Here is a 57,671-nt window from a genome sequence, read left to right as displayed (position 1 = left end):
GGGACAGGGACAACGGGGGCGCGAACGAGCGGTCCGACCGCTCCGACCACGACGACGAGCTCGCCGACCCGGGTGGGGAGGACACGTGAGGGATCGGATCCGACGGGGCGCGGGAGCATCCGCCGCGGCGGCGCTGACGTGCGTGTCGCTCGTGGCCTGCGCCACCGTGCCCGTGACCGGGCCCGTCGTTCCCGGCGACGGCGGGGGCGCCTCGGGGGACAGCGGGGTGTACGTGCGGCTGCTTCCGGCCGGACCGCAGCAGGGCATGGGCCCGGAGGCCCTCGTGCGGGGATTCCTCAGGGACATGGGCAGCTTCGAGGAGGACCACGACGCGGCCCGCAGCTACATGACCGAGGAGACCGGCCAGCAGTGGTCCCCGGGCGACACCGTCCAGGTGTACTCCGACACCGAGACGGTGGACCTCTCGTCGGAGATCAGCGCCGACGGACTGACCGCCAGCGTGCGGATGCGCACCTCCCTGGTGGCCACGATCGACGCGTCCGGCAAATACGTCCCGAGTGAGTCCGGCACCCTCCTGGACCTGCCCTTCACACTGGTCAGGGAGGGCGGCGACCCCGAGGGCGAGTGGCGGGTGAGCGAACTGACCGAGGAGCTGGTCCTGAGCCAGCTCGACGTGGAGCGCACGCACCGACCGTTCAACCTCTACTACTACAACCGCGAGCGGTCCGCCCTGGTGCCGGACCCCGTGTACCTCTCCGTGAGCGCCGACGAGTCGGACCTGGCCGAACGTCTGCTGGACCACCTCGTCGCCGGCCCCACCGACTGGTTGCGCCCGCGGTCGACTCGACCCTGCCGGAGAGCACCACCGTGCGGGTCGACGAGGAGCGCGCCGTGATCCGCATCGACGGAGTGGGCCGGGTGGACGAGTACCGCATGGGCGCCCAGATCGCCTGGACGCTGCGCCAACTGCCCGAGGTGCAGGAGTTCATGCTGGTGGTGAACGACTCCGAGGTCGCCTTCCAGCAGGCGGAGGGGGAGAGCGCCGAGCTTCCCCGACCGGGCAGCGACCACTGGGCCGAGGTGGGCCCCGGCGCTGCCGCGGCCGGGCTGCGCGCCTACTACATGCAGGAGAGGCAGCTGTGGTCGGCGGCCGAACTCGGCGCTGAGGCGTTCTCCGACGCCGAGCGGGTGCCCGGCCCGCTGGGCGCGGGCGACGTGCCGCTGGAGCGCTACGCCGTCTCGATGCGGGAGGGCACCGTCGCGGGTATCACCGTGGGCGGGGGCGAGGTCGTGACCAGTTTCGCCAGCGCGGGCGCGGAGTATCGGGAGGTCCTGTCGGACGGGGTCTTCACCGACCTGTCGTGGGACGTGGACGGCCACCTGTGGGTGGTCGAGGAGACCGAGGGGCCCGCCGGGAGCGACGAGTCCGAGGACGACGGGGGCGACGCGGCGGGCGACTCCGAGGGCGGGAACGCGTCGGAGGGCCTGAGCTCCGACACACCGGCCGAGCCGGGCGCGACGGCCCTGTGGACGCTGCGCGACGGCGACGAGGTGGTCGGGGTCGACATCTCGGAGCTGGACGACCGCGCGGTGGCGGACTTGCGCATCTCCCGGGACGGGGCCCGCGCCGCGGTCGTGACCGAGGTCGACGGCCAGCGGTCGCTGGAGGTGGGCCGGGTGGCGGTGGACGGTGACGGACGGGTGTCCGTCGGGGACTTCGTCACCCTGGCCGGAGAGCTCGCCGACGTCACGGACGTCGCCTGGCGCTCCGGGGACCAGCTGGTCGTGTTGGGCAGTCGCGAGGGCGGCACCCGCCAGGCCTTCCTGGTCGCGCTGGACGGGGGCACGCCCGCCACGAGCGCCGGGGCTCCCCCCTCGGGGATCACGAGCGTGTCGGGCGCTCCGGGGCAGCCGCTGATCGCGGGGTCCGAGGACGGCAACGTGTACCTCTCCAATGACCGCCTGAACTGGCAGAGCGTGGTGGAGGGAGTCTCGCCGAACTACCCCGGCTGACCGGGACGGCCGGGGCGCCGCGGATGCGCGTCGGCGGGAGCTGGGGCCGCCCGGCATGGCGGCCCCGGTCCGCGCTCGCGCGGCCCCGGCGCGGTTCGCGGCGATCAGCGCGACCGGGTTCGCGCTTGAGCGGTCCCGACCGCGGCGCCCGAGGCGGCTGCGCTGTGCGGGTGCGGCGCCCCACGGCCCCGGACGCTCGCGTCGGCCGGCTGGCGACCGCGGCGCGTCCGCGGTGCGGGTCCGGTTGTCCACAGATACAGAACCGCCGCTGGCGGCCCGGCGGGCCGCCAGCGGATCCTGGTCGCGTGAACGATGCGATCCGCCGGACTCGGCGCGTACTGGAGCGCCTGTTCTCGGTGCTGCTGGACCTGCTCCTGCCCCAACCCTGCGCGGCTTGCTCGGTCGCTCCCGGACCGCTGTGCGGTGACTGCCTGAGGCTCCTGGAACGGCGGCCCCGGCAGTGCGCCCCGCGGCCGGGATGCCCTCCCGTCTGGGCGGCGGGACCCTACTCCGGGGTCGACCGCCGGGTCCTGCTCGCCTTCAAGGAGGGCGGTGCCGACGCACTGGCCGCTCCGCTCGGCGCTCGTCTGGCCGCGGTGTACGCGGTGACCGGGTGGTCCGGACCGGACACCCTGCTCGTGCCGGTGCCCGGGCGGGGGCCGCCGTGGCGTCGCTCCCGTCCGGTCGACCGACTGGCGGCGGTGTGCCTGGAGCGTTCCGCCGGAGCGGGACGCGTGGCTCGGCTCCTTCGGTACCGGCGGCGGGCCAGACCACAGGTCGGGCTGGGCCGCGACGAACGACTGACCAACCGGCGCGGAGCCTTCGTGGCGGATCCCGGTGCGGTGGGCGGTCCCGTGCGGTCGGGTCTTCGGGCGGTGGTGGTGGACGACGTGCTGACCACCGGGGCGACGGTCGCCGAGGCCGCACGCGCGCTGCGTGACGCGGGTGTTCCGGTGGTGGGCGCCGTGGTGCTGGCCGAGCGCGGCTGGTGGGACGGCGGTTCGCCCGGAGCCGGGCCGTGAGGGCGAGCTCCGGCTGCGAAGGTTTTACGAACCTCTCGTGAACGGGTGAAAAGCCTGCCTGTGCAGGGATTTGTGGTGTGGGGTGAGGGGAGGGGGAGACCCCGGCTACCTGACAGACGCGCTGGGACAGGTTACGGTCCAGGTATGGCACCCGTCCGGGTCCGTGGTTGCGCCGGAATGACCGAGCTCCTGGGGAAACCGGGGAGCGGTTCCGGCAAGCCGATGCCAGGCGCAGGCGAAACGGCCCACGTAAGGCGACTTTTCGTCGACCGATCACGGTGCGCCTTAGAGGTAAGCCCTGCCCCGCGGAGGGTCCCGATGTCCCTCATGACAGGGAGAAGAGCAGTAGTCGCGGACAAGAGCGGCGACACTCTCAGCAGGCGGATGTGGGGACGAAGACCAGGTCGGCCGGACGGGTGGCATGCTCACGCGCGGGGGTTCACCGTCGAGGGTGAACCCCGCGGGAGCACGTCCTTTCAGTCATACCCGGTTCCTCGCCGCCGGGGGACGTGCGCCACGCGCTCGCCCCATTCCCCTCCGGACCGTCGGCCCCCTCGCAGGCATGATCACGTTCGGTATCCGGCATATGTCCAAACCCCTTACCCAGGGGGCGCGATTCACATGCTGATGCGCGTGAGTACGGTGCCTGTGATGGGTATACGCACATCCAACCGAGCCGTGGCCCCGGCAGGGGGGCCACCAGCGGAAGGGGGCTAGCGCGACACCCTTCCGCCCCCCACGGCGGGAGGGAGCATAGCCAGCCTGGCCGTCGCCTTCACGGCGGCCACGCGATGAAGGGGGTCCTATGGACATCATCGTCAAAGGTCGACGCACCGGTGTGAGCGAGAGGTTCCGACAGCACGTCGAGGACAAGCTCGAACGGCTCTCCAAGTGGGAGCGCAAGGGCATGAGCGTCGACGTGGAGGTGTCCGCGGAGCGCAACCCCAAGCTCGCCGACGTCCGCGAGCGGGTTGAACTGACCATCCACTCCAACGGTCCGGTCATCCGCAGCGAGGCCGCGGCCGCGGACCGGCACGGGGCTCTCGACCTCGCCATCGACAAGATCGAGGCCCGACTCCGCAAGGCGGCGGACCGACGCAAGGTCCACCGCGGGAACCACGCCCCGGTGTCCGTCGCGGCCGCGACCGCGAACCTCGCCGGGAACCTCGTCACCGAGACCACCACCGCGGAACAGGCGCCCCCCGTCCAGCGCCGCGGGGAGGAGGAGTTCGGAGGAACGGCGGTCAGCGAGCGGTTCTCCGAGGACATCGTCGAACTCGACACCCAGGGGGGCACTCCCGTCATCGTTCGGGAGAAGTTCCACCGGGCCAAGCCGATGAGCATCGACCAGGCGCTGATGGAAATGGAACTCGTCGGACACGACTTCTACCTCTTCCACGACGAGGTGAAGGACGCTCCGAGCGTCGTCTACCGCCGTAGGGGCTTCAACTACGGAGTCCTGCGGCTCGTGGACTGAGCTCGCCGAGGATCGGGGATCGGCCGCTGGCCGGTGTCCCGAATGGGGAAGGCGCCCGCCCGCGTCCCGCCCGTACGAGGGCGTCCCCGCTTTCCCGGCCCCGTCTCGGGGCCGCCCCCCGCGTTCCACGCACGGACCCGCCCCGAGCCCGGGGCGGGTCCGCCCGCGTCATGACCGGGGCCCGTGCGCCGACCGGTCCGTTCCCACCGCCGCGCCCCGGCGTCCCGGTCGGTCCGCCGCACGGGGCGGGCCGTGCGCGAGAGCCCGCACGGTTTGGCGGGGGCGGTCAGCCGAGTCGGCGGGCCCGCTCCTGCTTGATCTGGTGCAGCGGGGTGGCGTGCGGTTCCTCGGACTCGTACCTGGGCGGGTCGAGCACCACGTCCGCCAGGATGTCGCACATGACGGCCACCACGAGCGCGGCAGCCATCAGGAGACCGCCCACGATCAGCATCCACGCCGTCCACCCGAGCACCACGGCCAGCCCGCACATCGTGAACCCGACGAAGGCCAGACCGACCGCGACCCAGGACGCCGCGCTCCCACGGTGGTGGGCGGTCGGCGCGAGGTTGCCCCCCTGCCGCTGGAACCCCCGAATGCGCCCGAAGCCCTCGTCGTCCGTCGGCCGGCGCCGTTCCCACCACGAACCGGGATCGTTGTCCACCACGGGCTTGTCGGCCTTCGCCCCGGGCTGGAAGAGCGCGCCCTCGATGAACTCGAACGGGGTGCGCGGGGCCGGGGCCCCCTCGGTCGTCCGCGCCCCCTGCTTCCTTCGGCTCGCTCGCATCGCCGTCCCCCTCCCGCACGCGTCGCGCCCGACGGCGCCCCAGACACGGGTCGTCGGCGCGACCTCATATGAATCCACTACCCACTGGGGCGCCGGGGCCGCACAAACACCGCGAAAAGGCGGGGAACATCCGAACCCGTTCCACACGTTCGTAGGAGGGTAGGAAAAGGGACGGACTGGGTTGGCTTCTTTCGGTATCCGGCCGCGTCCGGAGTGTAGCCGCTTCGACGTTGCCGGGCCCGCGGCCATGGTCCTCTAGGATGGAGCCCCGAGGGCCCAGAACCCCCGGCGGCCACCGCGGTCGCTGGAGCGGGCGGTCCGCGGGCCCAGGTCTGACGCTCCACGTCCGTGGAGCCAACCGCGATCTGCGAGGAGCGCATAGGAAGTGCCAGGGATACTCAGTAAGCTCCTGCGCGCGGGTGAGGGAAAGATCCTGCGCCGGCTCACCAAGCTCAAGGACCAGGTCAACTCCCTTGAGGAGGACTACGTCGACCTGACGGACGAGGAGCTTCGGGACCTCACCAAGGAGTACAAGGAGAGGTACGAGGACGGCGAGTCGCTCGACGACCTCCTTCCGGAGGCCTTCGCCACCGTCCGCGAGGCGGCCAAGCGCACCCTCGGCCAGCGACCCTACGACGTCCAGATCATGGGCGGCGCCGCGCTCCACTTCGGCAACATCGCCGAGATGAAGACCGGTGAGGGCAAGACGCTGACCAGCACCCTGGCGGTCTACCTCAACGCCCTCGCGGGCAAGGGCGTCCACGTCATCACGACCAACGACTACCTCGCTCGCCGCGACGCCCAGAACATGGGCCGCATCTACCACTTCCTGGGCCTGGACGTCGGCGTGGTCAGCCCGCAGATGAGCGGGTCCGCCCGCCGCGCGGCCTACCAGGCCGACATCACCTACGGCACGAACAACGAGTTCGGTTTCGACTACCTGCGCGACAACATGGCGCTGTCCCTGGAGGACACGTTCCAGCGCGAGCACTACTTCGCCATCGTCGACGAGGTCGACTCCATCCTCATCGACGAGGCGCGCACGCCGCTCATCATCAGCGGCCCCTCCGAGCAGAACTCCCGCTGGTACGCCGAGTTCGCCAAGATCTCCCCCCGCCTGCGCCGCGACGACGACTACGAGGTCGACGAGAAGAAACGCACGGTCGGCATCACCGAGTCCGGCGTGGCCAAGGTCGAGGACTGGCTGGGCATCGACAACCTCTACGAGGCCGTCAACACCCCGCTGATCAGCTTCCTCAACAACTCGCTCAAGGCCAAGGAGCTGTACCGCAAGGACAAGGAGTACATCGTCAGCGACGGTGAGGTCCTCATCGTGGACGAGTTCACCGGTCGCGTCCTGGCGGGTCGCCGTTACAACGAGGGCATGCACCAGGCCATCGAGGCCAAGGAACGCGTCAAGATCAAGGACGAGAACCAGACCCTGGCCAAGGTCACCCTCCAGAACTACTTCCGCCTCTACGAGAAGCTGTCCGGTATGACCGGCACCGCCCAGACCGAGGCGGCGGAGTTCCACCAGACCTACGGTGTCGGCGTGGTGCCGATCCCCACCAACAAGCCGATGATCCGCGACGACGTCAAGGATGTCGTCTACAACACGAGGACGCCAAGTTCCAGGCGGTGGCCGAGGACATCGCCGAGCGCAACGAGGCCGGACAGCCGGTCCTCGTCGGCACCACCAGCGTCGAGAAGTCCGAACTGCTCTCCCGCATGCTCAAGCGCGAAGGCGTCCCGCACGAGGTCCTCAACGCCAAGAACCACGCCCGTGAGGCCGCGATCATCGCCCGCGCGGGCAAGCTCGGCGCGGTCACTGTCGCCACCAACATGGCCGGTCGCGGTACCGACATCATGCTCGGCGGCAACCCCGACTTCCTCGCCGACGAGGAGCTCCAGAACCGCGGTCTGAGCCCGCTGGAGACCCCGGAGGAGTACGAGGAGGCCTGGCCCGAGGCGCTGGAGAAGGCCAAGAAGGAGTACGAGGAGGAGCACGAGAAGGTCGTCGAGGCGGGCGGTCTGTACGTGCTCGGCACCGAGCGGCACGAGTCCCGGCGCATCGACAACCAGCTGCGCGGCCGTTCCGGCCGTCAGGGCGACCCGGGCATCTCCCGCTTCTACCTCTCCCTCCAGGACGACCTCCTGCGGCTGTTCAACAGCAGCCGCCTGGAGGCCTTCATGAACCAGCTGAACATCCCCGACGACCAGCCGATCGAGTCGGGCATGGTCAGCAAGGCGATCGCGTCCGCCCAGGGCCAGGTCGAGACGCAGAACTTCGAGATCCGCAAGAACGTCCTCAAGTACGACGAGGTCCTCAACCGCCAGCGCAAGGTCATCTACGCCGAGCGCCGCAAGGTGCTGGAGGGCCAGGACCTGCGCGAGCAGGTCGTCGAGATGCTGGAGGACGTGCTGCGCGGCTACGTCACCGCCGAGACCTCCGAGGGCGACCCGAACGACTGGGACCTCGACCGGCTCTGGCGCGCGTTCCGGCAGATCTACCCGGTCACCTTCTCCGTCGACGAGTTCCTCGACGAGAACGGCGACGTGGCCTCACTGACGGCCGAGCTCATCGCCGGCCGGATCGTGGAGGACGCCAAGGAGGCCTACCAGGTCCGCGAGACCGACTTGGGCGAGGAGACCATGCGCGTGGTCGAGCGCCAGGTCATCCTCCAGGTGATGGACCGCAAGTGGCGTGAGCACCTCTACGAGATGGACTACCTCCAGGAGGGCATCGGCCTGCGCGCGATGGCCCAGCGCAACCCGCTGATCGAGTTCCAGCGCGAGGGCTTCGACATGTTCCAGCAGATGCTGGAGGCCATCAAGGAGGAGTCCGTCGGCTACATGTTCAACGTGGAGCCCCAGACCCGTAAGAAGGAGGAGCCGACCCTCACCGCCTCCGCCGCGGCCCAGGCCGCCGCGCGCGTGGGCGGAGCCGAGGGCGCCACGGCCGTCGCGACCGTCGTCGACGAGGATGAGGAGGCGGCCGCGGCCGCGGCCCCCAACAAGGCGGCCGAGCCCGTGGAGGACGTGGTCGTCCCCGGATTCGGCGAGGACCGCCCGGACCGGCTCCAGTACTCCGCTCCGAGCGAGGACGGCGGAGTCGAGCAGCACACCGAGGCCGCCGACGAGTACGCCGCACGGCCCGCAACTCGCCCTGCCCCTGCGGCTCGGGCAAGAAGTTCAAGAAGTGCCACGGCGCCCCGGCCGCCACGTAGCCGAGGCCGGTAGCCGCTGAACGCGTGTGGGCGCGACTCGCGCCCACACGCGTTCCGTCGTTCTGGGAGCCCGTTCCCGCCCGCGACCGGCGATCGGCCCCCACGGGAAACGGCGCGCCTACAGTTCGACCGGAGCCGATCCGAAGGCGACCGAGAAGCGATCGCACCAGATGACCACGCTCGTCATACCGGAGATGTCCGCGTCGGCCGGAATCTCGTAGTTGGCCGACCCGTGGGTGCCCCTCAGCTCGCCCAGGGTGACGTAGCGGCCGTCGCGGTACTTGAACCAGTCCCCGCCCGCCTCCTGGTCCGTGATCCAGACGTGGAGGTCGGGACCGTCGCTCGTGGCCAGGTCCTCCAGGCGGACGTGGCGCGACCCGTCGGACAGCTCCAGGACGGCGACCGTGCCGGAGGTGCCGTGCTCCTGGCTCACGAAGTCGCCCTCCGCCAGGACCACCGGCTCCGCCGACTCTTCCTCCGCGGCGGCTGACGCGCCCTCCTCCACGCCGTCGCCGCCCCCGTCGTCGGGCGCTCGGCGCGGCGACCGCGACCGGCGGCGGTTCCTCGACCGTGCGCGTGGTGAACAACCGCCAGGGTTGGAACGCCCACAACCCGGCCGCGACCAGGACCAGCACGAGGCCGGCCACCGGCCACACCACCAGGGGTCGGCGCCACCAGGCCGCCTTCGGAGTCCGCGTGTTCATCGTTTCGCCTTTCCAGAGGGTTGTCCGCACTCTCCATTCGGAGCCGACCGCGGTGAGGAGACCCGGCGTCGCCGCGTTCCTCACCGCCGGACTCCGCCGGGGGCGGATCAGTCGGCGCGGTCGCCCCTCTCCCCGCCCGCGGCTCCGGTTTCCGAGGCTACGGCGTCGGCCCCGGCCGTCGCGTCGTCCTCGGCGGGCTCACGGCCCGGCGTGGGCAGGTTCATCTTCCGGATGAGGAAGGTGAACACGAAGTAGTAGAGGAAGAAGTAGCCGATCCCCAGCGCCAGGATCCACAACAGCCCCGTCGTGTTGGACTTCGTCGCGTTGATGAGCAGGTCGATCGCTCCCGCGGAGAAGCCGAAGCCAAGGTGGGCGTCCAGGGCGTTGAGGACCGCCATCGAGATGCCCGTCAGCACGATGTGCACGGCGAACAGCACGGGCGCGACGAAGATGAACGCGTACTCGATCGGCTCGGTGATGCCCGTGACGAACGCCGTGAGCGCCGCCGCCACCATGAGGCTGCCGATCTCCTTGCGCTGCGACGGGTGCGCGCAACGCCAGATCGCCAACGCCGCGCCCGGCAGACCGAACATCAGCACGGGGAAGAATCCGGACAGGAAGCCGCCGGCCGTGGGGTCGCCGGCCAGGTAGCGGTTGATCTCGCCCAGGAACACGTCGCCCGACTCGGGGTCGGTGTACTCGCCGAACACGAACCACACGACCGAGTTGACGATGTGGTGCAGGCCGAGCGGCAGCAGCAGGCGGTTGACCACGCCGTAGACGCCCGCGCCGACCGAGCCCAGTCCGATGATCCACGTGCCGAAGTCGTTGATCCACCCGCCGACCGTCGGCCAGACCAGACCGAAGACCACGGCGATCAGGGTGGCGACGCCCGCCATGAGGATGGGCACGAAGCGGCGCCCGCCGAAGAAGCCCAGCCAGGTCGGCAGCTTGATCCGGTGGTAGCGCTGCCACAGCAGCGCCGTGACGATGCCGATGACGATGCCGCCCAGCACGTCGCTGGGGTTCTTCACACCCCAGTTGACCACCGCCTCGCCCGCGGCGCCGAAGGTGACGCGCTCGCCGATCTCGCCGCCCTGCTCGAAGAAGAGCAGCTTGGACACCCGGTCGAAGACCAGGTAGCCGACCAGGGCCGCCAGCGCGGTCGACCCGTCCGCGCGTTTGGCGAAGCCGATCGCCACACCGACCGCGAAGAGCAGCGGCATCGCCTGGAACAGCGAGTCGCCCGCGGCGCCGACCACGCCGGAGACGGTCGTCATCCAGCCCATCCCGGGCCAGCTCGCCACACCTTCGGCGCCCAGGAGGTCCGGCTGGCCCAGTCGCAGGAGCAGGGCGGCGGCGGGCAGGACCGCGATCGGCATCATCATGCTGCGGCCGAGGCGTTGCAGGACCGCCAGCGTCGTGGAGGACCGCTTCTCGGGCGCCGTGTTCCGCGCTGACGGTGTGGAGGATATGTCCGGACTCATGGGGGCCTTCCACGGACGTGCGCCCCGTGGGCGCGGGGGAATCAGTCTCCGTGCCGCCGGGGGTCCAGCCTGGAGTGCAGCTGGTAGCGGTCGGCGCGGTAGGTGGACAGCGCCAACTCCACGCACTGCCCCTTCGCGAAGCTCCGGCGCTGCATCACCAGCACCGGGCTGCCGGCGGGCAGGCCGAGCAGGCGGGAGTCCGCGGAGTCGCAGATCCCCGCCTCGATCGTCTGCTCGCCGGAGTCCAGGAGGATGTCGTACTCGTTCTCCAGCACCTCGTACAGGGAGCGCACGGCGAGGTCGTAGTCCTCCAGCCCCGGCACCATCGCCGCCGCGATGTTGGAGCGCTCCACCGCCATGGGCTCGTCGTCGGCGGTGCGCATCCGCTCGATGTGGTGGACCAGCGTGCCGGGCGCGATGTCGAGCATGCGGGCGGTGTGCCCGCTGGCCGGGATGACCTGGCGGATCAGCTCCCGGGCGCGGGCTCGTAGCCGCGGGCGCGCATGTCCTCGCTGAAGGAGGCCAGGACGAGGGACATCTCGATCTTGGGGCGGGCGATGAAGGTGCCCTTGCCCGGGACGCGGTACAGGCGCCCCTCGGACACGAGCAGGTCGATGGTCTGGCGCACGGTCATGCGCGACAGCTGGTAGACGGCGCTCAGTTCGCGCTCGGAGGGGATCATGTCGTCCACGCCCAGACCCGACTCCGTGATCCAGTCCAGGAGCAGGTCGCGGAGCTGACTGTACTTCGGGAGCGGGTTGCTGGGGTCGATCGGCATGGGCGGACGGCCTTCTCGTTCGGCGGGTGGTCGGCGTTCGACTCTAGCGCCACGGGTCCCGGGCAGCCGGTCCGGCGGGACCGCACCGGGAGGATCGGGACGAGACTGGTATAGTCCGGACTAGACCACAGCTGCGTCCGGGTGTCAACACATTCCACACAGGTCGGCCCGATCCCCAGGGAAGGTTGTCCATGCCCGCCACCACGAGCGTCATGCGCTCCGAGATCGCCGAACAGCCCGAGGCCCTGCGCCGCACCTTCGCGGAGCTGCTCCCGCGGCGCCCGGAGATCGAGTCCCTGGGCCGCGCCACCAGACAGGTGCTGTTCCTCGCGCGTGGTTCCTCCGACAACGCCGCGGTCTACGGCGGCTACCTGCTCCAGGCCCACACCGGCCGACTGGCCACCCTGGGATCGCCCTCCATCGCCACCGCCTACGGCGCCAGGGTCGACCTGTCCGGCGTCCTGGCCGTCGCCATCTCCCAGTCGGGCGAGACCGAGGAGATCGTCGAGACCATGCGCTGGGCCGCCGACTGCGGAGCCCGCACCGTCGGCGTCACCAACGGCGCCGACTCCCCGCTCGCCGCCGAGGCCGACGTCGCCCTGGTCACCCAGGCCGGGAACGAGGTCGCGGTGCCCGCCACCAAGACCTACGACACCCAACTCGCCGCCCTCGCGGTCCTCGCCCTGGGACTGGGCGCCAACCTCGACCCGGGCGACCTGGAGCGCGTGGCGGACGGCATCGAGCAGACCCTCGCCGCGCCCACCGACGCCGTCGAGGAGATCGTCGAGCGCATGGTGGCAGTCCAGGGCGCGGTCATCTCCGGCCGCGGCATGGCCTTCTCCACCGCACTGGAGGCCGCGCTCAAGCTCAAGGAGGCCTGCTACCTCCACGCCATGGGACTGTCCTACGCCGACCTGCTGCACGGCCCCATCGCCGTCGTCGACCCGCGCACCCCCGCGTTGCTCGTCGCCGCGCCCTCCGGCCCCACCCTCCAGGGCACGGTCGCCCTGGCCGAACGCGCCCGCTCCGCCGGGGCCCCGGTATTCGGCTTCGGCGGCGGTGACGCCCTCGCCGCCGCCAGCGACCTGTCCGTCCCCGTCCCGGACGTGCCCGAATGGGTCGCGCCGATGAACCTCATCGTCCCGGCGCAGCTGCTCACCGAACACCTCGCCCGCCGCCTCGGCTACGACCCCGACGTCCCGCGCGGCCTCGACAAGGTCACCCAGACCTCATGAGCCCACCACCGGACCAGTCCGGCTCCCGCCGAACCCCTGGTGCGCCGCGAGCCGGGGCCGTAGGCTGTGCTCGCTGTGGGCCGCCGCTCCGCTTCGGCCCGTGTCCGGGCGCTCCGAAGCCAGGCGTCGTCATCCTCCGCTTTCCCGACGCCCGTTCCTCGTCAGCGGCTCGTCGCGTCTGGCGGACCCCCGGCGGCGCCCCAACATCGACGGGGAACCACAGGAGCCCGCGGGAACCCACTCCCGTGAGCGCACACGTCAGGGAGGACTCATGGCGGACAAGGCGGCCGCGATCGTGGCCGGGCTCGGCGGCGCGGGCAACATCGAGGACATCGAGGCCTGCATCACCCGGCTGCGCACCGAGGTCTACGACCCCGGTCTGGTGGACGAGAAGGCGCTCAGAGCCGCGGGCGCGCACGGCGTCCTCGTCTCCGGCGCCGTCGTCCAGGTGGTCGTGGGCCCCGAGGCCGACACGCTCACCGACGACATCCACGACCTGCTCGACTGACCACCCACCCGAGGAAGGCCGCCCCCGCATGTCGGATCACGCACTGCGCGTCCTGTCCCCCGTACCGGGCACGGCCCGCCCCCTGGACTCGGTCCCCGACCCGGTCTTCTCCCGGAGCATGGTCGGCCCCGGCGTCGCCGTCCACCCCGAAACGGGGACGGAGGGCGCGGACGACCCGCAGGAGGCGTGCTCGCCCATCGACGGGACCGTGGTGAAGCTGCACCCCCACGCGTACGTGGTGACGTCCCCCGACGGAGCCCGGAGCGTCCTCGTCCATCTGGGCATCGACACCGTGGAGCTCGCCGGGGAGGGCTTCGCCCTGCTCGTCGACCAGGGCGCCGAGGTCCGCGCGGGCACACCCGTGGTGCGCTGGCGCCCCGGACGTGTGGCCGCCCTGGGCAAGTCCCCGGCCGTGCCGGTCGTCGCCCTGGACGCCGCCCCCGCCGCGCTCGCCGCGCCCGCGGACGGCGCGGTGGGCCACGGAGACCCCCTCTTCACCTGGGGCTGATCCCCGATGGCCGGACGGAGTTCGCCCCCATCCCCGCTCCGTCCGGTGCGGCCAGGGCTTCGCACCCCCGCCGAGCGGGTAGTCTCCGGCGAGCCCACTCGATCGCCGGAGAACGATCCGCCATGAGACTGTCGCACCTGCTGGCCCCGGTCTGCGCGTGCCTGACCCTGATCGCGTCCGCCTGCACCACGGAGGAGGTGGGTTCGTCGCGCCAGGCCGATGAAGCGCGCCCCAGCCCGAGCCCCGCGCCCTTCGAGCCCGTCCTGGCTCCGCGTGTGCTGGAGGAGATGACGCTCGACGACAAGATCGGCCAGCTCCTCGTCCTGACCGCCCAGGGCACCACCGCCGCCGAGAACACCGCCCAGATCGAGGCGTACCGCCCCGGCGGCGTCATCTACTTCGACCGCAACCTGGTCGACGCGCCCCAGATCGCCCAGATGTCCGCCGGGCTCCAGGAGTTGGCCGCCGCACAGGGGGCGGGCACTCCGCTGTTCGTCGGCGTCGACCAGGAACAGGGCATGGTCGCCCGCCTGCCGGTGGGCACACGCTTCCCCGACGCGATGGCGGTCGGGGCCACCGGAGACCCCGCGATGGCCCGGCTGCGCGCCTCGACCACCGCAGCCGAGCTCACCGCGCTCGGAATCAACCTCGACTACGCGCCCGTCGCCGACGTCAACACCAACCCCGACAACCCGGTCATCGCGTCCGCTCCTTCGGCGCCGATCCCGACCTGGTCGCCGAGATGGCCGTCGCTGAGGCCGAGGCCTACGCCGAGGCCGGGGTGGTCCCGGTCGTCAAGCACTTCCCCGGACACGGCGACACCGACGTGGACAGCCACACCGGGCTTCCCGTCATCGACCTGCCGCGCGACCGGTGGGAGGCCGAGCACCTGCCGCCGTTCCGCGCCGCCGTCGAGGCCGGGGTGGACGCCGTCATGACCGCCCACGTCCTGATGCCGGGGCTGGACGCCTCGGACGACCCCCAGCCCGCCACGCTCTCCCCGGCCCTCATCGACGGCGTCCTCCGCGACGAGCTGGGGTTCGACGGCGTCGTCACCACGGACGCGCTCAACATGGAGGGCGTCCGCCAGACCCACTCCGACGGGGAGATCGCCGTCCGCGCCGTCGAGGCCGGGGTCGACCAGCTGCTCATGCCGCCCGACCCCGCCACCGCCGTCGCCGCCCTGCGCGCGGCGGTGGAGGAGGGCCGTCTCACCGAGGAGCGCCTCGACGCGTCCGTACTGCGCGTGCTCGCCCTCAAAGAGAAGCGCGGCATCCTCACCGAGGACCCGCCCGCGCCCGCCGATCCCGAGGCCGCCGAGGCGGCCGTGACCGATCCCGCGCACGGCGAGGCGGCCCAGCGCGTCGCGGACGCGTCGGTGACCCTCGTCCGCGACGAGGACGGGCTCCTGCCCCTGACCGGGGACACCACCGTGAGCGTGCGCGGTGAGGGTGCCGACCGCATCGCCTCCGGCCTGCTCGACGCCGGGCTGAGCGTGGTGGAGACCGGTGCCGACGTCGTGGTCGTCGGCACGGACGGCGCCCGTGCGTCGGCGGCGCAGCGCACGCCGGTCGAGTTCGCGCTCGCGCAGGGGACGCCGGTCATCGTGGTCGCCCAGGGCGGACCCTACGACCTGGAGGCGTTCCCCGAGGTCGGAACGTACCTGGCGGTCTACTCGTCGGTGGACGTGTCCCGCACCGCCGCCGCGCGCGTGATCGCGGGCGAGGCGGAGCCCTCGGGGACCCTTCCCGTGGACATCCCCGGCGCCGGTGTGGAGGCGGGAACGGGACTCGGCTTCTGACCGCCCGGGCGGCCCGGGTGGTTGAAACGTGAGCGAAACGGGAAGAACGCATCCCCGCCCGGCGCTCGGGCCCCTCCGAGGACCGGTCGGACCGCGTCCGCCACACGGATGGAGGGGATTGGATGATGGACAGCGCACGCCGGGGCGTCATCTCTGACTGGGGCGGGGTGCTCACCACGCCGCTGCTCGACGCGATCAGCGCCTGGCTCGACGATGAGCGCATCGACAGCGCCCACTACCGGCGGGTCATGCGGCCCTACTTCGACGACAGCCTGGACGGGAACAACCCGGTCCACGCGCTGGAGCGCGGTGAGATCGACACCGCGACGTTCGAGCGCGACCTGGCCGCCCTGCTCAGGCTGGACGACGGCGGCACGGTGGTCGCCGAGGGCCTCATCCACCGCATGTTCGCCCGCTTCGATCCCGTGCACGAGATGTACGAGACGTTGCGCGCCCTGCGGGGGTCCGGCGTCGGCACCGCCCTGCTGTCCAACTCCTGGGGCAACGGGTACCCCCGAGAGCATTTCGAGACCGCCTTCGACGAGGTCGTCATCTCCGGCGAGGTCGGGATGCGCAAGCCAGAACCCCGCATCTACCTGCACACCTGCCAACTCCTCGGCCTGCGCCCGCGGGACTGCGTGTTCATCGACGACCTGGAGCACAACGTCCGCACCGCCGAGGAACTCGGCATGACCGGTCTCCTGCACACCGACGCGGCCACCACGCGTCGCGAACTGGCCCGCATCCTGTCCGTGGACGTGGGCGCCGACGACTCCAGAGCGGCCTGACCGCGAGGCGTGCGGCGGGGCGGTGGCGCGCCCACCGCCCGTTCCTTGGCACACTCATGGGGACCGCACACCACCCCGGAGAGCCGATGTACGTCTTCCTGCCCAGCACCGTCCCCGCCCTCGCGAAGGTCATCGAGCGGGGGCGGGTGGACGGAGCGCCGCTGACCGCCTTCGCGGCCGACCCCGACTCCGGGACCGACGCGGAGGAGGCCGAGTACGACGCCATGTACGCGGCCGCCGACGAGTCGCTGGCTCTGCTGGCGGCCGATCCCGCCGCCCCCCGCCGCCGCGTGGTGCTGGCCGCGACCATGCCCGACCACGTGGTCGAGCGGGTGGGGACGGCGGGCCCGGGGGTGCTCCGGGTGCGGGTCACCAATCCCGTCCCCTACAAGAAGCTGGCCTCCGCGCACGTGGACGACCCCGGGGCGGCGGAGGACGTCGCCGCGGCGGCGGCCGACCCGGCCTCCGACGCCGCCGCCGAGCACGAACTCATGTGGTTCGCCGTCCAGGAGCTGCGCTACCTCGTCGAGGAACAGGGGTAGGGGCGTTCCCCGGCGCCCCATCGCGGGTTCTTCGGCGAACCCGCCGGTAACCGGGGGTTCGCTCTGGATACTGGCCTTCATGAAGCCGAGGAGGCAGTATGTCTGTCATGAGCATCCGGGACACGGAGACATCCGACCGGCCCCTGACCGTCGACGATCTGGCGCGCATGCCGGACGACGGGCGGCGCTACGAGTTGGTCGACGGGAGGCTTGACGTGTCTCCGGCCCCCGTCTTCGACCACACGTCCGTGGACTCCCGCCTGACCATACATCTGGGCAACGCGGCACCCGACGAGTTCACCGTCCTCACCGGCCCCGGCATCAATGTCAACGCCGACCGGACCCACCACCGCATCCCGGACCTGGCGGTCATCCGGGCCGATGCCGCCGAACGCCCCTACCTGACCAGGCCACCCCTGCTCGCGGTGGAGATCCTCTCCCCGGAGAGCGTGCTCCGCGACAGCAACACCAAGCGCGCCGAGTACGCCGACTTCGGGATCGAGTCCTACTGGATCGTCAACCCGCACCCGGACAAGGTCGGCATCAGTGAGATGCGCCTGGAGAACGGCCAGTACCGGGACATCACCCAGGTGTACGGAGAGGACGTCTTCGAGACCGAACTGCCCTTCCCGGTTCGGATCGTTCCGCACTGGCTCACCGCCGACGGCCCCTGGAAGAAGCACATCGGCGGCTGACCCGCCCCGGACGGTCAGAGCAGCCGCTCGACCTCCTGGAGGACGCGGCGCCTGGTGAGGGCGTCGATCTCCGCGAGCTTGTCGCGGTAGACGCCGATCGAGTCGGGCCAGGAGTCCCCGGCCGGGTGGCCCGCCCGGAGGCGCTCGACGAAGGGCCGGGTCTCCTCCAGCCCGAACCCGAAGTCCTGGAGCACGCGGATCTGCTCCACCAGCCGCGGGTCGTCGTCGCCGTACACCCGGTACCCGTTGGCCGCACGAGGCTCGGGCGGCGGCCCGAGGGATGCGTAGTACCGCAGGGTCCGGGTGCTGACGCCCGCCCGCTGCGCGAGTTCACCGATGCGCATGGGACCGAAGGAGACCTTGACGCCGACGTCAGGGCAACAACTGGTGGTGTCAACGCATGTGGCGCAGGACCTCGGCGGCGAACCCTGGGACGCCTGTCCGTTCCAGAAGCGCGAGTACAGCGGGCACAGTGGCCGGTTTCCTGCGGTAGGAGGCGGCCTGTTTCTCCAGAACCCCGAGCGTGAGGCCCGGGTACAGGTCGAGTTGATCGAGAAGGAAGTCGTCCGGGTGCACGGCGAGGACGTCGTAGGGCTTGAGCGCCGTGATCGGGAAGTCCTTGGTGTTGAAGGTGACGATGACCTCGGCGTTGGCGCGCACAGCTGCCGCGAGGACGTGCTGGTCCTTCGGGTCGTTCTCCATGCTGTCGATCAGCGCCTCGTAGCCGCGAACACGGGCGTCAGGGAAGGCACGGTCCATCTGTGAGATCCTGCGCTCCACCCTGTCGGCACCGATGCCGCGTCGGATCACGTTGCGCCTGAGCTCGTCAAGGACGTCGGCTGACCACAGTGGCCGGTAGGCGCCCGCGACGGCGAGGCGTAGGAGCGTGTCGCACAGGTAGGCGGGATAGAGCGCGCACGTGTCGAGAAAGGCGGGGAAGGCCACGGGTGTCCGTTCTCACCTGGTGTTCTCTGGGGTTGCGGTGGTCTCGTACAGGCCCATGTCCTCGGCTTCGGCAGACATCTGGTCCAGAACCTGCTCGCGCTCCTGCCTGGTGCGTTCCTGGTAGTCGAGGATGTCGCGGAGGAGGACACGGCGGTGCCGCCCGCGCATGCTGAAGGGAATCTCACCGTCGCCCAGGAGTCTGACCAGAGTGGGGCGGGAGATGCAGAGGAGGTCGGCCGCCTCCTGAGTGGTCAGCATGGTGTTGTGGGGGGCGATGGAGATAGCCATCCCTTGGGAGAGCACGGCCACGACGTCGCGCAGGACGGCGTAGAGCTCCTTGGGGAGCTCCATCTCAGAACCGTCCGGGCCGACCAGGCGTGCCTGAGGGCACTGTTCGTTGGTCAAGCCACGGGCGAGCGCGGTCAGTGCCGATCTGTCGTCAGGCGGAAGGATCGTTCGTTCACGCAGTGCCGTTGCCATGACACAAGGTTACCATGTTCGAAAAAAACGAAAACTCCGTGCCGCCCAGCATGACGGTTTCGCGCGAGGTGCCGGGGTCCACCACCGCCAGAACAGAAGGTGGGTCACCCCGCTGTGGCTCGGCACCGCCTCGTGCTGGAAGCGGTCGTCCAGCTCGTCAGGGCTCTCCCGCGGCCACGCCACCTGGCTGTGCGCACTCGCGTCGCCGACATCGGCGAGGTCGGCCGCGGCAGTCTCCGTCGATCGATCCGCGACGCACGTTCACCTGTGTCCTCGTTCCCCGCAGCACTCGTGACACGGCGAACATGACCGGAAACGGGTGGTGCGCCGGATTTGCGATCGGCACGATAACAGTGCGTACCGACCCGGGGGACGCACGTCACCCAGCCGGACGCGACCCGACTCCTGCGGGCGTCTTCGGCGACGGGGTGGACCCCATCGTCGTGATGTGGGTCAGTGCCCATGGGGATCTGCACTGGAACAACATCACGTCCCCCGAGTGCTTCCTGTTGGACTGGGAGGGCTGGGGGATGGCGCCGCTGGGGTACGACGCCGCCACGCTGTACTGCCACAGCCTGCTCGTTCCCGAGGCCGCGGCCAGGGTCCGCGAGGAGTTCTCTGACGTGCTCGACACCTTGGACGGGGCGCGCTCCCAACTGTTGGTCATCGCGCGCATGCTGCGGCGCTCCACGCACGGCGACTATCCGGCGCTGGTCACACCGCTGCATCGCTTGGCCGACCGTCTTATCGGAAGGTAGCGATCGTGTTCATCCAACGCCTCCACATTCTGGATCCCCGGCCTGAGGGGGAGGCGATCGACGTCACGGAGTGGCCCTTGGCGGCGCTATCTGGCCAGCCCGGACAAGTACCTCCGGCACCTCATCGACGAGTAGTGGGTGGAGGTCGCCCAGGTGTCCTCGGCGTTCCGGTTCGCGTTCTCCGTCATACCCAGTCCTCGATGTGCCAGGTCAACGCGCCGTTACCCAAGGTCACTGTGAGCCCGGAGGTGTCGGCGTGCACTCCGAATTCGGTCAGCCCCGGTGATCCCAACCCCTGCCACTGGTCGACCGCCTTCTCCACCGCTCCCCACAACCGGTTCGGCCCGGCTTCATAGACCGTGAAACCGCCGTCGACGGTGACCAGAGCCGCCACCGACTCGCTGCCGAGGTCGACAAGGTAGTCGATCGTCCGCCCCTCGGAGTCAGCCATGCGCAGTCTCTGCGCGGTCGGTGCCACGCACTGGGCCACGAACCGTTCCACCCATCCGTCGAACACCTGCGGGCCGAACCGCGCCGGTCGGCCTTCCTCCTGCTCCGTCACGGCCGTCAGCCACCTGGGTATGTGCCGGATGGACTGGGGCGCGTGCGCGCGAGCAGGCATGAACGACACCGTTCCAGGCAGGAACCGGCCTTCGGCGGTGCCGTGTTCGGAGACCGTCAGCCGGGCGAGCCCGAACCCGAAGAGGCCGCCGGTGAGGGTGGCCAGGATCGTTCCCTCCGGCCTGACCTGGTCCAACCACGCCCGAGGCACGGTCCGGACCGAGCACGTGGCGATCAAGCGGTCATAGGGCGCGCCAGACGGGTACCCGTCGAGCCCGTCCCCGATGACAAGGGTGGGCGCGTGACCGGCACTGTGCAGGGCCCGGGCCGCACGCCCACCCACCTGTGGATCGACTTCGACCGAGACCACACGCGCGTCGGTCAGACGTTCGCACAGCAGCGCGGTGGAGTACCCGGTTCCGGTGCCGATCTCCAGGACGCGGTCGCCATCACGCACGCTCAGGTCTTCCAGCATCCGCACGACCAGGCCGGGCAGGGTCGAGGAGGATGTCGGGGCGCCCGTGACAGGACCGGGTGCGGGATGGTCGTCTCCGTTGATCTGTGTGACCAGGGTGGTGTTGGCGTACACCATGGTCAACCATCGCTGAGGCGCGACGGATGCGCGCGTGATCGGCTCCCACCGACCAGCGGTGTCCGCGGGCGTGTAGAAGCGGTCGCCGACGAACACCTCTCGTGGGACGTTCGTCACCGCCGCCCGCCAGGCGGGCGTGCGCAGGTCGTCGTCCCGCGTCAGGGTCTGGGCCAACTCCTCGCGCAGGCGCTCGGTTCCTTCCCGCATGGGCTCACCGTACGCGACTGATGCGATCCATTCCGTTGACTGACGTCATCCATTGCTGTTCAACTGGTGTGAGCGAGCAGGATCTGCCGTCCGCCTCGGGTTCCCCTGGCTTCACCGCGACCACGTGCGCAGCACACGGGTCGCGCCCCGAGAGGACGGCGTCCACCGACGACCTGAGTTGGAGCACCCCCCATGGCCGAGGTCGACTGTGCCGCATGCGGCGGAACCGGAAGCTTCGTCCTCACCTCGGACGGGCAGAAGGGGGGGTGGGGAAAAGACAAGGAAGTCCGCACCTGCCAGCGGTGCGACGGTACCGGGAAGGTACAGAAATGACGGACCTCGGCCGGATGCACGTCGAGCTCACGGGCCGACTCGACACCGCCGACGCCATCCGCGCCGCGTTCGCAGATCACCCACGGCACCACTACATCCCGGACCTGGTCTGGCCGGATCCGCAGGGGCTGCCCCTCATCCGCACCGCGAACCCGCAGCGGTGGGCCTCCTACGTGTACGACGACGATTCGGTGGTCACCCAGGCCAACGACGGCGGCAGCGGACTGGTCAACACGCCGAGCTCTTCCTCGTCGGCCCCGCAGCTCATGGCGGACATGATCGAGCCGCCGGGATCGAACCCGGTATGCGGGTGCTGGAGATCGGAACCGGGACCGGGTGGAACGCCGCCATCCTGGCTTCCCTGGTCGGCCCGACCGGGCACGTCACCTCGTTGGAGATCGATCCCGACGTCGCCGCGCACGCCCGCGATCGCCTCTCGGGAAGCGGTGTGCGTGTGGTACCCGGCATCGAGGTGCCCGACGATGTCGTCTACGACGCCGTGATCGCCACCTGTGCCGTCAGCAGGGTTCCCCCCGCGTGGATCGAGCAGGCGAGGCCGGAAGCGTCGATCATCGTGCCCTGGGGGTCCTACTCCGGCTCACACGCCAGTCCCGTCGCTGCCCTCCGCAAGACCGGGCCGCAGAGCGCCGTGGGGCCGTTCGTGTGCGAGGCGTTCTTCATGCGAGACCGAACCCAGCGCGTTCCGGTGGGGGAGTTTCCCGGGATGGGCCGCGAGTCGGAGACGACCCGGGTCGTGCCGTTCACCCCGGAGGACCTGGTCACGGACGACCGTCTGGTCAGGTTCCTGCTCATGCTCCCCGGTGTGCGCATCGGCACGGGAGTGCGTCCCTTCAACGGGGACCGTGGGCGGATCGTGTACATGGGAGCCCCGGACTCCTCCTGGGCGTACCTGTGGCCCGACGGCTCGGTTCACGGCGGAGGTCCCACGCCCCTGGCGGAGCGTCTGCGCGAGACCCACGCACTCCTGGCGAGGGAGGGCTGGCCCGGGCTGGACGAATTCTCACTGGCGGTCGACACGTCGGGCGAGGAGTGCCGAGTGCGGACGCGCTTCGGTACATGGGAACACCGCGTGTAGACGACCACTCATCTGCTGAGCCCCCGCCGGGATCCTTCCCGACGGGGGCTCACCGGTTGCCTGAGTCGGGCAGTGTCCCGTGGCCGTGCGTTTGGGCGGCGCCACCGGAGGAGGGTGGCGTCGCCCAACGGCACGGATGCCGGATTCAGGTGACGCGGTAGCTCACCCGCCTGGAGTCGATGAGCGTCGCGCCTTCGGGCAGGTCCGTGCCGTCGTCGTCCTCGCGGAGGATGCGCAGCCAGACGCCGCTGTCGTCGGCGTAGGGGTCCAGCTTCTCCAGGAACTCCCACAGGCTGTGCGGGAGGGGCATGCAGGAACACGCGCAGGTGCGGGTGTTGTAGGTGGGCGTGAGGGGAGAGATGCGGCCCGCGAGGGAGATGCCGTCGTCGTCGGGCTCACCTCCCCGGATCACCTGGACCACTTCGGTGTACAGGTCGGCGCTGGACACGATCGTTGACGCCATGGAGTCAGCTCCTAACGCAGAGGAGGTGCCACCCGGTAGGGGTGTGCGACTGAGTCCAGTATGATCCTTGCTCGCAAGAATCTCAAGCCATAATTCTTGTTCGCAAGGATTTCTTTTCTGGCGTGCGGTCTACGATCAGGGAGCAGATCCGAGTGGAGAGTGGGGGTCCGTGTGACTGCGAGTGGGGCACCGGGTGTGCGTCGTCGTCGGCTGTCCGCAGCCCTGAGGCGACTGCGCGAGAAGTCCGGATTGACGTCCGCGGAGGTGGCCGAGCGGATGGGCTGGACCTCAGGCGCAAGACTCACCCGCATCGAGCGCAACGAGTGGAAGTTTCCGAAGCGCGAAGAGATCGAAGCTCTGCTGGAGATCTACGGGGTCGTGGGGGAGGAGCGGGAGCACCTTCTCAGTCTGGCCGAGACGGCTCGCGGGCGCAGCGATTGGCATGAATACGCTGACCTTTTCCCTGGCTCACTGCCTGACCTGGAGGCTGAGGCTGTCCGAATCCGGACGTATGAGGTCGTGCTAATTCCGGGTCTGCTCCAAACGCCTGCCTATGCCGCTGCCGTCTCGGAGGGGAGTCAGGTCGTGCCGCCTGACCAGATCGAACGAAAGGTGGAGTCACGGATGGCGCGTCGCGCCGTGCTGGATGCTCCCAAGGGGCCGTACTTGACAGCTGTGATCGACGAGCCCGCCTTGCGTAAGGCGGTGGGTTCACATCAGGTCATGGCCGAGCAACTGCGCTTCCTGTCAGGCATGGCCGCACATTACAAGGTGACTGTTCTCGTTCTTCCTGATGAGGCAGGTGCACATCCTGCGGTCGACGGTGCCTTCACCCTGTTCGACTTCCCTCGGCCAGAGCCGGGCATAGTCTCGATCCCCACCGTGGTTGAGGCGCTGTACGTTGAGGACGAAGACTACTTCGATCAACACGCGTTGATCTTCGACACCGTCCAGAACCTGGCGTTGGATCCCCAGGGGTCGATTGACCTCATCGAAGCCATCGCCGCTGAGCACGACAAGCGAGCCTGACCATGTTGCTTGAGTTCCACAAGTCCTCCTACTCGACTGCACAGGAGAACTGCGTCGAGGTCGCGCCCATCCTCAGCTTCCGTAAGTCCTCATACTCCTCAGGCGGAGAGAACTGCGTCGAGGTCGCCGACCTGCCCACCGGCGCGGCCATCCGCGACTCCAAGCACCCCGGGCTGGGCTTCCTCCCGGTCGGGGCCGCCGAGTGGGTCTCCCTCACCCGCCTGGTACGGGCGGAGGCCCCGCGCGCCTGAACCACCCATACGGCAAGATAGGTGCGTCCCTCGTCCCCGACACCCCCGAGGAGCCCGCCATCAGCCGCCTGGTGCTATGGAACGTCGATCTCACGCTCCTCGACGCGGGGCGCGTGATGCGGGCCGCCTACGCCGACGCCTTCGAGCGGGTCACCGGCGACCCCCTCGTCTACCTGACCTCCGCCGAGGGGCGCACGGACTCGGAGATGTTCTTCGAGTTCTGCGCCCGCAACGACACCGAGGTCGAGCCCGACACCGACTCCCTGGAGCGGTTCCTGGCCGCCCTGGAGGACGCCTTCGCGCAGCGGGTGGACGAACTTCCCGCCAAGGGGCGCGCCATGCCGGGCGCCGCGGCCTCGCTCGCGGCCGTGGCCGGCATGCCCGACACCGTCCAGACCGTGGTCAGCGGCGGCACTCGCGGGACCGCCACGGCCAAGCTCCGGGCGTTCGGCCTGGACGCCTACCTCGACCTGTCGATCGGCGGCTTCGGGTCGGTCAACTACCCCAAGTCCAGCCTCATCCAGTCGATCCGCCTGCACGCGGCGGGCGATGGCGGCCACACCTACACGGAGAGGGAGACCGTGCTGATCACCGGCTCCGTCCCCGACATCCGCGCGGCCGTGATCGGCGGCGCGGTCCCCATCGCGGTGCTCACCGGATCGACCACCGAGGGACGGCTCCGCGAGGCGGGGGCGGCGGAGGTGCTGGCCGATCTGACCGACCCGCGCGCGCTGATGACCGCCGTCCACCGGGCGACAGCGGCCTGACACTCCGCCACGACCGTGCGCGGCAGGGGCGTTCACTCCGGGGATGGACTCCCGCAATCCATTTCTAACAGTACGTAACTACCGCGTAACGGTGTTGGTCCTGTTCTCTGCGTCGAAAACCAGTAGCCTGGTCTGCGGGTGGGGACGGAACAACGGCGTTCCGGCACCTCGCCGACCTTCCGCCTGTGCGCACAGGCCCACGCCCAACCACCATCCCCGTGCCTCCCTCATGGCTGAGAGGGTTCACGGAAGATCACCACCCAGCACGGAAGTTCACAGGTCACATGACCGGGTGACCTCCCGAAGCTCGTGCGACGTTGCTCACAAAGGAGTGAGAGAGCCATATGTCCGGGCAATCCGACGTCATCCTCCAGAAGCTGCTCAGTGACGCGGCGACCCGGTGGTCCCCAGGACCCCGGGTGAGTCGTGCGGAAGCGGACGCCGTCCGCCGATTCCTCCCCCTCTACTTCCGGCACACGGACCCCGAGGAGATCGCCGGGCGCAGTCCCGAGCAGATCTGCGGCATCGCCGGCGCCCACCACGCGTTCGGCGCCGACCGCGTCCCCGGCCGCGCCAAGGTCCGCGTGTACACCCCCACCGTCGAGGAACACGGCTGGGAGCAGCAGACCAGCATCCTGGAGATCGTCACCGACAACGCGCCGTTCCTCGTCTCGTCCGTCACGATGGCGTTGAATGAGATCGGCGCGGGCGCGCGGCTGATCATCCACCCCCAGATGACCGTCGGCCGCGACATCGAGGGCGACCTGCGCGAGATCGACCCGGAGATCGGCGGCGAGGGCCTGCTGCCCACCGACGAGTCGTGGATGCACATCGAGATCGACCGGCAGACCGATCCCGAGCGCATCAAGGAGATCACCACCCGGGTCGAGAGCGTCCTGGGCGACGTCCGCTACGTGGACGAGGACTCCGCCAAGATGGGCGACCGGGCGATCCGCGTCGCAGACGAACTCGCCGCCTACCCCGACCGCCTCGTCGCGGGCGGCGTGGACCCCCGTGAGATCGGCGAGAGCGTCGACTTCCTGCGCTGGATGGCCAGCCGTAACTTCTCCTTCATGGGGTACCGCGAGTACGACCTGGTCACCGACGAGAACGGTGACGACGCCCTGCGCCCCCAGCCCGGTTCCGGGCTCGGCGTCCTGCGCATGGACTCCCCCGCGTCGACGAGCTTCGCCGCTCTGCCGCCGGAGATCCGGGCCAAGGCCCGGGAGCCCTACGTGCTGGTTCTGACCAAGGCCAACTCCCGCGCGACGGTCTTTCGCCCCAAGTACCTCGACTACATCGGCGTGAAGCGCTTCGACGCCCAGGGCAACATCGTCGGCGAACGGCGCTTCCTCGGGTTGTTCACCCCGCAGGCCAACACCGCGAGCATCACGCAGATCCCGATCATGCGCCGCAAGCAGGCCGAGGTCCTGGCACTGGCCGGGTTCGAGGCCGACAGCTACGACGGCAAGGACCTCATCGAGCTGCTGGAGACCTTCCCGCGCGAGGAACTCCTCCAGATCCCGGCCAACGAGCTGTACAACATCGTCCGCGGGGTCCTGCGCCTGCGCGACCGACGCGGCACCAAGCTGTTCATGCGCCGCGACCCCTACGGCGGCCGGTACATGTCCTGCTTCGTGTACATGCCGCGCGACGAGTACAGCACCCGGATGCGCCTGGACATCCAGAGCGCCCTCGGTGAGGCCTTCGAGGGCGCCACGATGGACCACAACGTCATGGTCGGCGCTGCCCCGCTCGCCCGCCTGTACCTGGTGGCGCGCGCCCAGCACGGGCACACCCTGGCCGACATCGACCAGGTCGCCCTGGAGGAGCGCGTCCGTCTGGCCGCCCGCTCCTGGGACACCGACTTCGACCACGCGCTCACCGAGAAGTTCGGCCCGACCCGGGCCACCGAGCTCAAGGACCGCTACGCCAGCGGCATGAACGAGGCCTACCGGGTCGACAACGCCCCGGAGATCGCGGCGGCGACGTCGGCGCACTGGAGGATCTGCTCGGGCGGACCGACGCGGACCGGCGCGCGGGCGAGTTCGACGCCAGCCTGTACCGCCCGGAGTCGGACGTCGACGCGTGGCGCTTCCGCCTCTACCGCGTCGGCGACCCGATCTCGCTGAGCCGCGTCCTGCCGGTCCTGGAGCACCTGGGCGTCGAGGTCGTCGACGAGTGGCCCTACGACATCACGGTCAAGGGCGTCGGCCGGGTGTGGATCTACGACTTCGGCCTCGGCCCGATCCCCACCTCCGACCTGGCCCCCGAGCGCCTCAAGGAGCTGTTCGAGGACGCCTTCGAGGCCTCCTGGCGCGACCGCTGCGAGTCCGACCGGTTCAACCGCCTCGTCGTGCGCGCGGGCCTGGACCGGCACCAGATCACCGTGCTGCGCGCCTACGCCAAGTACCAGCGGCAGACCGGGTCCACCTTCACACCGGACTTCATCGCGGACGTGCTCGCCGCCAACGTCTCCATCGCCAACCTGCTGGTGGAGCTGTTCGAGGCCCGATTCGACCCGGACCAGCCCGACGCCGGCCGCGACGAGCGCTCCGACGCCCTGGTCCGCAAGATCGAGGGCGAACTGGACGCGGTCGCCAGTCTGGACCACGACCGCATCCTGCGCGCCTACGCCGCGACCATCCGCGCCACCCTGCGCACCAACCACTACCAGGACCACCCGTACCTGGTGCTCAAGCTGAACCCGCAGGAGATCCCGGGCCTGCCGCACCCGCGGCCCCGGTTCGAGATGTACGTCTACTCGCCGCGTGTCGAGGGCGTCCACCTGCGCTTCGGGTCGGTCGCGCGCGGCGGCCTGCGGTGGTCGGACCGCTTCGAGGACTTCCGCACCGAGATCCTCGGCCTGGTCAAGGCCCAGATGGTGAAGAACTCGGTGATCGTCCCCAGCGGCGCCAAGGGCGGCTTCGTGTGCAAGCGCCTGCCCGAGAACGGCACCCGCGACCAGGTGACGGCCGAGGTCGTCGCCTGCTACAAGCAGTTCATCAGCGGCCTGCTCGACGTCACGGACAACCTGGTCAACGGCGAGGTCGTCCACCCCGAGCGCACCGTCCTGCACGACGGCGACGACTCCTACCTGGTGGTCGCCGCCGACAAGGGCACCGCGACCTTCTCCGACATCGCCAACGAGATCTCCCTGGGGCGGGACTTCTGGCTCGGCGACGCCTTCGCCTCCGGAGGTTCGGTCGGCTACGACCACAAGGCGATGGGCATCACCGCGCGCGGCGCTTGGGAGTCGGTGGCGTACCACTTCCGCGAGATGGGCGTGAACGTCCAGGAAGAGCCGTTCACGGTCGTCGGCATCGGCGACATGTCCGGTGACGTCTTCGGCAACGGGATGCTGCTGTCCACGCAGATCAAGCTGGTGGCGGCCTTCGACCACCGCCACGTCTTCCTGGACCCCGACCCCGACCCTGCCGCGTCGTGGGCCGAGCGCAAGCGGATGTTCGAACTGCCGCGCAGCACCTGGGAGGACTACGATCCCGCCCTCATCTCCGAGGGCGGCGGCGTGTTCCCCCGTACGGCCAAGTCGGTGCCGTTGACCCCGCAGGTCAAGGCGGTGCTGGGCATCGATCCGGAGGTCGGGGCGGTCACGCCCGACGAGCTGATCCGGTACGTCCTGACCTCGCCCGTCGACCTGCTGTGGAACGGCGGCATCGGGACCTACGTCAAGGCGAGCACCGAGACGCAGGCGGACGCGGGCGACAAGGCCAACGACCAGGTGCGTGTCAACGCGGACGAGCTGCGCGTGCGGGTGGTCGGCGAGGGCGGCAACCTGGGCCTGACCCAGCCCGCCCGGATCGAGTACGCGCGCGAGGGCGGTCGGATCAACACCGACTCCATCGACAACTCCGCCGGTGTGGACACCTCCGACCACGAGGTGAACATCAAGATCATGCTGGACCGCCAGGTGCGGGCGGGCGAGCTGAGCAAGGACGACCGCGACCGGCTGTTCATCGACATGACCGACGAGGTCGCCGCGCTGGTCCTGGACAACAACTACGCGCAGAACACCGTGCTGGCCGCCGCGCGCAAGCAGACCACGCAGATGCTGCACGTCCACGGCCGGTACATGCGCCACATGGAGCGTGCCAAGCTCCTCAAGCGCAAGCTGGAGGACCTGCCCTCCGACAAGGTCATCGCCGAACGGCGCGCCTCCGGCAAGGGGCTGACCAGTCCCGAGTTCGCCACGCTGCTGTCGTACACCAAGATCGACCTCAAGGAGCGGATCGGGGAGTCCGACCTGGCCGACGACCCCTACCTGGCCGACACCCTGACGGAGTACTTCCCGACGCCGCTGCGCTCGGAGCGGTTCGCGGGCGCCGTGGCCTCGCACCCGCTGCGCCGGGAGATCATCGTCAACCAGGTCGTCAACCAGTTGGTCAACCGGTCCGGGGTGACCTTCGCCTTCCGGCTCAACGAGGAGCTGGGCTCCAGCGCCGCCGACATCGCCCGTGCCTACCTGGTGGTCCAGAACGTCCTCCAGCTGCGCAAGTACTGGGGCGAGGTCGAGGACTTGGAGAACGTCATCTCCGTGGACAGCCAGCTGGTCCTGCTGCTGGAGACCCGCAAGCTCGCCGAGCGCTCCGCGCGCTGGCTGCTGCGGCACCGCAGCTTCCCGTTCGACATCCAGAGCGAGATCGGCTACTTCGCCGAGGCCGTGGGAGAGCTGCTGCCGCTCCTGCCCGACCTGGTCAGGGGCCGCGACCGGGAGGCCTACGTCGAGCGCCGCGACCGGTACACGGCCCTGGGCGTGCCCGCCGAGCTGGCCGAGCAGGTGGCGGTCATGGTGCCGGCCTACTCCACGCTGGACCTGGTGGAGATCGCCCAGCGCACCAGCCGTCCGGTGGAGAAGGTCGCCGAGCTGTACTTCGAGCTGGCCGACCGGGTCAACCTGAGCTGGTGGCGGGAGCGGATCATCGACCTGCCGCGTGACGACCGGTGGGGGACGATGGCGCGCTCCTCGATGCGCGACGACCTGTACTCCGCGCACGCCGACCTCACCGCGCGTGTGCTGGAGTCGGCCGAGACCGACTCCACGGCCGAGCTGCTCGACATCTGGGCCGAGCAGAACCGCGACCAGGTGCGGCGGGTCGGGATGACGCTGTCGGAGATCCAGGAGAGCGAGCGGTTCGACCTGGCCACGCTGTCGGTGGCGCTGCGCTCCATCCGCTCCCTGGTGGACTGACGCCCGGCGGACAGGCGCCGCGCGAGCCCCGACGGGCCCCGTGTTCACGTCGAACACGGGGCCCGTCGGGTACGCCGGGGCGTGTGCGGCGGACGCTGCCCGTCGCAGGGAGAAGGACTGCGCCGTCGGCGTCGGTTGAGGGTGGTGGAGGGCGACGGGCGGCCGTATCCAGTGGTGAACTCGCAAGGCCGAAGAGGGAGTCCGCCCGGGGTGGCCGTCGACTGACGAGAACGTGGCGGGGGCGCCGCGGGGGCGACGCGCAGCGGGGTGGGCGCCCGCCGCACACGCCCTAGACTGGGTGCGTGGCAGAACTGGACCCAGCTGAGAAAATCAAGGAACTCGCGGCGACCCTCGCGAGCGTCACCGCCGTGGTGGACGTCGACGCGATGCGGACCGAGATCGCCGAACTGCGTGAACAGTCCGCCGATCCGGAACTGTGGGCGGACCAGGAGAACGCGCAGAAGGTGACGCGGAGGCTCTCCAGCCTGGAGTCCACGGTGAACAAGCTCGGCTTGATCGGGCAGCGGCTGGACGACCTCGGGGTGCTCTACGAGCTGGCCGAGTCCGAGGACGACGCCGACACCCGTGTCGAGGCCGACCGCGAGCTGGAACAGCTGCGCAAGGAGATCGGCGAGCTGGAGGTGCGCACGCTCCTCAACGGCCCGCACGACGAGCACGAGGCGCTCGTCACGATCAACTCCCAGGCCGGTGGCGTGGACGCCGCCGACTGGGCCCAGATGCTCCAGCGCATGTATCTGCGCTGGGCCGAGCGGCACGGCTACTCGACCGACATCTTCGAGACCTCGTACGCGGAGGAGGCGGGCATCAAGTCCACGTCCTTCGCGGTCCGGGCGCCGTTCGCCTACGGGACCCTGCGCGGAGAGCACGGCACGCACCGCCTCGTGCGCATCTCGCCGTTCGACAACCAGAACCGCCGGCAGACCTCGTTCGCCGGTGTGGACGTCGTCCCGGTCGTGGAACAGAGCGACCACATCGACATCGACGAGACCGAGCTGCGCGTGGACGTGTACCGGTCGAGCGGACCCGGCGGTCAGGGCGTCAACACGACCGACTCGGCGGTGCGGATCACCCACCTGCGACCGGCATCGTCGTCTCCTGCCAGAACGAGCGGTCCCAGCTCCAGAACAAGGCGACCGCGATGTCGATGCTCCAGGCCAAGCTGCTGGCTCGCAAACGGGAGGAGGAGCAGGCCGCCCTGGACGAGATCCGCGGTGAGTCGACGAGCAGCTGGGGCACCCAGATGCGCAACTACGTCCTGCACCCCTACCAGAGCGTGAAGGACGTGCGGACCGGCGCGGAGACGGGCAACACCACCGGCGTCCTGGACGGCGACATCGACGACTTCATCGACGCGGAGATCCGCTGGATGCGCAGCCGGGAGCGGAACGGCGAGTCGGGCTGACTCCGTGGTCCGTCCCCGTCCGCCGGCGGGGACGCCGCGGTGGATCCTCTCGCGTGTGGATGCGCGTGGGGTTCGGGTACGGTCCGGATTCTGGTGTGATCACCGTGATTCGTGTCCCAAAGGTGATCAGGGTGACTCCGCACTTTGACCGAAACAGCTATATATGAACGTTACCATTGGTTGACACCTCCGATATGATCGGGGCGGTCGCACGGCGGAGCCGCGATCTGGCGGGTGTGCCGGGATCTGGACAATCCGGGCCGCGCCCCCCAATACACTGTCGGTTGGCCACGCGGCCGGTACGATCCCGCGAGAAGACACGCTTCGACGCGGGTACCCATACCTTCGAGACCCTTGTGATGCGCCTGTGATCCACTTCGACAACGTCACCAAGGTCTATCCGACCCAGAAGCGCCCCGCGCTCGACGGCGTTTCCATTGACGTAGACAAGGGCGAGTTCGTCTTCCTCGTCGGCCCCTCGGGCTCGGGCAAGTCGACCTTCCTCCGGCTCGTGCTGAAGGAGGAGAAGCCCGACAAGGGGCGCGTGCACGTCGCCGGCAAGGACCTCGCGCGCCTGTCCAACTGGAAGGTTCCGCACCTGCGCCGACGTATCGGCTGCGTCTTCCAGGACTTCCGGCTGCTGCCGAACAAGAACGTCTTCGAGAACGTCGCCTTCGCGCTGGAGGTCATCGGCAAGCCGCGGCGGTTCATCCGCAAGGTCGTGCCCGAGGTCGTCGAACTCGTCGGCCTGGAGGGCAAGGCCGGCCGCATGCCCAACGAGCTCTCCGGCGGTGAGCAGCAGCGCGTGGCCATCGCCCGCGCGTTCGTCAACCGCCCGCAGATCCTGCTCGCCGACGAGCCCACCGGAAACATCGACCCCGCGACCTCGATCGGCATCATGAAGGTGCTCGACCGAATCAACCGCACGGGCACCACCGTGGTGATGGCGACGCACGACGCCGCCATCGTCGACTCGATGCGCAAACGCGTCATCGAACTGGAAGAGGGCCTCGTGGTGCGTGACCAGACACGCGGCGTCTACGGCCAGGCTTACTGACCTCTGGCGCGCCCGCCGCCGGGTCGCCGACCACCGCTGCGAGGACACCGGCGCGGCGAAGCTTCCAAGGATGGACCTGTAACAGATCATGCGAGCACAATTCGTTCTCTCCGAGACCTGGATCGGCCTGCGCCGTAACCTGACGATGACGGTCGCCGTCATCACGACGGTGGCCATTTCCCTCGCCCTGTTCGGTGGCGGTCTGCTGGTCAACCAGCAGGTGACGGAGATGCGCAACTTCTGGGACCAGCGGATCACGCTGACCGTGTACATGTGCAACGACATCTCCCCGGCCGAGGCCTGCCGAGAGAACGGGGCCGCCACCGAGGAGGAGCGCAACGACCTCCAGGGAAAACTGGAAGGCATGCCGCAGGTCGAGAGCGTCGAGTACATGTCGGCGGCTGAGGCGTTCGAGGACTTCCAGCAGCGCATCGGCTCCACGAACGAGGCGCTCTCCAATGCCGCGCAGGAAGGCGACATCCCGGACAACTTCCGGGTGCAACTCACCGATCCGGCGCACTACGACACCGTTCGCGACGCGGTCTCCGGAGCCCCGGGCGTCGACAGCGTCTCCAACGACCAGAGCGTGCTGGAGGAGTTCTTCGGTCTGCTCGACGTCCTCAAGTGGGCCGCGCTCGTGGTCGCGGGCGTGCAGTTGGCCGCCGCTGCGCTGCTGATCGGCAACACGATCCGCCTGTCCGCGTACAGCCGGCGTCGGGAGACGGGCATCATGCGGTTGGTCGGCGCGTCCAACTTCTACATCCAGGTGCCGTTCCTCCTGGAGGGCGCGGTCGCCGGTTTCGTCGGCGGTCTCATCGCGTCCGGGTTCATCATCGCCACCCGGTTCACGCTGCTCACCAAGATCGAGGAGTGGTTCCAGTTCGACATCGCGCTGGACACCGGGGCGCTGCTCTACGTCATCGGGGTGTCGATCATCCTGGGCGTGCTGCTGTGCACCATCACCTCGTTCCTCACCCTGCGCCGCTACCTGAAGATCTGATCCGACGGCCGTCGGACGGGGGCGCGCGGGGCACGGGGGCCGTGTGCCCCCTGACCGTATGAAGGGAATCCACTGTGGCACGGGAGACCGGTCGCAAGCCCATCGCCCAGAACCGGCGTGCCCGGCACGACTACCACATCGACGAGACCTACGAGGCGGGCCTGGTGCTCACCGGGACCGAGGTCAAGTCGCTGCGTGAGGGCCGGGCGTCGCTCGTCGACGGGTTCGCGCACATCAACGACGGTGAGGTGTGGCTGGAGAACGTCCACATCCCCGAGTACTCCCAGGGGACGTGGACCAACCACGCGGCCCGCCGATCCCGTAAGCTACTCCTGCACCGCTCGGAGATCGCCCGGCTCATCGGCAAGACCCGTGAGCCCGGTCGCACACTGGTGCCGCTGTCGCTGTACTTCAGCGACGGACGGGCCAAGATCGAGATCGCTCTGGCCCGAGGTAAGCGTCAGTACGACAAGCGCCACGACATCGCCGAGCGCGAAGCGAAGCGGGACATGGAACGCGCGCTTCGCCGTCGTCGATGAGGCGCCCGAAAGGAACACACACGGTGTCCCCCCGTCCCCTCGGCCGCGTCGCGGCCGCCGGAAGCGGCGTGGTCATGGCCCTCACCCTGGCCGCGTGCACACCCGATCCCAGCCCCGAGGTGGCCGTCCGCTCCTTCCTTCTGGCCTGGCAGAACGGGCACCACGACACGGCCGCCGGCTACACCACCGGTGATCCCGGCGAGGTGGCGGCCACCCTGGCCGACGTGCACGAGCAGTTGGACCTGGCGAGCCTGAGCTTCGGACTGGGGTCGATCGAGCGCGGGGACGACTCCGCGACCGCGGAGTTCGACGTCACCGCCGACCTCGGAATCGGCGACCCGACCTGGAACTACACCGGCCGCATGCCGCTGGAGTGGGGGCCGGACGGGTGGCGGATCATCTGGTCGCCGTCCGTGGTCCACCCCGACCTGGGCGACGGCGAGCGGCTGGCGGTCAGCTACCAGATCCAGGAACGCGGCCAGATCCTCGACCGCGGGGGCGAGGCCCTGGTCACCACCGAGAGCGTGACCGCCTTCGGCGTGTACCCGGGGCGGATGGAGGACGCCGAGGCGGGCGCACCGAACTCGCCGGCCTCCTCGACGAGGATCCCGGCCCCCTGCTCGACCGCGTGCGCTCGGCGCCGCCCGAGCAGTTCCAGCCGCTCGTGCTGATGCGCGACGCGAACGTTGGCCGAGACCTGCTCGGACAGGTCGCGGCGATCCCCGGAGCGGACACCCAGTCGGTCGAGATCAACCTGACGCCCTCGGTGGCCCCGGCCGTGCTGGGCGAGGTCGCCGGAACGGCGGAGCACCGGGTGTCGTCCCGGGTGCCCGGTGCGTACCAGGCAGGCGACACCGTGGGACTCGACGGTCTCCAGAACATCTTCCAGAACGAACTGGCGGGGTCGGCCACCACACAGGTGGTGTCACTGGACGCAGACGGCCAGATCACCGACGTCCTGGAGTCCTGGCGGGGTGACCTCAGCGGCGGAATCGCCACCACGCTCGACGCCGAGATCCAGCGTTCGGCCGAGGCCGCGTTGGAGGTCCTGCCGGGCAACGGGTACCTGGTCGCCGTCGACGTGGGCAGCGGCGACGTCCTCGCGGCGGCGGCACGACAGTCGGACGGAACCGGTGGGACCACCGACGACGCGGCCCTGACCGGTTCCTACGCCCCCGGCGGCGTGTTCACCATCGTGTCCGCGCTGGCCGCTCTGGAGTCCGGCGCGGTGACGCCGGACGCCGAGATGCCGTGCGGCTACCAGACCGAGATCGGCGGGCAGACCTTCACCAACCCGGACAACGGCTCCCTCCAGGTGGCCCCGACGCTGGCCCGCAACCTGGCGTTCCAGTGCAGCGTCGGCTTCGCGGACCTGAGCGACGAGGTGGGCGCCCAGGCGCTCGCCGACACCGCCAGGCGCCTGGGCCTGGACACCGAGTGGCAGCTGGCGCTGCCCGCCAACCCCGGTGTGGTGGACATCGGTCACGGCGCGGCCGACCTGGCCATGGCGGTCAACGGTGATCAGGGCGTGCGGGTGAGCCCGCTGTCCATGGCGCTCGTCGCCGCGGCCGTGGCCGACGGGACCTGGAACGCGCCGTCCCTGGTCCGCGAGGAGGGACCCACTCCGATCGCGCCGACCGAACTGGACCACGCCGACCTGGAGGTGGTCCGCGAGGGCATGCGCCAGGCCGTGGCCCAGCGGATGTCCCTGCTGAACGCGTACGGCGACGAGGTCCTCGGGCAGGCCGCCCGGACCGAGCAGGACGGGACGGCGCTGCACTGGTTCGTCGGCTACCAGGGCGACGTGGCCTTCGCCGTGCTGGCCGAGGTGGACCCGGCTGTGACACTGGTCAACCAGCACGCGGTGAGCTCGGCGGCGACCTTCCTGAACCACCTGGCCAACGGCGTGCCGGAGCCCGCCGCCGCGTCGACCGACGACGCGGTCGACCAGGCCGAGACCGGAACCGGCGCCACGGACCAGACGGGTTCTTGACCGGACACCGGCGTGCGCGTCGGGCCGATCCGACGCGAACGGTCCCGCGGGGCAACCCCCCGCGGGACCGTTCGCGTCTTCCCCTATGACTGGAGCCGCGACAGGGGGTAGCGGCTCAGCCAAGGAGACAGGACCTCATCTCGGGGGAGGCCCTGTCGGTTCCCAAGGTCGGCCCGACCCTGCCGACCGCCCCCGCGGGCGGCGTCGACCTGTCTTGAGTCCGCGCCCGCGGGGGTTTCTCCCTGTCCGGGGGTGCGGACCGGCGGGAATCCGCTTGGTACCCGCGACGTTGTACCGGTAGAGTGAGACTCAGCGAGCGCGCGCCGCTCGCGTGTCGGCCACCCGGAGACGGGGGGCTTTGACAACTGCACAGGGGGTGATCGGTTTCGACTTCGGTAGTCGTTCCAGGGGAAGCGGGTCGAGGGTTGCGTATGTGACCTCGCAAATCCTGCATGCGCGTAAATTCAAGTGCCAATAAGAAGCACTCCGAGTTCGCTCTCGCTGCCTAAGCGATAGCGACTCTGTCGCCCTGAGCTCGTCATCGGCCCAGGTAGCGGCATCAGCTAGATGACTTACCGCCCGGATCAGGCCACGAGGCCCGGGTGGGAAACTTTCGTGGCTGGGCCTGTCAGCGATGTGTCCGTGCAAGCGCTGGGGCCGAGTAGAACGGCATCGCGGACTGCACCCGGAGAAGCCCTGGCTCGGTGCTGAAGGACGCGGGTTCGATTCCCGCCACCTCCACTCGTCGACGGGACGGCCCTGCTCGCAAGCTGCGCTTGCTCGCGGGGTCGTCCCGTCGTTTCCTCGGGGGGCGACACCTCGGGGGGCGACCGCCGCAACTCCGTCATGACAACGCCGCTGACCAGTGGGAGCGCCCGCGGGTCGGGGGCGTTTCGTGTGTATGGTCGCGGTCCCGCACCGTGGCGGGTACCGGTGCCCACCGCGTCGGTGGAGCCGTCGTCCATGGCCCGCTGGAGTTCGGCGAGTCGACACCTCCTGGGCACAGCCGATACGTCAGCCCTCCTCGAAGAGGCCGGCGAGCGCGTCGGCCTCGGCGTAGGTGGGCAGACCGTCCTGGACTGGCAGGTCCTCGGCCACCGCCAGGGCCGTGGCCACCGTCGCCCGGAGGGCTGCCCTGAACAGCAGCGAACCGCAGCTGACGCGGCGCACGCCCAGGTCGGCGAGGGTCCGCAGGGACGGTGCGCCGGGTGCGTACAGGACGTTGAGCGGCACGTCCAACGCGTCGACGAGCGCGGAGATCGCCTTCTCCTCGCGTAGCCCCGGCACGAACACCCCGTCGGCGCCGGCCTCCTGGTAGGCGGTCGCGCGAGCGGTCGTGTCCTCCCCGGTCCCCGGCAGCCAGTGCGTGTCGGTCCGGGCGTTGACGAACAGATCGGGCGCCGCGCGCTTGACCGCGCGGATCACGGCGCACTGGTGGTCGCGGTCGGCGAGCCCTCCGTCTGGCCGCCCGTCCTCGATGTTGACCCCTGCCACGCCCGCCTGCGCGAGCGTACGGGCGAGCGCGGCCACCTCGTCGGGGTCCTCGCTGAACCCGCCCTCGACGTCCACGCTGACCAGGGCGTCCATGCGGGCCAGGCCCAGGGCGAGCGCCACGGTCTCGTCCCGGGTGCCGCCCGCCGCGTCGGACTTCCCGGCCGCCGAGGCGACGCCGAGGCTGGTCGTCCCCACGGCGCGGAACCCGGCGGTGGCCAGGGCGGCGGCCGAGGCATGGTCCCAGGCGTTGGGCAGCACCAAGGGTGCGCCGGTGCGGTGCAGGTCGCGGAACTCCGCGTAGGCGTTCATCGGTTCTCCGTACGTTGACGCGCGGCCCGGAAGGGGCGGGCATGGTCGGTCAGGTCTGGTCGTCAGGGGTGGCGGGGGAGGGGACGTCCGGCCGTCCGGGGCCCGGTGCGGACTCCCCCAGAAGGACGTCGAGCACTCCGCACGCCAGCGCCGTGGCCAGGGCCGAGGCGGGGCAGCGGTGGCGGCCGTACCCGAAGGCGAGGTGTCCGGGCGCCGGAGCGCCGAGGGCAGGGCGGTCGCGGTCGGGAAAGACGTCCGGGTCCCGGTTGGCGGCGGCGAGGTCGAGCACGACCTCGGTGCCCTCCGCCACCGGCCGTCCGGCGAGGACGGCCCCGGGCAGGGCACGGCGGCGGGTTCCTGGGACCGGGGACGTGAGTCGGAGCGCCTCGGCCGCGAGCACCCCGGCCGCGGGACGGTCGGGGCCCGAGAGGCCGTACTCCTCGACCACGGCCAAGGCGCCGCGGATCAGCCCGGCGGTTCCCTCGCAGGACTGCACGAGCAGGGCGACGCGCTGGGCGACCTCCTCAGGGTCGCCTTCGGGCAGCAGGGAGACCAGCGTCGCCACCGCGTCGTCGGCTGGGGAGGTCGTCCCGGCGGTCGCCCCGGCCAGGTAGAGCGCCGCCACGGTGCGGACGGCTGGGACGACGTGGGACAGGGCGTCGTCGGGGATGCCCAGGCACCCGGCGAGGACCTCGACGGGGACGTACGGGGCGGCGTCGGAAGACGTTCCGCGGGCGCGGTCCCGGGCACGCGCGCGCAGGTCGTCGGGGTCGAGACGGGAGAGGAGGTCCTCGACGACCGCGCGGCGGCGCTCGTGGGCGGCGCCCTCGGCGAACCGGACGGTGGTCCGGCGCAGCCAGCCCAGGCCGCCGACGAGGTCGGGGCCTCCGGGGCGGACGGTACCGCGAACCGGTGGTCGGCGAGGACTTCGCGGACCCCGGCGTGGTCGCGGACGTGGAGTGGAGGCGTCATGCGATGACCCTACGGCCCGGATGTTTCGGCGGTCACCGAAGTGTCGTCGGCGCCGGTCGGTGGGCGCGTCCGCCGCCCCCGGCTACGCGTCGCCGCCCGTCCACCGGCCGCGGCACATGACCCCCTCGACCGCCAGATCCCGGGACAGGAGCACCAGGTCGGCGCGGCCTCCGACCTCGATCCGGCCCGCGCCGTCGAGTCCCAGCGCCGCAGCCGGGACCGAGGAGGCGGACCGTACGGCCTCGGGCGGCTCCACGCCGAGGTCGCGCACCGCGTTGCGCACCGCCCGGGGCAGCACGATGGTGCTGGAGGCGATCGCCCCCGTGTCCGCCAGGCGGGCCTCGCCCCCGCTGACCCGTACGCGCAGGGCTCCCAGGGCGTACTCGCCGTCGCCCAGGCCGGTCGCCGACATCGCGTCCGTCACCAGCGAGACCCGTGCGGCCCCGGCGGCGTCGAACACCAGCCGTGCCGCGCCCGGGTGGACGTGCACGTTGTCCGTGATCAGCTCGACCGTCACCCGCTCGTCGCGCAACGAGGCGGCGACCGGTCCCGGATCGCGGTGGCCCAGCGGCCGCATCGCGTTGTACAGGTGGGTGGCGACGGTCGCCCCCGCGTCGAAGGCGGCCAGGGTCTGTTCGTAGGTGGCCTCGGTGTGGCCGACGGCGGCGACGACTCCCGAGGACACCGCCGCGCGGATGAGGTCCAGCGCGCCCGGCAGCTCGGGAGCCACCGTGATCATGCGGACGTGTCCCCGACCGGCCCTGAGCCAGTGGTCGAACTCGGAGGTGTCCGGGTCGCGCAGCAGCTCCGGGTCGTGCGCACCGCACCTGGACCGGGCGATGAACGGCCCCTCCAGGTAGATCCCCGCCAGATCGCCCGCCTCGCACAGTTCCGCCAACGCCGACACCTGACGCACGGTGGCCTCCGGCGACGCCGCCACCAGCCCGCCCACGAGCGACGTCACGCCGTGCGCCCGGTTGAACGCGACGATCTGGCGCGCCCCCTCCGGATCGGCGTCGGCGAACGCGTGCCCGGCCCCGCCGTGGATGTGGGTGTCGACCAGGCCGGGGGCCACCCAGGCCCCGCCGACGTCGCGGGTCGGCCCCGCCGGAGGCGTCCCGGCGCCGAGTCCGGCCACGCGGCCGTCCTCGACCCGCAGCCAGCCGTCGTGGACGCCGTCGGGGGTGACGACCCGCGCGTGCGTGAGCGTGAGGCAGGTGTGCATTCGGGGTCTCTCCGGGGCTGGGAAGGGCGGGACACGGCCTGTGTGTCGCAAATTACACCGGGCCCCCGGCGCGGTCCGGCACGGGGTCCGGCCACCCCCTCCCGTGACCGGGATCCCCGGCGGAACTGGGAAATCCTGATCAGTGGGACGGGCTGTCCACGACGTGGACGCCGCGATCCGGGGGCTCCACGCGGTGGCGCACGGGTCGACACGCATTGACGATAGCGGTCGGTGCGCCGCATCATGGGTGCATGTCCGCCGGTGAGCTGCTTGTCCAGCGCCTGCACGTCGATCTTCGACAGCAGGCGAGCGCGCTCTGTCGTAGCTAGCGCTGAGCGGGGCCCGCGCCCCGCGCCACGGGTGTACCCCGTGCCCTCCGTGCCCTCGCAGACACCGGACGCTCAGCTCTCCCAGCTTCTGGGTCCCGGGCCGTGTCCCGGCCCGACGAGCACCCCTGCCAGGCCCGCGCACCACGTCTCGGACGACGGCGTCCGCGCCTGGTGTCGGTAGGGGAACGACGTCTCCTCCGGTGTCGACCAACGAACACCGCCCCTGACGCTTCCTCCGGTCGAACCCGGCTGGCTCTGACCGAACCCAGGAGTTCCGCATGACCCGCTTCACCGTGCTCGTCGCCGCACCCCGCCCCCGTTCCTCCGTCCGCGCCGCCGCTCTGGACGCTGCCGCCGAGATCTCCTCCCGTGTGGGCGTCGACGCCCGCCCCGCCTTGGTCGACCTCGCCGAGCTCGGCCCCGACCTGCTGACCGACTCCGCCGCCTCCGTCGACGCCGCCCTGGAGCGCGTGCGCGAGAGCGACGTCCTCCTGGTCGCCTCCCCGCAGGTGCACGGCACCTACACCGGCCTGCTCAAGGTCTTCCTGGACCGCCTGCCCGAACTGGGTCTCGGCCACACCGTCGCGGTCCCGCTGGCGGTGGTCGAGGACCTGCGCAACAGCCGGGGGATCGAGGAGGACCTGCGCGTCCTGCTCGCCGACCTGGGCGCCTGGGTGGCCGAGCCCGGCCTGGTGCTGTCCGCCGACGAGACCGACCGGCCCGGCGGAGTGGTGCGTGCCTGGGCCGACGTCGCCGCGCCCGGCCTGCGTGAGGCCGTGGCCGTCGTGGCCTGACCCCGGGGATCGGCTCGGGTCCGGCCTCCGACCGGGGCCGCGCGAGGGCGCGGCCCCGGTCGCCGCGGTGGGGGCCTGAGGCGCGGGGTTCGGAACGCTCAGTCGCGGCCGACGGCGTTCGGGCGTGCCGCGGACCGCTCACCGGAGTCCGACACCGCCGTGGCAGTGACGGGATCGGCGGCGCGACGGCGGCTGGTGTCGGCCTCGGCGCTCGCCACGTTCCCGCGCACCAGGACGACCACGACCAGGGTCAGTGCGAAGCCGCCGATCCGCAGGGCCAGCGTCACGGGGTCCTCGGGCAGGCTCTCGCCGAAGAGGATCGTCCCCGCCACGACCATGAACACGTTGCCGACCACGTTGGACACCGGCGCGGTGATCGAAGCCCGCGAGCGCTGCAACGAGGTCTGGAACAGCACGATCCCCACGGCCCAACCGAGTGCGTACAGGTAGGGGAACGGCGAGGCGAGCGCGGGCGTGACGGCCGCAGCCACGCCGTGCTCGGCGAGCAGCCCGCCCAGTCCCTTGCCCTGGAGCCCGGCGCTGCCCTGCGCCAGACCCGCCGCCGCGCCCATCGCGGCGGCGGACACGTACCTGCCCCCGCGTCCGACCGCGCCCATCACGGCCACGCACGCGACCACGGTCACCAGACTGACGGCGACCAGGGCCGGGGTGTTCGCGGACGTGCCCGTCTCACCGCCGTCGTGCGTGGACAGGGAGAGCAGTCCGAGGGCGACCGGCATGACGCCGAGCGCGACGTACTCGCCCCGGGTGACGCGCTCGCCCGTGAGCAGCGTCGCCACCAGGAGTGTGGCCGCCACGCCCGCGGCGAAGGCCGGCTGGGCGACCGACACCGGCGCCAGGCCCAGGGACACGATCAGACCCACGCTGCCCAGTGCGGCGAACGCGCAGCCGAGCACCCAGCGCGGGTTGCCCAGCAGGACGCGGGCCAGGTGGAGCGGGCGGTGGACGGAGATCGACTCAGATCCGTGCAGGGCGCGCTGTTCGACGGACAGGCCGACGGTGTAGACCGCGGCGGAGGTCAGCGCGACCAGGAGTCCGATCACGGCGGGGCCCTTCGGTCGGGACTACGTGCGGACTCGCAATGTATAACAAGTTCTAGTTCGCGCGTCACCAGGAGCTCTCGCGGAGGGCAGGTCACGATCGACGTACTAACCTCTTGAAAAGCTCCCTGTCCTCGTGTGATCGGCCGTGAACGGGGGAATCGTCCGTGGCGGGTGAGAACCGGTTTCGGATCCATCCGCACGACGCCGCAGCGAGGAATGGGGCACGGTGCAGGACCCAGACGAGCCCGAGAGGGACGCGCGTGAGGCCGAGCCGGAGACCGAGGACACGGACGGCGCACCGGGCCGCTGGCGCATCCTCGCCGACCGGGCGGCCCACGTCCTCTACCGCGTCCTGGACCGCCTCCGGCCCGCGTCATGGCGGGAACGCCCCTCGCGCTTCGAACCCGGACCGCTCGGACTGTTCGGCGTCATGCTCGCCGCCATGGCCGTCACCCTCCTGCTCATCCAGACCGGCTCCGGCGGCGCGGGCGCGGCACAGGACGGTGAGGAAGGGCCCATGGAGGTGCCCGGTCCACCCGGGGGGCGGCTCCGCGTCATGGTGGCGGGTGGATCGATGACCCAGGGCAGCAGCGGAGACTACACCTGGCGCTACCGCCTGTGGCGCCACCTGGGGGAGTCCGACGTCGACGTGGACTTCGTCGGGCCCCACGACGACATGTACCGGCTCGCGGACGGCGGTTTCGGCGACCACGGGTACGCTGATCCCGACTTCGACGCCGACCACGCGGCCCGCTGGGGCGCCACCGCCGGCGAGCTCGCCGACGAGATCGCCCGTGTGGCGGCCGAGCACGAACCCCAGTACCTCCTGCTCCTGGCCGGGATGGAGGACATCCTCAGCGGCGGAAACGCCGACCACGCCCTGGAGGGGGTCGGCGAGACCGTCTCGACCGTGCGGGTCGCGCTGGGGGAGGTCCGCTTCGTCGTCGGAGAGCTCCCCGACGTCGAGGGGACCGGGGACGACGCCAGGGTCAACCGGGAGATCGAACGGTTCAACATGGGCGTGGTCGACCTCGCCCAGCAGCTCACCTCCGGGACCTCGCCCGTGGTCGTCGCCCGGGTCGCCGAGGGATACGTGCCCACGAGGGACAACTGGGACGACGTGCACCCCAACGCCAGGGGCGAGGTGCGGATCGCCGCGGCGTTCGCCGACGCGCTCGCCGAGCCGCTCGGTGTGGGGCGGGACTATCCCAGGCCGCTGCCGAGCACGGCGGTCGGGCCGCGGTCCGCTCCCGAGCCGGAGGCCGAGGAGTCGGCGGAGGGGTTGGTGCTGAGCTGGGACGCCGTGGACGGCGCGACCGACTACCGGGTGGTCCAGCGCAGAGTCGATCCGGATCCCGACGAGGCGGTCGTGCTGCCCGCCGAGGTCGAGACGGACGGGGACCGCAGGCGAGTGCTCGTCGAGGCGCTGCTGAGCGGGGCCCGTTACGAGTTCGTCGTGCGCCAGTTCAAGGGGCGGGACGAAGGGGTGGGGTCCGCGCCCCTGAGCCTGGTGTGGAACGCCGACCCGCCCGACGCGCCGACCGGAGTGCGCGTGGTCGACCGCGGGGCGACGGTGCGGTGGGACGCGGTCGAGAGCGCCACGCACTACCAGGTGTGGGTGCGCGCGCTGGCCTGCTCGCCGAGCGACGACGCCCGATCCCCCGGGTACGGGGACGACGAGGAGGAGCCGGGACGCCCGGACGGCGAGCCGTCGAAGCGCCCGGACTACGACCAACCCTCGCCGAGCGAGCCGGCCCCCGAACCGAGGCCCACACCGGCCCCGACTCCGGCGCCCGAACCGACCACGGATCCCGAGCCGACCCCCGACCCGGGACCGACGACTCCGTCACCGCCCCGGCGCCGGAGTGCGTTCCGGTCGACGACCGGGGCCCCGGCAGCGGCCGGGGGTGGCACCCCCAGGGGCCGACCGGAGCGGAGCCGCGCTGGACGGCCACCGTGCGCGGACCCTACGAGGTCGTGGTGCGCTCGCACCGGGACTACGTGGCGGGCGGCTACTCCGGGGCCGTCGAGCTGCGGGGCGGGTGAGTCCGGTGCGCTGCTTCGATCGCTGGCTGCCGTGGGCGGTGGGTCTGCTCGCCGGTGTCGTGGCGCTGGGCCCGGCGCTGGGGCGCGGTTACGTGCTGCGCTACGACATGGTCTTCGTTCCCGATCCGTCGCTGCCGACCGTCCTGCGCGGCGCCGACGGATTTCCGCGGGCGATCCCGAGCGACGCCGTGGTCGCGGCGCTGTCGGCGCTCGTTCCGGGGGACGTGGTGCAGGCGGCGGCGCTGTTGGCCGTGTTCACCGTGGGGGCCGCGGGGGCGGCCCGGCTTCTGTGGGGTTGGTCGGGTCGGGAGCGGGCCGGGGGCGCCGGTCCGGACCTGCCAGGCGCGCCGGTTCCACGGAGTGAGCACGGTCGGTCCGGTGCTCCCGGTGGCGTGCGCTCCTGGGGATCTGCGACCGAACCGACTGCTCGTCGTCGGGCGTCGCACGCCCTCGGCGGCCCTGGCCTCGCGGCCGACCCGACGGCGCTGCCTGCGACGGTCGCCGTGCGCCTGGCCTCGGCCGCGGCCGGGATCGCCTATGTCTGGAACCCCTTCGTCGCCGAACGCCTCCTGCTCGGTCAGTGGGCGATGCTGCTGGGCTACGCGGGACTCCCGTGGGTCGTGGGAGCTGTGGTACGCCTGGGAGCGGCTGAGCGCACCACCGGGTTCGCCCGCCTCCTGTGCTCCCTGGTCCCCGCCGCCGTGGGCGGATTCTCCTCCGTGGTCCTCACCGCGCTCACCGCCGTTCCCGTGGCGCTCGCCCGGCGGGGCCGAGCCGCGACCACGGCCCTCTTCCTCCTCGCCCTGGTCCTGGTCTCGCTGCCGTGGCTGCTGCCCGCGTTGGCCAGTGGGGCCGGGACCGATCCGGCGGGGGCGGCGGCGTTCGCCGCGAGGTCCGACACGCCCTTCGGAACGGCCGGTTCGCTGCTGCTCCTGGGCGGCGTGTGGAACTCCGGCGCGGTGCCCGCGGGCTACGGAGAGCCGCTGACGGCGGCCCTGCGCCTGCCGCTGTGCCTGGCGGCGCTCGCGGGGTGGGTGTGGTGGCTGCGCCGGGTGCGGCCGGCGTTCGGGACCGGGTTGTCGGTCGCCGCGGTGCTCGGCTTCGCGATCGCCCTGCTCGGCACCACCGGGGCGGGGCGGGCGGCGCTGGAGACGCTGATCGGACTCTGGCCCGGCTTCGGCCCGCTGCGCGACGGACAGCTGTACGTGGCCCCTCTCGCCCTGGTCCAGGCTCTGGGCTTCGGGGCCGCCCTGTGGTGGCTGGCCGGTCCGCGATCCGAGGCGCTGGCCGTTCGTCCGGTCACGGGCGGTGGGGGCGCCGCGCCGGACCGGACCCCCGCGGACTCCGGCGAACCCGCCGCGCCTGCCCGGACGCGGGAGCCCCCCAGGGCGGCGGAGCGGTCCGCGTGGCGGTTGGGCGCCGCGGTGTTCTCCGCGCTCCTTCCGCTGGTGGCGCTGCCCGGGCTGGTGTGGGGTGTGGGCGGTGGGCTCGTGCCGGTGGACTACCCCCGGGGGTGGATCGAGGCCCAGCGGGCGGTGGCGGCCGACACGCGTCCGGGAGCGGTCCTCGTGCTGCCCTGGAGCGCTACCGGGGGCTCGACTGGTCGGGGGAGCCGGTGGTCGTGCTGGATCCGGCGACCAAGCTCTTCGACCGGCGCACCCTGTGGAACGACGACCTGCGGGTAGGGACCGCGGGTGGCGGCACGGTCGTGGTGACCGGCGAGGACGCCCGGGCCCGGGAGGCCGCCGCGGCTCTGGGGATCGACCCCGGCACCGGGCTGCCCCGCGTCGACGACGTGGCCGTGGTCCTCGGCGGGCTCGGCGTACGGTACGTGATGGTCTCCGCCCCGATCGATAACGCGTTCTTGTTGCAGGCCGGAGGGATGTCCCCGGTGGTTGAGGGTGCTGACATGGCCCTCTACCGGGTCGACGATGAGCACGTAAAACCGGATAAAGCTGGTAGTTCGGGGTTGGAAGTTACCGGGGGGTTAGTTACAGTTGGGGCAATCGTCTGGTCTGTAGCTAGATCAGGTTCTAGTCTCGTTCTCCAGCGTTCCGGCTTCAGAGCGAGGCCGGGCGCGCGGAAGGAGATCCCCAAGTGATCAAGGTAATCGCCGCCTGCGTGATCGGCGCGGCTCTGGCGGGTGGGGCCACCGTGGTGGTCACCAACGTCGCCACCGAGTCGACCGCGACCGCGGAGCCGGTGAACGAAACCCTCTACAACTACGGCGACCGCTAGGTCGTCGACGTCGGAGAGGCTCGGGGCGCCCCGTTCCCAGCGGGGTGTCCCACTCCCCGCACTCCCCGGCCGGTCCGCTCCCGGCCACCCCCACCTCACGTCCGGTCGACGGGCCTGGTCGGCATGCCCTTCCCTCCCGTGGTCGCTCAGTGGGCGCGCGTCGGCACCCTGAGTGCTCGGCGCGGCGTTCCAGCCGGACACCGCGCGGAAGGAGAACGTGTGGTCATCGAGAAGGCCCACCACAGGGTGGGACCCGGCGTGCCCAGGCGGCCCCTCCCCGATGTCGCGCCGGACCCGGCCGGGTCCGCCGGACCCGCCGCCTCCCCGACCGAGCCCGACCTCGGACCGCGCCTGGACGGCGTGCGCCTGGTGATGATCAACTGGCGCGACCCCTGGCAGTCCACCGCGGGCGGCGCCGAGGAGTACGCCTGGCGGATCAGCCGCCACCTGGCCGAACGCGGCGCCATCGTCACCTTCCTCACCAGCCGCGAACCCCACCAGGCACGCGTGGAGACCCGCGACGGCATCGTCATCCGTCGCATGGGCGGCCGTTTCACCGTCTACCCCCGCGTCATGGCATGGCTGGCCCTGTGGCGGCGCGAGTACCACCTGGCCTTCGACTGCATGAACGGGATCCCCTTCCTCTCCCGCCTCGTCCTGCGCCGCCGCACCAGAGTGGTCAGCGTCGTCCACCACGTCCACGACCTCCAGTTCAACGCCTACTTCCCCGCACCGCTCGCCTGGTTCGGACGGTTCGTGGAGTCGGCCGTCGCCTCGCGCGTCTACCGCCGCTGCACCACGATCACCGTCTCGGAGTCCTCCCGCGCCGCCATGCGCGACAAGCTCGGCTGGCGCGCGCCGATCGAGGTCGTCCACAACGGCGGACTGCCCGCCCCCGAGGACCCGCGCGCGCCCAGCGCGGGCTCGCCTTCGACCCCTCGCGCCCCGCCGTCGTGAGCCTGGGCCGACTCGTCGTCCAAAAGCGCGTCTCCCGCGTGGTCGACCTGTCCACCGCGCTCCGCGACGAGTACCCCGAGTTGAGCGTGCACATCGTGGGACGGGGCCCCGAGGGAGGGCATCTGGCCGAGCAGGTCGAGCGCGACGGTCTCCACGGCCGCGTCCACCTGCACGGCTTCCTCCCCGAAGCGGACAAGAACGCCGTTCTGGCCGCGTGCGACCTCCACGTCACCGCCTCCCGGTTCGAGGGATGGGGCCTGACCGTCATCGAGGCTGCCAGGCTCGGGATCCCCACCGTGGCCTACGATGTGGACGGACTTCGCGATTCGGTCCGCGACGGCGAAACCGGTTGGCTGGTGCGCGAGGGCGAGGACCTGACGGACGTGGTCCGCCGGGCGCTCAAGGAGCTGTCCGACCCCTACCGCGCCGAGGAGGTCCGCCGGGCCTGCCGCGCGTGGGCCGAGCGGTTCACCTGGGAGGCCAGCGGGGCACGGATGACCCGTCTCGTCGCCGCCGAACTCGGACTGGCCGAGGCCCCGGCGTCCGGCGGGACCGAGAGGGAAGCAGGGAAGTGACTTCGGCGGAATCCACCGCCAGGCGCGAACCGGAGGATTCCAGAACACCGTCCGCCCCCGGCGGATCGCTGGACCACACGCTGCTCTCGCGGCTCAAGGTCCTCACGGTGTGTCTGCTCTTGGGAGCGCTGGCGGCCAGCATCGACCCCGGCAGGATCGTCAGCGACACCAAGCTCGACCTGACGGCCAACCCCTCGGGGTTCCTGGAGCGAGCCCTGCACCTGTGGGACGCCTCCTACTTCGGGCAGATCCAGAACCAGGCCTACGGGTACTTCTTCCCGAACGGCCCCTTCCACCTGCTCTTCGACACCCTGGGCACCCCCGACTGGATGACCCAGCGGCTGTGGATGGCGGTCCTGCTCGTCGCAGCGTTCCTGGGCGTGTACAAGGTCGCCGGCGCGCTCGGGCTCGGCACGGTCGACACCCGCCTCCTGGCCGGGGTCGCCTACGCCCTCGCCCCACGCGTGTTGACCCTGCTCTCCTACAACTCGGCCGAGCTCCAGCCCATGCTGCTCATGCCGTGGATCCTGCTGCCGCTGGTGCTGGGCGCCAAGGGCAGACTCTCCCCGGCCCGCGCCGCGCTCCTGTCCGGACTCGCGTTCCTCCTGTGCGGCGGCACCAACGCCGCGTCTGAGCTGGCCGTCCTCGTCGTGCCGGGCCTCTACCTGGTCACCCGGGCCCCCGGACCGCGCACCCGGCGGCTCACGGCCTGGTGGGCGGGGGCGCTCGTGCTCGCCTCGTTCTGGTACGTCGCACCGCTGCTGCTGATGTCGCGGTACGTGTTCTCGTTCATGCCCTACACCGAGGACGCGGCCGTCACCACGGGTGTGACCTCCCTGCTCAACGCCGTGCGGGGCACCTCGAACTGGATGGGTTTCCTCCCCGACCAGGGCAACACCGCGCTGCCCTCGGGCGCCGCGCTCTCGACCACCCCCTGGCTGATCGCGCTCACCGCCGTGGTGGCCGGGCTCGGACTGGCCGGACTCATCAACCGGCGCACCCCCGAACGGCTCTTCCTCATCGCGTGCGTCCTCACCGGCACGGCGATCATCGTCGCCGGCTTCACCGGTGACCTCACCGGCCCCTTCGCCCCGCTCATGCGCGACCTGCTCGACGGCGCTCTCGCACCCTTCCGCAACGTCCACAAGTTCGACGCGTTGATCCGCCTGCCGCTCGTCCTCGGACTGGCCCACCTGCCCGTGGTCGTCGCGCGCGACCGCGCCGAACGCCGCGGGGCCGACGCCGCGCCCCGGGTCCACCGCGCCGTGGCGGGCGGGTCCGCCGCCGTCTTCCTGGCCACACTCCTGCCGATCGCCACGGTCGGCGTCGCCCCGCACGGCGGGTACGAGTCCCTGCCCGAGCACTGGCGCCAGGCCGCCGACTGGCTGAACGGACGGGCCGACGAACGCGGTATGACCATGGCCCTGCCCGGCTCCGCCCGAGGCGAGTACGAGTGGGGCCGTCCGCTGGACGAGCCGATGCAGCCGCTGCTGACGGGTGCGTGGACCAACCACCAGATCATCCCGTGGGGCTCGGCGGGCGTCTCCCGCCTGACCCAGGAGATCGACCAGCGGGTCTCGTCCGGACGCGGCTCGGCCGGGCTGGCCGACACCCTCGCCCGCATGGGCGTCACCCACCTGATCGTCCGCAACGACCTCCAACGCGCCGCCAACAACGGCGGCTGGCCCGCGCGCGTCCACCAGGCCCTGGGCGACTCGCCGGGGATCAGCCAGGTCGCCGAGTTCGGTCCGGTCATCGGGTCGCTCGACCACCAGCCCGCCGCGCGCTGGTTCGACCAGCCCTACCCGGCCCTGACCGTCTACGAGGTCGCGGACGCCGCGCCCACGGTCGGCACCGTGCCCGCGGACGAGGCCGTCCGCGTCACCGGCGGCCCCGAGTCCCTTCTCCACCTGGCCGAACAGGGCCTGATCACCGACGACCGCCCCGTCCTGCTCGGCGACGACCCGGGCGCGGACGCGGTCGCCGCCGAGGACACCGTCGTCACCGACTCCGCGCGCCGCCGCGAGGTGGTCTACCCGGACGTGCGCCGCAACGTCTCGGCCACCCTGACCGAGGACGCCGAACCCGAACGCGACGTCCCCGCCCCCGACATCCTCGACCCGGCGTGGGAGCCCTACGTCGCCCACGCCGAGGACCTGGGCGTCGCCTCGGTCGGCGCCTCCTCCTCCGAGAGCGGCTCCGGCGCGCGCGGCTCCGACCGCGACCCCGGCCACGCCCCGCACGCCGCCCTCGACGACGACCTCACCACCGCGTGGCGGTCCAGCGCCTTCACGGGGGCTCTCGGCCAGTGGCTGGAGGTCGAGTTCACCCGACCCCGCGACGTCAGCGGGCTCGCCGTCGCCTTCGACCAGCTGCCGGGTGAGCCGCCGCCCTCCCGCGTCACCGTGGTCACCGACAACGGTGAGACGGAGGTGCCCGTCGCCGAGACCGGCGAGCCCCAGGAGCTCATGACCCCGCCCGGCCGGACCTCGACCCTGCGTGTGCGCGTGGACGAGCTGGCCTGGGAGCCGGAGTACCGGTTCGGCACCCGCGTGGGCATCACCTCCCTGTCCCTGCCCGGGCTGGAGTCCGCCCGAACCCTGCGCGTGCCGGGGCCCGCCGACGCCGACACCCTGCTGTTCACCGGCTCCACCGGCACCGCGCCAGGGTGCGTGGAGGGCTCGCACGTGTGGGTGTGCAACGCGCGGTTGGAGGTTCAGGGCGAGGACGCCAGTCGCCTCGACCGGACGTTCGAGCTGTCGGCCGCCTCGGCCGCGGGCGCGCACCGGGTGTCCGGCGAGGTGGTGCTCACCGACCCGCGCGAGGCGGAGAACGCCGCCAACCGCGCCGGCGGCCACCCGCGCGTGACCGCCTCCTCCACGGCCGTGGAGCACCCCGCCGCGATGGGCCGGGGCACGCTCGACGACGACGATTCCACCGTCTGGTACCCGGACCCGGAGGAGAAGCGCCCCTGGCTCGACATCGAGCTCGGCGCGCCGACGACGGTCGACCACCTGGAGGTGGCCTTCCCCCGTGCCGACAGCGTGCTCCGGCCGATCCGGCTCACCGTCGAGGGCGGCGACACCGTGCGCGAGGGCTGGCTCGACGGTAGCGGCCGGGTCGACTTCGCCGAGCTCACCGTCGACTCGCTGCGCGTGACCTTCGAGCGTCCCGAGGGGCAGGACCTGGAGATCGGCGCCATCACGCTGCCCGGGGTCGACCCGGTGGACCCCCTGCCCGAGGGGGACGCCGCCACCGCCTGCGGCCTGGGCCCCACGCTGCGGGTCAACGGCCAGCGCGTGGAGACCCGGATCACCGAGGGCACCCTCGCCGACCAGCTCACCGGGCGTCCGCTCCGCTACGAGAGCTGCACCGACCTCGACCTGGCCGAGGGGGAGAACCGAGTCGTCGTCGACCCGGGCAACCGCTACGACGTGCGTTCGGCCCTCATCGAGGGGGACGCGTCACTGGCGGACCGGGAGCCGGTCGAGCTGGCCGAGGTCGAGCGGACGCACGCGTGGGGTCCGGGCGTGCGGCGCTTCGACGTCTCCGTCGACGAGGAGAGTCTGCTCGTCGTCAACGAGAACTTCAACGAGGGCTGGGAGGCGACCCTGTCCGGCTCCGAGGGGACGCTGGAGCCGGTCCGGCTGGAGGGTTGGAAGCAGGGCTGGGTGCTCCCGGCGGGGAGCCGGGGCACGGTGACGCTGACCTTCGCGCCGGACGCCGCCTACCAGGCCGCGCTCGTGGTCGGCGCCGGGTTGGCCGGGCTCCTGGTGGTCCTGGCGGTGTGGCCCCGGCGGCTCGTGCCCGCCGTGCTCGCGGGCGTGGTCGCACGTGGGGCCGGATCGACAAGACGCGGCGGACGCCCGGTGCCCGCGGCCCGACCCGGTTGGCTGAACCGGTGGGCGGTCCTGCCTCTCGGCCTGGCCTACGGGGTGTGGGTGGCGGGCGCGGCCGGGGCCGCCGTGGTCGGGGCGATCCTGCTGTGCGTCTGGTGGCTCGGCAGGCGGGCGCCCAGCGGGCTGCGGCACGCGCGGCCGGGACGGCCCTCGCTCGGCGGGCGTGCGCTGCCGCACCTGGCCGGTCCGTGGACGGTCACGGCCTCGCTCGCCCTGGCCGGACTGTCGATGGCCGTCGGCACGCATCTGGCGCTGTACCTGCCCTTCCACGACGTCACGGAGGTGTTCGGGGCGGCGCTGCGCGGCTGGGCGGCCCAGGCGCTGTGCCTGCCCGCCCTGACCAGGCTCGTCCTCGCGCTCGGCCAGCGCGGGGAGGACCCCCCGCCGCTCGGTGCGACGCGGGTGCGGGCCGCCGAGCGGCGCCGTGCCGCACCGTCCGGCCAGTCCGCCCACCCGGTCGGGACGGCCGCCGGGGACGGGCCCGGGAACGGGAACGGGTTCGCGCCCGCGCCGGACTCCGATGTCGAGGAGGCCCGCACATGAGAGCGCCGATCGAGGATCCGACCGGGGCCGGTGGGCGGGCAGCGATGCCCGGGCCGACGTTGGGGGCCGGGGCGGACGGGACCTCGGGGGCCTCGGGCGTCCCCGACCCCGAAGGCCGCGGCGCGCCCGAGGACCTCCCGCCCCGCCGGGGCGCCTTCCTCGTCGCCCTGGGCGCCTTCCTGCTGACCGTGGCCGCCCTGCTGCCCCTCTACGTGTACGACCGCGTCGCGCTGCTGCCCGCCTCCGCGGAGTTCGAACTGCGGATGGTCGACGAGGACGCCGCCTACCTCGACGCGGCCACCTGGTCGCTGCGGCAGGGCGTCGAGATACGGCGGGTCACCCGGGTCGAGGCCGCGCCGCACGGCGGTGACTGGTCGGCGTGGGAGATGTCCGTGGACGTCTCCACACCCGAGCGGATGATCGACCACTGGAGCCGCCGCGTCATCGTGGACCGCGTGACCGGGCGCGCCGTCAACTGCTGCGGCGAGCACGTCGACGGCGACCGGGCGATCCGACAGGCCGGGCTCGTCCTCCACTGGCCCGCGAACGCCCCCGCCGAGGACGTCACCCACTACGACGCCGAGATCCGGTCGGCTCCGCTCCTGGAGTACGACGGGGCGGACCAGGTCGCCGGGATCCCCGTCCGCCGCTACGTCCAGGCGATCGGCGCCACCCAGGCCCCGGACTCGGCCCGGTCGGTGCCCGCCGCGCTGTTCACGGCCGACGCCGAGGGCACCGTCTCGGCGTCGCGCTGGGTGGCGATCACCCGGACCTACTGGGTCGAGCCCACCAGCGGCCTGGTGGTCAACGCCCAGGAGACCCGCGCCGAGAGCCTCCGCCCGCGCGGAGGGAGCGGCGAGGTCGGTCTGCTGACGGCCGATCTCACCCTGTCCGAGGGGCAGGTGTCCACTCTCGCCGAACGGGCGCGTGTCCGGGCGTTCCTGCTCACGGCCCTCGACGCCTGGGCGCCCTGGATCCTCGTCCCCGCGGGCGGCGCCGCGATGCTGGCCGGTCTCGTCCAGGCGTGGCGGGCCCGCGAGACCGCGCGGATCCGGCGGCGCGACCTGGGCGCACGCGTCGAGCGGGTCGAGCGCCTCGGAGAGTCCCGGGACAGGCCGTAGGATCGGACACATGTGCGGTCGCTATGCCCAGTCCCGGAACCAGCACGAGCTCCAGCTCGCCTTCGACCTCCCCGAGGAGACGATCACGCAGGAGGCCGACCCGCGGGCGTGGCCACCGCTGCACGAACTGCCGCCGGACTACAACGTCGCCCCGGGCAAACCGGTGTACGCGGTGCTCGGCCCGCCGCCGCGCGGCGCCGACGGCGACGACGAGCCCGCCGGGCCGCGCCACCTGCGCACCCTGCGCTGGGGCCTGGTCCCTTCGTGGGCCAAGGACCGCAACGTCGGCTACCGGATGATCAACGCCCGCAGCGAGACCGTGGCCGACAAGCCCGCCTTCCGCGCGGCCTTCCGCCGCCGCAGGTGCCTGCTGCCCGCCGACGCCTACTACGAGTGGCAGCTCGTCGGTGCGGACGGCCGAGCCGAGGCGGGCACCTCGCCGGCGACCGACCCCCAGCACCGCAAGCGCAAGGCACGGTCCGCCAAGAAGCCGTTCGCCGTCCACTACGACGACCGCGAGCCGCTGGCCCTGGCCGGGATCTTCGAACGCTGGCGCGACCCGGAGGTCGACGGGGACGACCCCGCGGCCTGGCTGTGGACCTGCGCGGTGATCACCACCGAGGCCGCGCCCGCACTCGCCCGTATCCACGACCGCATGCCCGTCATCGTCCCCCGGGGGGACTGGACGGCCTGGCTCGACCCCGACTCCGGCGCGGACGACCTGGCCCACGTCATGGCCGCGACGCCGGTCGACCGGTTCGCGGTCGACGAGGTCTCCACCGACGTCAACAGCATCAAGAACAACGGCCCCGGGCTCCTCACCCCCGTGCCCGCCACCGAGGTCGGCGGGCCGGACACACTTTTCTGACCCGGAGGCGGCTGGACACGGCCCGGGCGGCCCTGTGTATGGTGTGCGAGGCCACACGGCCACGCGCCCCCCGGGGGCGCACGCACGTCGTGCACCCCATTGCCGACGTGCGCACATGTGAATACCGCGGGAGCTCGCGCCATGGCGGGCTGAGAGGGCGGCTCAACGGTGTCGCCGACCGCAGAACCTGTTCGGGTAATTCCGACGTAGGGAGGCACGCCATGACGGCTATGGACAGCCGCACCACGACTTCCACCACCGACGAGCGCCAGGTGACCACGGGTCCCATCATGGGATCACGGAAGGTCTACCGTGAGATCGACGACCCCGCCGGTTTCACGCTCCGCGTCCCGCAGCGCCGGGTGGAACTGAGCAACGGCGGCCACTTCGACCTGTACGACACGTCAGGTCCGTACACCGACTCCACCGCCGACATCGACGTGCACCGGGGCCTGCCCGGCACCCGGCGGGAGTGGATCGACGCCCGCGAGCCCGTCAACGGAGCGGTCTCGCAACTGGCCTACGCCAAGGCCGGCGTCATCACCCCCGAGATGCGGTTCGTCGCCGCCCGCGAACACAGACCCCGAGTTCGTGCGTCAGGAGATCGCGATCGGGCGCGCGGTCATCCCCGTCAACCGCAGGCACCCGGAGTCCGAGCCGACCATCATCGGCAAGAACTTCCTGGTGAAGATCAACGCCAACATCGGCAACTCCGCGGTCACCTCCTCCGTGCCCGAGGAGGTCGAGAAGATGGTGTGGGCCACCCGTTGGGGCGCCGACACCGTGATGGACCTGTCGACCGGCAGGCGTATCCACGAGACCCGCGAGCGGATCCTGCGCAACTCGCCGGTCCCGATCGGCACGGTCCCCATCTACCAGGCGCTGGAGAAGGTCAACGGCGATCCCACCGAGCTGAGCTGGGAGATCTACCGCGAGACCGTCGTCGAGCAGGCCGAGCAGGGCGTCGACTACATGACCGTGCACGCCGGCGTGCTGCTGCGCTACGTGCCGCTGGCGGCCAGGCGCGTCACCGGGATCGTCTCGCGCGGCGGTTCGATCATGGCCGCCTGGTGCCTGGCCCACCACAAGGAGAGCTTCCTCTACACCCACTACGAGGAACTCTGCGAGATCCTGCGCGAGTACGACGTCACCTTCTCCCTCGGCGACGGTCTGCGGCCCGGCTCGATCGCCGACGCCAACGACGAGGCCCAGTTCGCCGAGCTGCGCACCCTGGGCGAGCTCACCCACATCGCCCGCGCGCACGACGTGCAGGTGATGATCGAGGGGCCGGGACACGTGCCGATGCACAAGATCGCGGAGAACGTGCGCCTGGAGGAGGAGCTGTGCGGCGAGGCGCCGTTCTACACGCTCGGCCCGCTGGCCACCGACGTCGCCCCCGGCTACGACCACATCACCTCCGCCATCGGCGCCGCGCAGATCGGCTGGCACGGCACGGCGATGCTGTGCTACGTCACCCCGAAGGAGCACCTGGGCCTGCCCGATCGGGACGACGTCAAGACCGGCGTGGTGACCTACAAGCTCGCCGCGCACGCCGCCGACCTGGCCAAGGGCCACCCCCGGGCGCAGGAGTGGGACGACGAGCTGTCCAAGGCGCGGTTCGAGTTCCGCTGGCAGGACCAGTTCCACCTGTCGCTGGATCCGGAGACGGCGCAGTCCTTCCACGACGAGACCCTGCCCGCCGAACCGGCCAAGACCGCGCACTTCTGCTCCATGTGCGGGCCGAAGTTCTGCTCGATGCGGATCTCCCAGGACGTGCGCAGGTACGCCGAGGAGAACGGCCTGGACACCGTCGAGGCGATCGAGAGGGGCATGGCCGACAAGTCCGAGGAGTTCGCGGCCTCGGGCAACCGGGTGTACCTGCCGCTCGCCGACTGACGCGGCGCGGGGCGCCGTGGTCGCCCGGCACGGGACCCGGAGCCGAAGGGGCGGCGGTCGGCCGCCCCTTCGCCACGACACCGAGGACGCGGGTCCCGCCCGCACGGGCCGTCGAGGCCGACGGGCGTCGCGGTGCCCCGGGCGGAGCGGCCGGGGGGCGACGACCGTCGGCCTATCCCGGCTTGCGCGCGCTGGCCAGCAGGTGCACGCCCACGTAGTCGTCGGACTCGGTGGCCCGCGTCTCCATCTCCACCAGGCGGCTCATCGACCTCGGGTCGCGGGCGAGCATCCCCTCGACCGTGGACGGCGACAGCACCGTGCGCGGCTTGATCCACTCCAGTTCGAGCCCGGCGTCGGCCAGGGTGTCGGCGAGCTGCTCGGAGGTGAAGCAGCGCGTGATGGACCCGTCCGGCCACGGCACCAGCAGGACGTCGGCGCTGGGCGCGTGGCTCAACTCGGGCCAGCAGTCCTGTTCGGCCAGTAGCGCCATGCCGAGCACGACGGAGTCCACGCACACGAGCGCGCGCCCACCCGGCCGCAGCACGCGCGCGATCTCCGCCACCGACGACTCCGTGGCCAGGTGCCGGGACAGTACCCGGTTGTCGGCGATGACCCCGTCGAAGGAATCGGAGGCGAACGTGCGCAGCAGCGTGGAGTCGCCCACCACGCGGCGCAGCCGACCCCGCGGGGCCGGACGCGGCACGCTCGCGCGTCCGTTCACCAGGGTCAGCGGTTGCCGCACCGCCATGTCCGAGGACGGCAGCAGCGTCACGACGTCGTGCCCGGCGGCCACGGCGCGGTGCGTGCCCTGGAAGTCCGGGCTGGACAGGTCGAGCAGGCAGGCGGGCGCGGGTGGGAGCCAGCGGGCGATCTGCGCCTCAGCGACGGCCCAGTAGAAGCGCCAGTAGTCCGACAACCGGTCGGGTGCGGCGAACTGGGCGGCCGGGGACCGTGTCGATCGGACGCCGGGGTCGAGGACGGTCGCACGTGCACTCCTCTCCCATCCTTGTGTGGTCCTACCCGCACTCTCCCATGCCCTACCTCCGCCGATACAGCCAAACGACAAAGTTCACCGGCCGGCGTCCGCGTCCCGTTCCGCTGGGCCGGA

Annotated in this window: 37 protein-coding genes, 1 other RNA gene, 10 pseudogenes and 1 riboswitch (1 of these 49 only partly in view); of the genes and pseudogenes, 34 read left to right on the top strand and 14 right to left on the bottom strand. The window is 71.3% G+C overall.

What is annotated here, in order from left to right; genetic code table 11:
* From mtrB to hpf, 4 genes and pseudogenes are all read left to right on the top strand, one after another.
* A pseudogene (gene mtrB, locus BJF83_RS11230) lies at nucleotides 1–89 on the top strand (MtrAB system histidine kinase MtrB); it begins 1,710 nt to the left of the window's first position.
* Nucleotides 86–1,974 (top strand): annotated as a pseudogene (locus BJF83_RS11225) (LpqB family beta-propeller domain-containing protein). Before mtrB ends, BJF83_RS11225 begins: the two co-directional pseudogenes overlap by 4 nt.
* A 305-nt stretch (nucleotides 1,975–2,279) precedes the next feature.
* The gene (locus BJF83_RS11220; RefSeq protein WP_083678490.1) at nucleotides 2,280–2,996 is read left to right on the top strand and encodes a ComF family protein; all 717 of its coding nucleotides are present in this window, start codon (nucleotides 2,280–2,282) and stop codon (nucleotides 2,994–2,996) included.
* A gap of 805 nt (nucleotides 2,997–3,801) precedes the next feature.
* Nucleotides 3,802–4,473, top strand: a complete 672-nt coding sequence (hpf, locus tag BJF83_RS11215) for a ribosome hibernation-promoting factor, HPF/YfiA family (RefSeq protein ID WP_075926229.1) — start codon at nucleotides 3,802–3,804, stop codon at nucleotides 4,471–4,473.
* Between the two features lie 286 nt (nucleotides 4,474–4,759).
* Here the strand turns inward: hpf and BJF83_RS11210 are convergent, their stop codons facing one another.
* Nucleotides 4,760–5,257, bottom strand: a complete 498-nt coding sequence (locus BJF83_RS11210; RefSeq protein WP_075926228.1) for a hypothetical protein — start codon at nucleotides 5,255–5,257, stop codon at nucleotides 4,760–4,762.
* Between the two features lie 385 nt (nucleotides 5,258–5,642).
* Between BJF83_RS11210 and secA the strand changes: the two are divergent.
* Nucleotides 5,643–8,484: pseudogene (gene secA, locus BJF83_RS11205) on the top strand (preprotein translocase subunit SecA).
* 118 nt (nucleotides 8,485–8,602) lie between these two features.
* Here secA and BJF83_RS11200 read toward each other — a convergent pair.
* The 3 genes and pseudogenes from BJF83_RS11200 to BJF83_RS11190 all read right to left on the bottom strand — a co-directional run bounded on the left by BJF83_RS11200 (nucleotide 8,603) and on the right by BJF83_RS11190 (nucleotide 11,453).
* Complete coding sequence (locus tag BJF83_RS11200) at nucleotides 8,603–8,989, bottom strand: DM13 domain-containing protein (protein ID WP_262391467.1); 387 nt, start codon at nucleotides 8,987–8,989, stop codon at nucleotides 8,603–8,605.
* A 306-nt stretch (nucleotides 8,990–9,295) separates the two neighbouring features.
* Nucleotides 9,296–10,675 (bottom strand): PTS transporter subunit EIIC, encoded by a 1,380-nt coding sequence (locus tag BJF83_RS11195; RefSeq protein WP_075926227.1) that lies wholly within the window; start codon nucleotides 10,673–10,675, stop codon nucleotides 9,296–9,298.
* Between the two features lie 41 nt (nucleotides 10,676–10,716).
* Nucleotides 10,717–11,453, bottom strand: a pseudogene (locus BJF83_RS11190) (GntR family transcriptional regulator).
* Between the two features lie 191 nt (nucleotides 11,454–11,644).
* Between BJF83_RS11190 and BJF83_RS11185 the strand changes: the two are divergent.
* The 7 genes and pseudogenes from BJF83_RS11185 (at nucleotide 11,645) to BJF83_RS11155 (ending at nucleotide 17,530) form a co-directional block, all read left to right on the top strand.
* Nucleotides 11,645–12,688, top strand: a complete 1,044-nt coding sequence (locus tag BJF83_RS11185) for an SIS domain-containing protein (protein ID WP_075926226.1) — start codon at nucleotides 11,645–11,647, stop codon at nucleotides 12,686–12,688.
* 100 nt (nucleotides 12,689–12,788) lie between these two features.
* Nucleotides 12,789–13,196 carry a PTS glucose/sucrose transporter subunit IIB gene (locus tag BJF83_RS11180; protein WP_316042253.1) on the top strand — a complete coding sequence of 136 codons (408 nt, stop codon included), beginning with the start codon at nucleotides 12,789–12,791 and terminating at the stop codon, nucleotides 13,194–13,196.
* 28 nt (nucleotides 13,197–13,224) lie between these two features.
* Complete coding sequence (locus BJF83_RS11175; protein WP_075926224.1) at nucleotides 13,225–13,704, top strand: PTS glucose transporter subunit IIA; 480 nt, start codon at nucleotides 13,225–13,227, stop codon at nucleotides 13,702–13,704.
* 122 nt (nucleotides 13,705–13,826) lie between these two features.
* A pseudogene (locus BJF83_RS11170) lies at nucleotides 13,827–15,505 on the top strand (glycoside hydrolase family 3 protein).
* 125 nt (nucleotides 15,506–15,630) lie between these two features.
* Nucleotides 15,631–16,293, top strand: a complete 663-nt coding sequence (locus BJF83_RS11165; RefSeq protein ID WP_075926268.1) for an HAD family phosphatase — start codon at nucleotides 15,631–15,633, stop codon at nucleotides 16,291–16,293.
* 86 nt (nucleotides 16,294–16,379) lie between these two features.
* Entirely contained in the window at nucleotides 16,380–16,835 is a 456-nt protein-coding gene (locus BJF83_RS11160) for a DUF6912 family protein (protein WP_075926223.1), read from the top strand.
* A 107-nt stretch (nucleotides 16,836–16,942) separates the two neighbouring features.
* Nucleotides 16,943–17,530: a Uma2 family endonuclease gene (locus tag BJF83_RS11155; RefSeq protein WP_075926222.1), complete on the top strand. Its 588-nt coding sequence runs from the start codon at nucleotides 16,943–16,945 to the stop codon at nucleotides 17,528–17,530.
* A 14-nt stretch (nucleotides 17,531–17,544) separates the two neighbouring features.
* On the opposite strand, the gene BJF83_RS11150 is transcribed toward BJF83_RS11155, so the two are convergent.
* The 3 genes from BJF83_RS11150 to BJF83_RS11140 are packed head-to-tail and all read right to left on the bottom strand — an operon-like array spanning nucleotide 17,545 to nucleotide 18,955.
* Nucleotides 17,545–17,874 carry a MerR family transcriptional regulator gene (locus tag BJF83_RS11150; RefSeq protein ID WP_075926221.1) on the bottom strand — a complete coding sequence of 110 codons (330 nt, stop codon included), beginning with the start codon at nucleotides 17,872–17,874 and terminating at the stop codon, nucleotides 17,545–17,547.
* Nucleotides 17,875–17,923: 49 nt separating this feature from the next.
* Nucleotides 17,924–18,475, bottom strand: a complete 552-nt coding sequence (locus BJF83_RS11145) for a PIN domain-containing protein (RefSeq protein ID WP_075926220.1) — start codon at nucleotides 18,473–18,475, stop codon at nucleotides 17,924–17,926.
* Nucleotides 18,476–18,487: 12 nt separating this feature from the next.
* Complete coding sequence (locus tag BJF83_RS11140; RefSeq protein ID WP_075926219.1) at nucleotides 18,488–18,955, bottom strand: helix-turn-helix domain-containing protein; 468 nt, start codon at nucleotides 18,953–18,955, stop codon at nucleotides 18,488–18,490.
* A 443-nt stretch (nucleotides 18,956–19,398) separates the two neighbouring features.
* On the opposite strand from BJF83_RS11140, the gene BJF83_RS11135 reads away from it, so the two are divergent.
* Nucleotides 19,399–19,713, top strand: a complete 315-nt coding sequence (locus tag BJF83_RS11135) for a hypothetical protein (protein WP_143831849.1) — start codon at nucleotides 19,399–19,401, stop codon at nucleotides 19,711–19,713.
* 184 nt (nucleotides 19,714–19,897) lie between these two features.
* On the opposite strand, the gene tgmC is transcribed toward BJF83_RS11135, so the two are convergent.
* Nucleotides 19,898–21,073, bottom strand: a complete 1,176-nt coding sequence (tgmC, locus tag BJF83_RS11130) for an ATP-grasp peptide maturase system methyltransferase (protein WP_075926217.1) — start codon at nucleotides 21,071–21,073, stop codon at nucleotides 19,898–19,900.
* A gap of 637 nt (nucleotides 21,074–21,710) precedes the next feature.
* On the opposite strand from tgmC, the gene BJF83_RS11125 reads away from it, so the two are divergent.
* Nucleotides 21,711–22,502 carry a methyltransferase domain-containing protein gene (locus BJF83_RS11125; protein WP_316042252.1) on the top strand — a complete coding sequence of 264 codons (792 nt, stop codon included), beginning with the start codon at nucleotides 21,711–21,713 and terminating at the stop codon, nucleotides 22,500–22,502.
* 145 nt (nucleotides 22,503–22,647) lie between these two features.
* Here the strand turns inward: BJF83_RS11125 and BJF83_RS11120 are convergent, their stop codons facing one another.
* Nucleotides 22,648–22,965: a hypothetical protein gene (locus BJF83_RS11120; protein ID WP_075926216.1), complete on the bottom strand. Its 318-nt coding sequence runs from the start codon at nucleotides 22,963–22,965 to the stop codon at nucleotides 22,648–22,650.
* Nucleotides 22,966–23,136: 171 nt separating this feature from the next.
* On the opposite strand from BJF83_RS11120, the gene BJF83_RS11115 reads away from it, so the two are divergent.
* From BJF83_RS11115 to ssrA, 10 genes and pseudogenes are all read left to right on the top strand, one after another.
* The gene (locus BJF83_RS11115; protein WP_187347127.1) at nucleotides 23,137–23,994 is read left to right on the top strand and encodes a helix-turn-helix transcriptional regulator; all 858 of its coding nucleotides are present in this window, start codon (nucleotides 23,137–23,139) and stop codon (nucleotides 23,992–23,994) included.
* Between the two features lie 2 nt (nucleotides 23,995–23,996).
* Nucleotides 23,997–24,245, top strand: a complete 249-nt coding sequence (locus tag BJF83_RS11110) for a DUF397 domain-containing protein (RefSeq protein ID WP_075926215.1) — start codon at nucleotides 23,997–23,999, stop codon at nucleotides 24,243–24,245.
* 71 nt (nucleotides 24,246–24,316) lie between these two features.
* Complete coding sequence (locus BJF83_RS11105; RefSeq protein WP_075926214.1) at nucleotides 24,317–25,012, top strand: HAD family hydrolase; 696 nt, start codon at nucleotides 24,317–24,319, stop codon at nucleotides 25,010–25,012.
* Between the two features lie 344 nt (nucleotides 25,013–25,356).
* Nucleotides 25,357–30,221 (top strand): annotated as a pseudogene (locus tag BJF83_RS11100) (NAD-glutamate dehydrogenase).
* Between the two features lie 302 nt (nucleotides 30,222–30,523).
* Nucleotides 30,524–31,644, top strand: a protein-coding gene (gene prfB / locus BJF83_RS11095) for a peptide chain release factor 2 (protein ID WP_394329323.1) whose coding sequence is annotated in 2 segments (ribosomal slippage) — nucleotides 30,524–31,316 and nucleotides 31,316–31,644 — 1,122 coding nt in all. Because the reading frame shifts where the segments join, the coding sequence is not laid out codon by codon here.
* Between the two features lie 367 nt (nucleotides 31,645–32,011).
* On the top strand, nucleotides 32,012–32,701 hold the full coding sequence (ftsE, locus tag BJF83_RS11090) for a cell division ATP-binding protein FtsE (protein ID WP_013154728.1): 690 nt from the start codon (nucleotides 32,012–32,014) through the stop codon (nucleotides 32,699–32,701).
* Between the two features lie 88 nt (nucleotides 32,702–32,789).
* Nucleotides 32,790–33,701 carry a permease-like cell division protein FtsX gene (ftsX, locus tag BJF83_RS11085; protein ID WP_187347126.1) on the top strand — a complete coding sequence of 304 codons (912 nt, stop codon included), beginning with the start codon at nucleotides 32,790–32,792 and terminating at the stop codon, nucleotides 33,699–33,701.
* Nucleotides 33,702–33,775: 74 nt separating this feature from the next.
* Nucleotides 33,776–34,240, top strand: a complete 465-nt coding sequence (smpB, locus tag BJF83_RS11080) for an SsrA-binding protein SmpB (protein ID WP_075926213.1) — start codon at nucleotides 33,776–33,778, stop codon at nucleotides 34,238–34,240.
* A gap of 23 nt (nucleotides 34,241–34,263) precedes the next feature.
* Nucleotides 34,264–36,233 (top strand): annotated as a pseudogene (locus tag BJF83_RS11070) (penicillin-binding transpeptidase domain-containing protein).
* Between the two features lie 372 nt (nucleotides 36,234–36,605).
* Nucleotides 36,606–36,977: a transfer-messenger RNA gene (gene ssrA / locus BJF83_RS11065) on the top strand.
* A gap of 270 nt (nucleotides 36,978–37,247) precedes the next feature.
* Here the strand turns inward: ssrA and BJF83_RS11060 are convergent.
* A complete protein-coding gene (locus BJF83_RS11060; RefSeq protein ID WP_083678489.1) occupies nucleotides 37,248–38,036 on the bottom strand; it encodes an isocitrate lyase/phosphoenolpyruvate mutase family protein in 789 nt (262 codons plus the stop codon).
* A gap of 49 nt (nucleotides 38,037–38,085) precedes the next feature.
* On the bottom strand, nucleotides 38,086–38,661 hold the full coding sequence (locus BJF83_RS28945) for a cytochrome P450 (protein WP_075926210.1): 576 nt from the start codon (nucleotides 38,659–38,661) through the stop codon (nucleotides 38,086–38,088).
* A gap of 21 nt (nucleotides 38,662–38,682) precedes the next feature.
* On the opposite strand from BJF83_RS28945, the gene BJF83_RS28940 reads away from it, so the two are divergent.
* Nucleotides 38,683–39,015, top strand: a complete 333-nt coding sequence (locus BJF83_RS28940) for a hypothetical protein (RefSeq protein ID WP_075926209.1) — start codon at nucleotides 38,683–38,685, stop codon at nucleotides 39,013–39,015.
* Between the two features lie 75 nt (nucleotides 39,016–39,090).
* On the opposite strand, the gene nagA is transcribed toward BJF83_RS28940, so the two are convergent.
* Nucleotides 39,091–40,233, bottom strand: a complete 1,143-nt coding sequence (gene nagA, locus BJF83_RS11045; RefSeq protein ID WP_075926208.1) for an N-acetylglucosamine-6-phosphate deacetylase — start codon at nucleotides 40,231–40,233, stop codon at nucleotides 39,091–39,093.
* Between the two features lie 607 nt (nucleotides 40,234–40,840).
* On the opposite strand from nagA, the gene BJF83_RS11040 reads away from it, so the two are divergent.
* Complete coding sequence (locus tag BJF83_RS11040; RefSeq protein ID WP_075926207.1) at nucleotides 40,841–41,356, top strand: NADPH-dependent FMN reductase; 516 nt, start codon at nucleotides 40,841–40,843, stop codon at nucleotides 41,354–41,356.
* Between the two features lie 98 nt (nucleotides 41,357–41,454).
* Here BJF83_RS11040 and BJF83_RS11035 read toward each other — a convergent pair whose 3' ends face one another.
* Nucleotides 41,455–42,420 (bottom strand): hypothetical protein, encoded by a 966-nt coding sequence (locus BJF83_RS11035; protein ID WP_075926206.1) that lies wholly within the window; start codon nucleotides 42,418–42,420, stop codon nucleotides 41,455–41,457.
* 2,051 nt (nucleotides 42,421–44,471) lie between these two features.
* Here BJF83_RS11035 and BJF83_RS31030 point away from each other — a divergent pair.
* The 8 genes and pseudogenes from BJF83_RS31030 to thiC all read left to right on the top strand — a co-directional run bounded on the left by BJF83_RS31030 (nucleotide 44,472) and on the right by thiC (nucleotide 56,563).
* A pseudogene (locus BJF83_RS31030) lies at nucleotides 44,472–46,567 on the top strand (hypothetical protein).
* Nucleotides 46,564–46,704 carry a hypothetical protein gene (locus BJF83_RS27870; protein WP_187347125.1) on the top strand — a complete coding sequence of 47 codons (141 nt, stop codon included), beginning with the start codon at nucleotides 46,564–46,566 and terminating at the stop codon, nucleotides 46,702–46,704. Before BJF83_RS31030 ends, BJF83_RS27870 begins: the two are co-directional and overlap by 4 nt.
* Nucleotides 46,705–46,923: 219 nt before the next feature.
* A complete protein-coding gene (locus tag BJF83_RS31025; protein WP_394329322.1) occupies nucleotides 46,924–47,661 on the top strand; it encodes a glycosyltransferase family 4 protein in 738 nt (245 codons plus the stop codon).
* The gene (locus BJF83_RS31020; protein ID WP_394329324.1) at nucleotides 47,553–48,236 is read left to right on the top strand and encodes a glycosyltransferase family 4 protein; all 684 of its coding nucleotides are present in this window, start codon (nucleotides 47,553–47,555) and stop codon (nucleotides 48,234–48,236) included. The genes BJF83_RS31025 and BJF83_RS31020 overlap by 109 nt, the downstream gene beginning before the upstream one ends.
* A complete protein-coding gene (locus BJF83_RS11015; RefSeq protein WP_075926205.1) occupies nucleotides 48,233–52,678 on the top strand; it encodes an alpha-(1->3)-arabinofuranosyltransferase in 4,446 nt (1,481 codons plus the stop codon). The genes BJF83_RS31020 and BJF83_RS11015 overlap by 4 nt, the downstream gene beginning before the upstream one ends.
* Entirely contained in the window at nucleotides 52,675–53,799 is a 1,125-nt protein-coding gene (locus BJF83_RS11010; RefSeq protein WP_262391465.1) for a DUF3068 domain-containing protein, read from the top strand. Before BJF83_RS11015 ends, BJF83_RS11010 begins: the two co-directional genes overlap by 4 nt.
* Before the next feature lie 10 nt (nucleotides 53,800–53,809).
* Nucleotides 53,810–54,667 carry an SOS response-associated peptidase gene (locus BJF83_RS11005; protein WP_075926204.1) on the top strand — a complete coding sequence of 286 codons (858 nt, stop codon included), beginning with the start codon at nucleotides 53,810–53,812 and terminating at the stop codon, nucleotides 54,665–54,667.
* Nucleotides 54,668–54,783: 116 nt separating this feature from the next.
* Nucleotides 54,784–54,897: riboswitch (TPP riboswitch) on the top strand.
* Nucleotides 54,889–56,563: pseudogene (thiC, locus tag BJF83_RS11000) on the top strand (phosphomethylpyrimidine synthase ThiC). (Overlaps the previous riboswitch by 9 nt.)
* Before the next feature lie 172 nt (nucleotides 56,564–56,735).
* Here the strand turns inward: thiC and BJF83_RS10995 are convergent.
* Nucleotides 56,736–57,556, bottom strand: a pseudogene (locus BJF83_RS10995) (class I SAM-dependent methyltransferase).
* Nucleotides 57,557–57,671: the final 115 nt, after the last annotated feature.

It is taken from the genome of Nocardiopsis sp. CNR-923, from assembly GCF_001942255.1.
Classification (GTDB): Bacteria; Actinomycetota; Actinomycetes; order Streptosporangiales; family Streptosporangiaceae; genus Nocardiopsis.
Note: the sequence above shows the minus strand (reverse complement) of the source record. Positions and strands in the feature narration are given on the sequence as shown.

Excerpts from the sequence above, each read along its gene's own strand:
- BJF83_RS11155 (WP_075926222.1), top strand. The coding sequence starts at position 16,943 with ATGAGCATCCGGGACACGGAGACATCCGACCGGCCCCTGACCGTCGAC.
- nagA (WP_075926208.1), bottom strand. The coding sequence starts at position 40,233 with ATGCACACCTGCCTCACGCTCACGCACGCGCGGGTCGTCACCCCCGAC.
- BJF83_RS11140 (WP_075926219.1), bottom strand. The coding sequence starts at position 18,955 with ATGGCAACGGCACTGCGTGAACGAACGATCCTTCCGCCTGACGACAGA.
- BJF83_RS11125 (WP_316042252.1), top strand. The coding sequence starts at position 21,711 with ATGCGGGTGCTGGAGATCGGAACCGGGACCGGGTGGAACGCCGCCATC.
- ftsX (WP_187347126.1), top strand. The coding sequence starts at position 32,790 with ATGCGAGCACAATTCGTTCTCTCCGAGACCTGGATCGGCCTGCGCCGT.
- BJF83_RS11060 (WP_083678489.1), bottom strand. The coding sequence starts at position 38,036 with ATGAACGCCTACGCGGAGTTCCGCGACCTGCACCGCACCGGCGCACCC.
- BJF83_RS11195 (WP_075926227.1), bottom strand. The coding sequence starts at position 10,675 with ATGAGTCCGGACATATCCTCCACACCGTCAGCGCGGAACACGGCGCCC.
- tgmC (WP_075926217.1), bottom strand. The coding sequence starts at position 21,073 with ATGCGGGAAGGAACCGAGCGCCTGCGCGAGGAGTTGGCCCAGACCCTG.
- BJF83_RS11210 (WP_075926228.1), bottom strand. The coding sequence starts at position 5,257 with ATGCGAGCGAGCCGAAGGAAGCAGGGGGCGCGGACGACCGAGGGGGCC.
- BJF83_RS11165 (WP_075926268.1), top strand. The coding sequence starts at position 15,631 with ATGGACAGCGCACGCCGGGGCGTCATCTCTGACTGGGGCGGGGTGCTC.
- BJF83_RS11040 (WP_075926207.1), top strand. The coding sequence starts at position 40,841 with ATGACCCGCTTCACCGTGCTCGTCGCCGCACCCCGCCCCCGTTCCTCC.
- BJF83_RS11185 (WP_075926226.1), top strand. The coding sequence starts at position 11,645 with ATGCCCGCCACCACGAGCGTCATGCGCTCCGAGATCGCCGAACAGCCC.
- BJF83_RS11010 (WP_262391465.1), top strand. The coding sequence starts at position 52,675 with ATGAGAGCGCCGATCGAGGATCCGACCGGGGCCGGTGGGCGGGCAGCG.
- BJF83_RS11150 (WP_075926221.1), bottom strand. The coding sequence starts at position 17,874 with ATGCGCATCGGTGAACTCGCGCAGCGGGCGGGCGTCAGCACCCGGACC.
- BJF83_RS11160 (WP_075926223.1), top strand. The coding sequence starts at position 16,380 with ATGTACGTCTTCCTGCCCAGCACCGTCCCCGCCCTCGCGAAGGTCATC.
- BJF83_RS11120 (WP_075926216.1), bottom strand. The coding sequence starts at position 22,965 with ATGGCGTCAACGATCGTGTCCAGCGCCGACCTGTACACCGAAGTGGTC.
- BJF83_RS11175 (WP_075926224.1), top strand. The coding sequence starts at position 13,225 with ATGTCGGATCACGCACTGCGCGTCCTGTCCCCCGTACCGGGCACGGCC.
- hpf (WP_075926229.1), top strand. The coding sequence starts at position 3,802 with ATGGACATCATCGTCAAAGGTCGACGCACCGGTGTGAGCGAGAGGTTC.
- BJF83_RS11110 (WP_075926215.1), top strand. The coding sequence starts at position 23,997 with ATGTTGCTTGAGTTCCACAAGTCCTCCTACTCGACTGCACAGGAGAAC.
- BJF83_RS11005 (WP_075926204.1), top strand. The coding sequence starts at position 53,810 with ATGTGCGGTCGCTATGCCCAGTCCCGGAACCAGCACGAGCTCCAGCTC.